Source organism: Cellulophaga tyrosinoxydans (assembly GCF_900176415.1).
Lineage (GTDB): Bacteria > Bacteroidota > Bacteroidia > Flavobacteriales > Flavobacteriaceae > Cellulophaga > Cellulophaga tyrosinoxydans.
This window is the reverse complement of sequence record NZ_FWXO01000001.1, coordinates 11,162-68,832: the sequence shown is the minus strand read 5'-3', so window position 1 is coordinate 68,832 and position 57,671 is coordinate 11,162. Positions and strand designations below refer to the sequence as shown.

The window sequence follows — 57,671 nt, the reverse complement described above, 5'->3', positions numbered from 1 at the left end:
CTTTGCGTTTTGGATTTCTGAAAAACTGTAGTACTATTATTAAGAATACCAGAGCTGTAATCTGTACGAGTAGTTTAAGCCAATTTATTTCAATAAAAAAATGTGCTGCAAGAACAGAGATTAATACAAGTAAAAAGGTAATAAGGATTATTTTTTGGCCTTCTTTATGAAACATGGTTAAAAATATTTAATGTTAGGTAAGCAAATGGTGCGGCAAAAATTAAACTATCTAATCTGTCGAGCATACCACCATGGCCAGGTAAAATTGCGCCACTATCTTTAACGCCAGCGGCTCTTTTAAACTTTGACTCTAATAAATCACCCAAACTTCCTGAAACTACAATAACTATTGCTAGAATCAACCATTGTGTAAGATTTATGTTGGTGTCGTATTTAGACATAAAATATGCAGCAATCAATGCAAAAATAAATCCACCAATAGTACCTTCCCAGGTCTTTTTTGGTGATACCTGTGGAAATAATTTGGTTTTACCTATAGATTTCCCTACTAGATAAGCAAAGGAGTCATTTACCCAAATTAAAATAAAGATTCCCATGATTAACAAATTTTCAAAGTTGTTCTTCTGATAAGGAATCATGGTTAAAAAGATACAACCTCCACCAATATAAAATAATCCAATTAAGAATTTTTGTACGGAAGTAAATTGTTTTTCCTTCATTGAAAATAAATAGAAAAGCAATGCTATGTTTATGGTTATCGTAATAAACATTAAAACATTAATAATTGATTGACTGTAGGTAAAACTATTAAGTAAGTATATAAATACCCACCAAAGCCCTAAGTATGCAGCAAAAATATAAAAACCTTGAAGTTTTGTTAGCTTTTTAAATTCGTAAAGACACGCCAGTCCAAAGGCCATAAATAGAAAATCAAAAGCATTTGAGCTAAGGAATATTGCAGATAGCAAAATTACAACGTAAACAATACCGGTAAGTAATCTCCTTAAAATCTCGCGCATACTATAAGTCTTCCAGGAGTATAAGATATAAATTTTTAGAACTACTGCCGTAGGTTAGAAAGTCGTTTTTATCTTCTACTGCCTGAAAATGCTTTATTGTAGTAATGTTGGTAGGAATGCTGTTTTGGTGTTTTTTCTTAATTTTTTTTAAGCCTTCCCCAATAGAATTTACTAATTGACTTGTTGTTGCAAAAACGATAAAATTTTCAGGTAAATCATGTAATTTACTGTCTCTAAGTTGATTAGAGCAAATAAGTATGGAGCCATTTTGTGCAACCAAATGTTCGCAAGTAGTAAAGAAAATAGCGCTTTTGTTGGGCTTGTCTGTAAAGGTAATTGCTTCTTTAGAAAACTTATCTTCTAGCCTTTTATCCATCGAAAAAAACGGAATATTCTGCCAGCTATTTTCTTCAACAATATTTTTTAAGGCTTCCCTTACATCAGAAAATCCATCGCAATAGATGAATTTACCCCCATTTTTTTTAAAGTAAATAGTGAATTTTTCATCAACAGGAATGTCTAAATCAGGCATATGTACACCTCTAGTTTCTGATGCTTCTCTAGAAACTTTCTTTTTACCTCCACCAAAGAATTTCTCAAATAGACCCATTCTTTTCTATGACTTCAAAACTATTTAATAGTATAAAAATAAGCAGAAGTTTTCATATAAAAACTACTGCTTATAAATTGTTTTATTCTTGATTTGATTCTATTTCGTTTTTGGTCTCTTCTGCTTTAGCAGCTTCCTCAGCTATATCTTTGTCAAAAGGTCTTTTTCCAAAAATTTTCTCTAAATCGTCTTTAAAAATAACTTCTTTTTCTAATAATCTTTGAGCAAGAGTAGTTAGCTTGTCCTTATTGTTTTCTAATAGCTCAATTGCTCGTTGATATTGTTCTTCTATTAGAATAGATATTTCTCTATCAATGGTTTGTGCTGTTTCTTCACTGTAAGGTTTTGAAAAACCGTAAGAATCTTGTCCTGAAGAATCGTAATAGGTTAAATTACCAATCTTATCATTTAAACCATATATGGTTACCATTGCTCTTGCTTGCTTGGTAACTTTTTCTAAATCGCTTAATGCTCCAGTAGAGATTTTATTGAAGATAACTTTTTCAGCAGCTCTACCACCTAAAGTTGCACACATTTCATCTTTCATTTGATCTGGTCGTACAATTAATCTTTCTTCAGGTAAATACCATGCTGCTCCAAGTGATTGACCTCTTGGAACAATGGTTACTTTTACTAGAGGAGCTGCGTGCTCAAGCATCCAACTTACTGTTGCATGACCAGCTTCATGATAAGCAATGGTTTCTTTTTCTCCTGGAGTAATAATTTTGTTTTTCTTTTCTAAACCACCCACAATACGATCAACCGCATCAAGGAAATCTTGTTTAGTAACTGCCTTCTTTTCTTTACGTGCAGCAATAAGTGCTGCTTCATTACAAACGTTAGCAATATCTGCACCGGAGAAACCAGGCGTTTGTTTTGCAAGAAAATCTAAATCTAAAGTTTCTGCCGTTTTTATTGGTCTTAGATGTACTTCAAAAATTTCTTTTCTTTCTCTAATATCTGGTAAATCAACATAAATCTGTCTGTCAAAACGTCCAGCTCTCATTAGTGCTTTATCTAAAACATCTGCTCTGTTTGTTGCAGCCAATACAATAACATTGGTATTGGTACCAAAACCATCCATCTCTGTTAAAAGCTGATTTAAAGTATTTTCACGTTCATCATTAGACCCAGTAAAATTATTTTTACCTCTGGCTCTACCAATAGCATCTATTTCATCAATAAAAATAATTGCAGGCGATTTATCTTTTGCTTGTTTAAACAAGTCACGTACTCTAGAAGCACCTACACCTACAAACATTTCAACGAAATCTGACCCTGATAATGAAAAGAAAGGAACTTTTGCTTCACCTGCAACTGCCTTAGCTAATAATGTTTTACCAGTACCTGGAGGTCCTACCAAAAGGGCACCTTTAGGAATTTTTCCTCCTAAAGAAGTATACTTGTCTGGGTTACGTAAAAACTCAACAATTTCTTCAACTTCTTCTTTAGCACCTTCTAATCCAGCAACATCTTTAAATGATGTTCTTGTATCAGTTTTTTCGTCGAATAATTTTGCTTTAGATTTTCCAATATTAAATATTTGGCCACCAGCGCCTCCGCCTCCGCCGCCAGACATTCTGCGCATAAGGTATATCCAAATACCAATGATTAGAATAAATGGAAGAATACTTAATAAAATTTCGCCAAAAACGTTGGACTCCGTAGTATAATCTATTACAGTATCTAAGCTGTATTCAACTTTGGCTTTTTTAATATCGTTTTCAAAGTTCTGTGGATCTCCATAATCTAAAACATATTGTGGAGTTTCTGCTCCAGCAATGCCAAATGGCTTTTCTGCAACTTCTTTATGGACATCTTTTGCTAAAGCTTCAGGTGTTAAAAACACTTTTGCTTGTCTTGTATTTGTTACAATTAAAATTTTAGCAACATCACCATTTCTTAAATACTCCTGTAATTCAGAAGTAGTTGTTTTTTTTGTGCTTGATAACGCGGAACTATTAAAAAACTGAAATCCAATTAATAAAACTGCTATGATACCGTAAATCCACCAAGAACTAAATCTTGGTTTTTTTGGACTTGTATTATTTTCTTTTGCCATTTTTCTTTTTCTTATTTAAAACTATTTTCAATCACCGTAACCTTTGCGTCTCCCCAAAGCCCCTCAATGTCATAAAATTCTCTAACATGTTTTTGAAAAACATGAACAACTACATTAACATAGTCCATTAAAATCCATTCAGAGTTTTCCGAACCTTCTACATGCCAAGGTTTGTCTTTAATGTTTTTGCTAACAGTTTTTTGGATAGAACCTACGATTGCATTTACATGCGTGTTTGAAGTACCGTTACAGATTATGAAATAGTCGCAAACCGTATTTTCAATTTCTCTTAGGTCAAGTAAATTTACATTGTTACCTTTTACTTCCTCTATTCCTTCTAGAATAAAACTGATGAGTTCATCTACGCTAGTTTGCTTTTTCTGCATTCAAAAATTTTAATTTCTGCAAAGTTATTATTTTTTTGTTTTCTTAGCTATTGTTTTCAGCAATAAGATTGAAGTTTTATACAATAGTTAACATATGCAAATAATCAAACTTGATGCCATAGACTCTACTAATTTGTACTTGAAAAATTTGATGTCAAGTTTACAAGCTAGGGATTATACTGTTGTTGTTGCAAATACGCAAACAAAAGGCAGAGGCCAGATGGGAACAATTTGGGATTCTGAATCTGGTAAAAACCTAACCTTTAGCGTTTTAAAATTGTTTAAGACGTTTGAAGTTAAGCATCAATTTTTATTAAATATAGCCACTTCATTAGCGGTCTATACTACGTTAAATGACATGCAAATACCTGACTTAAAAATAAAGTGGCCTAACGACATTTTGTCAGGGAATAATAAAATATGCGGTATTTTAATCGAAAACATTTTATCTGGAACAAAAATACAAGCTTCAGTAATCGGAATTGGATTAAATATTAACCAAATTGAATTTAATAATTTGGTAAATGTATCCTCTTTAAAATTGCTTACAGGTATTCATTACAATTTGGATGAAGTGCTGTTAAACTTCATGAAAAATCTGGAACAGTTGTTCGAAACCATTCTAACCGGAAAAGAACTAGAATTAAAACAATTATATTTAAAAGTATTATTTAAAAAAGATAAGGTTTCTACTTTTAAAAATGATGCTGACCAAATGTTTACCGGTATCATTAGAAATGTAAATGACAACGGTAAACTTTTAGTAGAAAAAGAGGATGAAATTTTTCAGGAATTTGATTTAAAAGAAATAAAGCTGTTGTATTAAACTTTATTCAAATTCTCTGAAAGTGTTCCCATAAAATTAGTGATAGGAGTTTTTATCATCATTGCCATCATGGCATTAAACTCTCCTTCAAAACTTAAAACTACTTCGCTTTCGTTTGCTCCTAACTCAATAATATTGGCAGTTAATGTAAAAGGTAATTTATCACTTGCTGCGCCTAAAACAACCTTGCTGTTTGGGGTCATTTCTTTACGTTGTAAAACAATCTCAGGCATACCTTTTAATGCAAAAAGAAAGCGTTCTTCACTAATCACCTCAAATTTGCTAATGTTGTCGGGCATTAAGTGCTCAAAGTTTTTAACGTCAATCAAAAAATTATAAACTTCTTGACTGCTTTTATTTATTGTTTTTTTTGGAGTTTCTATATGCATAATTCTATTGTTGCCATTTAGATGGATTTTTCTTCCATTCTAATAATGTTTTAAATTGTTCTTCTTTAATATAGTTGGTTTCAGATGCCTGCTCAATTAAATGTTCATAATCACTTAATGTATGTAGCTCAAGATTGTGTTGTTTAAAATTTTCATTGGCTACGTCAAAACCATAGGTGAAAATTGCTACCATACCTTTTATCTTGGCTCCGGCGTCTTGTAGTGCATTTACCGCATTTAGGCTACTTTTTCCAGTGCTGATTAAATCTTCAATCACAACTACAGTTTGGTTTGCTTCTAAAGCTCCCTCTATTTGGTTTTGTCTTCCATGAGATTTTGCTTCTGGTCGCACATAAATAAATGGTAGACCAAGATAATCTGCAACAAGCATACCAATACCTATGGCCCCAGTGGCAACCCCAGCTATAACATCTGGCTTGCCATAAAGCTTCTCTACTTGCTTAGCAATCTCTTCACGAACAAAATTTCGTATTGGAGGATAAGATAGTATTATTCTATTATCACAATAAATTGGAGATTTCCAACCTGAAGCCCATGAAAAAGGATTTTCAGGATTCAACTTAATTGCATTAATTTGCAACAAAAGCTCTGCCGTTTTTTTGGCGGTGTCTTTACTTAAAACCATATTGCAAATGTATAAAGTTTTTGTTAATGAGTCTCAGTTGATTTTAACAAATAAACTCTCTGATATCGCTAGTAATAAATATTTCTTACTAAACCAAAAATCTATCAGGGCTGCAATAGATTTACTGGCTAAAAATAAGGTTAGTATAGCTTATATATATCATCCTAATAATGAGGAGATTCTGAATAAATTCACAAAAAAAATTCCTTTGGTAGTTGCTGCTGGTGGTGTAGTAACTAATAGAGAAGGTAAGGTTTTGTTTATTTACAGAAATAATAAATGGGATTTGCCTAAAGGGAAAATAGACAAAGGAGAAACCTTAGAAGAATGTGCTTTACGAGAAGTAGCCGAAGAAACGGGTGTTCAAGGACTAAAAATTGAGAATATTTTAAAAACTACTTATCACGTTTTTAAGCGCAATGGTACTTATAAGTTAAAAGAAGTGCACTGGTTCGCAATGAAGACCTCGTATAAAGGTGAATTGGTAGGCCAATTAGACGAAGGCATAGAAAAAGTTCGCTGGAAAGGGCCAGTTAAAATTGCAAAAGCACTTGAAAATTCTTATGCTAATATTAAAATATTATTTGAAGATTAAGTACTAGTCAGGTATAGTTTCAAAATTACTTAATACTCGGTAAACTGGATATTGCATATGAGCTGCTTCATAATATTCCGAGTGGTGATAAATGTAAGATAACTGAGCGTACCAATCATTGGCAAAGCTCTCGTCGGAACTTTTCTTTAACTGAAATGCTTCATTTAAAAGTTTATTATTTTTAAGTAATTCTGATGCAATATCTTCGAATACATATGGAGAAAAACCTTCTTTCTGTTGTAATATACCATCGAAAAAATTCCAATTAAAAAATGAATCCGTAGCAGTGGGTTCAAGTGTTTCCATAATATATCTAATTCCTAATTGTTTTGTAGGTATAAATACATCTCCTTGATTAAATTGTACTTTTTTTGTACTAACAGAGACCTTGGTGTTGTAATGAGGATAATGACCTTCGTAACTGTTATTGTTAGTTTCGTATTCTTCTATGCGATACGATTCTACTTCTAATATGGTATCTTTCTTTATTCGCGTAAAGGAAATCTGGTTAATGGTGAGTAAATCTATAACATTGTAATTACTCTTTTTAACGATATAAGCATTCGGAATTTTAACTTCGACACTAGGTTTGTAATAATTTTGATATACTACTTCTTTAGTAAATGGTCTGGATTGATCATATTTAAGACGAGGAAAACCAGTTACTTCACTTATAAGTGTGTCTGCTTCAAAGCCCTTGAAATTTATGATGGTAGATTTAGTGGTGTCAATTTCCCATTGTAAAGGATAATTGACCAATTCTTGAGTTTCTATATTAGATTTTGCTCTTAACTCCTTAATTAATTTTCCATCTACTTCGGCAATAGCAATCATTTGCTTCATTATTTCGTAAGTGCCTTGAACTCTAGACTTGTAAGGTTTTAACATGTGGGTTTCCACCATCATGCCTACTGTGTTCCATAAGGCAGTATAACCAGAAGAGTAGCGAGGGTAATCCATAAATTGTGTAAAGCCCTTCTCAGGAACCGTATTGTAAACATTTACATATGGAGTTATATCCCATTTGTTTTCTTTTAAATTCTGCTCAAGTTTTGGCATTAAGTCATTCTGAAGATATGCTCCTAAATCTAGCCCCAATTTATTATGCTGGGTAAATAAGTGTGTAAGTGTGTATTGATAGTCCGCACCGTTGCTAACATGATTATCAATAAAAATATCTGGTTTTACCAAATGATAAATATCTGCGAATGTTTTAGCGTTTTTAGTGTCAGATTTTATAAAATCTCTATTTAGATCATAATTTTGTGCATTTCCTCTAAAACCATAAGATTTAGGGCCATTCTGGTTCGCTCGTGTAGTACTATTTCTATTTAGTGCTCCACCAACATTATAAACGGGTATGGTGGCAATAACAGTGTTTTCTGGAGATGGTATTTTTTTTAAAACTAGGTCCCTAAATAATAACATGGTAGCATCTATACCATCGCTCTCGCCAGGATGGATACCATTATTTATTAATATTACTGTTTTGGATTCTTGTATTTTTTTGAAATTAAAATCAGAATCTAAATTATAGGTAACTAAATGTAGCGGTAAGCCACTATCTGTTTCTCCAATAGTTTGAATATTAATTTCTGGAAATTCTTTAGCTAGCCTTATATAAAAATCTATAGTTTCTTGATAAGTGGCTGTTTCTTCTCCTTTTGATGTTTCAAACGGAGTATGATAATCAGATGTTTCTCTTTCTTTTTGAGATTCACAGGCAAACAAGAGAAGAACACACAATAAACTGAAGTAAAATTTCATCGACTTTTAAGTTTGCAATTAATAAACAGTATTAAGGAAAATATATGCCGAAATTAAAACAGCATTTTAGTTTTCTTAATTGAAAGTACTGATTTATAGATTAATTGTCAAAAATAGTCAATTTTTAGTGCTGTTGTTTCGCTGGATTTGTGATATTTTGAATTTCGTCTTTATTTAACGGTTTGGTGTTATACGTTATCTTATGATGGGTTCTGTTTTTAAACGTATTGGATTTGTCTCTATCCAGACTGTTTATAGATGAAGTAACAATGTTTATTGTTATTTTTTGTTTTATAGGAAGTTTAATAAATGCTTCTAAAAATTCCCATCCATCCATTATGGGCATATTTAAATCTAGAAAAATTATATCTGGCAACTCATTATCATTACCTAAGTTTTCAAAATGTTCCATAGCTAATTTTCCGTTAGAAAAATTAGTGATGTTTGTACAAGATACAACAGTGGCAAGCAGTTTTCTAATTCCAAACACTGTTATTGCATCATCATCAATTATAAAAATAGAGTTAATCATTTTCTTTAAAATAAATATTAAAAGTTGTGCCTTTGTCAACTTTACTTCTTAAAACAAACTTCCCTTTCATAGCCTCAATCTGATTTTTAGAAATGAATAATCCTATTCCACGTGAATCATTATGTTGATGGAATATTTTGTACATTCCAAAAATTTTAGTTTTATTTTTTTCAAGATCTATACCAATACCATTGTCTTTTATGGTAATGACCGTGTATTTTTTTAATTTTTTCGCACTTATTTCTACAACACATTCTTTTCTTGGGTCTTCAAATTTTATTGCATTTGAAATTACATTTAGAAGAATGTTATCTACATACGATGGAATACCATTTACATAAACCGAATCATCAATTAAATTTTTGATCCTAGATTTTTTATGTCTTAAGAGTGACTTAATGCTCTTTTTAATTTTAGTTATGGTGGTGTTAATATGAATTGGTTTGCTTACTTGATTCTGCACAGTATTGATTTCAACAACCTCGTTTAGATTATCTATAGTTTCAAGTAAATTATCCGATTCTGAAATAAGCATATTAAGAAGGTTTTCTCTTTCCTCATCACTTTTTTCTTTAATTAAAAACCCTAGAAGCATAGAGAAGTTAGCTGTATGCGATCTTAAATTATGGGAAACTATATGAGCAAAATTTATTAGTTTTTTATTTTGCAAAGAAGTTATATGTACTAATCGTCTAAGTTCTTTTTCTTTTTCTTTTAAATGCGTTATATCTAGGCTAAATCCAATAATTCCTGTAGGTTCTAAATAATCATTTAGTAACGGAATTTTTGAAGTTAAGAACATTGTTTTGGTACCGTCTTTTTTAATGTTTAAAGTTTCCTTTCTAATCATAGGAGTTAAAGACTGGACTATGTGTAGATCTTCTTTTCTTGAAATTTCAGCAGATTCTTTATGAAATAATTCAAAATCGTCCTTACCAATTATTTCATCATTTGACATGCCAAGGTAGTCGCATTCTGATTTGTTTACTAAAGTTTTTCTAGATTCTAAATCTTTTATAAACACATTTAAAGGCAAATTATCAATTAATGTTCTTAAAAGTACTTCGCTATCCTTGGTTTTCTGTTGTACTTTAACTTCTTCAGTTATGTCTTGAAATGATCCTATTAACCCTACTAATTTGCCATCATCAAAAATAGCTTTACCTGAAGCTTGAACCCATATATCATTACCTTTTGCGGTAGTTAATTGAAGCTTTTCGTGCCAAGTGTCGCCATCTTTCATGGCTTTTTCAACCCTTTGTCTTACTAAATTTCTGGAATACCCTTCTTTATAAAAGTTTAAGGCCATTTCAATACTTGGACAATAATCAAGTGGCACTTCATGAATTAACTTCGTCATTTTGCACCAAGTAAGTTTGTTGGTAATAACATTGTATTCCCAACTACCTATTTTAGCGATTTCGGATTTTGCATTTAATAGAAGTTCTAATTTTTCAACTTTCTGTTCTAATTCTATAGTTTTCGAAATATTTTCAATTTGAATAATGGCTCCTATAACATTTTCTTTTTCGTCATACCAAGGATGAATAATCCATTCTAGCCAATTAAGCTTGTTGTCTCTATCAAAATATTTATCTTTCCTGGCTATATTTTTAAAACCTAAAAATGCATATTCTAAATCTTGTTGCCATTCATTGCTCAACAGTGGAAATGCGTTTAAAATATTGGAGTCATCACTTAAATTTCTTGAAAATTCAAATGTATTAACCCAGCTATCCGAGATATGAATAATATTCATATTCAAATTCACATAAGCAGTTGCTTTTGGAAGTTGTTTTATAAGATAATCTGTACTATTTTTTATATGGCTTTTCAACGGGGGTAATAAATTTCCTACTAAAATATAAAGTATATTCCAAATAGAGGGAGTATTGTTGTGAATTCTTGAAAAATAGTGGTGATTAAGGGAATTACTGTTATTGTGGTATCGTAGGAACTTCAATAAAAAATAATAAATACAAGCTCTTAATAGGCTTTGAAATGCATTATTTTTCTAAAGTCTGTGAAAATCAAGATGTAATTATTTTACCCGTACAGAATCAGGGACCAAACCAGTGTAGTCTCCTCCATTTTTAATTACATCTCTTACAATAGACGAACTAATGTAAGATTTTCCAGACGATGTTAATAAAAACACAGTTTCAATTTCAGAAAGCTTACGGTTGGTATGAGCAATGGCTTTTTCAAATTCAAAATCTCCTGGATTACGTAATCCTCTTAAAATAAAATTAGCATTAATTTTTTTACAGAAGTCTACTGTCAGTCCTTCGTAGGTAAGTACTTTTATTTTAGGCTCGTTACTAAACGCTTGCTTTATAAACTGTTTTCTCTCTTCTAAAGTAAACATGTATTTCTTATCGGAATTTACACCTATCGCAATAATAAGTTCATCAAACAAAGTTATTCCTCTTTGTATAATATCATAATGTCCTAAAGTTAGTGGGTCAAAGGATCCTGGAAATATTGCGCGTCTCATAGAAAGAGTTTATAGCTATTTATAAATATACTTATTTTGAATTTAAAGCCTCATTTATTGCGTTATCAAACAGTTCAGATAAGGTTATTCCGGCTGCTTTTGCTTGTTGTGGTAATATGCTTTCTTCAGTTAAACCTGGAGTTGTATTCATTTCAAGCATATATGGTTCATCTCCAATAAAAATAAATTCGCTTCTTGAAAAGCCTTTCATTTTTAAAACATCATAAGCCAATTTAGCCATTTCACTTACATTTTTTTCTTGCACTTTTGAAATTCTTGCAGGAGTAATTTCCTGAGATTTTCCAGCATATTTGGCTTCGTAATCAAAAAAGTCATTTTCAGATACAATTTCAGTAATTGGCAATACTTTGGTTTCGCCTTGGTATTTAATTACCCCTACAGAAACTTCAGTACCATTTAGAAAACCTTCAATGATAATTTCATCATCTTCTTTATACGCATTTTCTATGGCGGCTTTTAATTCTTCTTTTTTGTAAACTTTTGATATTCCAAAACTACTTCCTGCCTTATTAGCCTTAACAAAACATGGTAACCCAACTTTTGATACAATTATGTTTTCATCAATAGCATCCCCTAAATTTAAATAATAAGATGCCGCCGATTTTATGCCATATGGTTTTAAAACACTTAATAAATCTCTTTTATTAAATGTTAATGCAGATTGGTAGGCGTCGCAAGAGGTTTGAGGTATTCCCAGAAGTTTAAAATAAGATTGCATTAGTCCGTCTTCGCCTGGTGAACCATGTATAGCATTAAATACACAATCAAATGTAATTTTTTGACCCTCTACTAATATTGAGAAATCATGTTTATTTACAGGTATTTCTTCATTGTTTTCAGTCACATGCACCCATTTATCTTTAAAAATATGAATGCTAAAAAGATTAAATTTTTCTTTATTGCAGTATTTGTAGACAACGCTGCCGCTTTTTAAAGAAATTTTGTACTCACTGGAGTAACCACCCATTATTATGGCAATATTTTTTTTCATTTTTATCTATTGCATTTAACTGTAAAAGTATGACTAGTCAAAGTAAAGAAAATTGAAAATGTTTTTCGGTACTTAAGAAGATTTATTTTAAAAATATGTGAATAAAGATAATTTGCATTTTACGCTTTAGCCAATGTTTTGTTCTTTGTCATTTCTTATATTTGCCAGAATAAGAACATTGATATGAGAAATTTTCTAAACTTTCTAAAAAGTAAAGTTTTCTTTATACAGTTAGGATTGGCATTGGTTGTTTTAGTTGTTTTGGTTTTTGGTATTCTACAATGGCTGAAAAGCTCAACAAATCATAATGAGTTTGTTGAAGTGCCAGACTTGGCCAAATTATCTATTACCCAAATGCGTGAGGTAATTGAAGATGCCGATTTGCGCTATGAAGTATTAGATTCTGCGAATTACAATCCAGATTATCCTAGATTCTCTGTTATTGAGCAGAATCCACCAGCGGGGAATAAGGTTAAACAAAACAGAAAAATTTATGTAACCGTAAATCCTTCTGGTTATAAAAAAGTATCTGTGCCTAATATAATACAAGTAACGCTTCGTAATGCTACAGCTAAACTTAGAGCTGTTGGGTTAGATGTGCAACGTGTAACCTATATAGATGAATTTGGCAAGGACATGGTTTATCGAATTAAGTATAAAGGCAAATACATTGAAGAAGGTTTTAAACTGCCTAAAACATCAAAAATAGAATTAATTTGTGGTAATGGTAATGAAAGCCAGAGCGATCAAATCAAGTCGGACTCAGAATAATATATGAGGAATTTAGAAGAAGATACTGAGTTAGAGAAAGATGAACTTTTCGAGCATTATAGTTTTGTAGCATCAAAGGGTCAAGAACCTTTGCGTGTAGATAAATTTTTAATGAATTTTATTGAAAATGCAGTTCGAAATAAAATTCAGCAAGCAGCTAGAGACGGTAATATTTGGGTAAATGATGTACAAGTAAAACAGAACTACCGCGTTAAAGCAGGGGATACGGTTCGTGTTTTATTTGAGCACCCACCACATGAATATTTATTAGTAGCCGAAGATATTCCACTAGAAATTGTTTATGAGGATGATGTATTATTGGTAGTGAATAAAGAACCGGGCATGGTAGTGCATCCAGGACATGGTAATTATTCAGGGACATTAATAAATGCATTAATGCACCATACACAAGATTTAGCAATTAATAGTAATGAACGCCCAGGCTTAGTTCATAGAATAGATAAAGATACCTCTGGTCTTTTAGTAATTGCAAAAACCGATGCAGCAATGACGCATTTATCAAAACAGTTTTTTGATAAAACAAGTGAACGTGAATATGTAGCTTTGGTTTGGGGAAATGTAGAGGAAGATGAAGGCACGGTTGAGGGGCATGTTGGAAGGCATCCTACTAACAGATTACAAATGACTGTTTTTCCTGATGGAGATCAAGGAAAAGAAGCCGTTACGCATTACAAAGTGCTAGAACGTTTGGGGTATGTTACGTTAATTTCTTGTAAGTTAGAAACAGGTAGAACACACCAAATTAGAGTGCACATGAAGCATATTGGTCATACGCTTTTTAATGATGAGCGTTATGGTGGAGAACGAATTTTAAAAGGAACAACATTTACCAAATACAAGCAATTTGTAGAAAATGCATTTAAAATTTTGCCAAGGCAGGCATTACATGCAAAAACATTAGGGTTTGTGCATCCAGTAACGGGAGAATTTATGCAATTTGATAGCGAAATTCCAGAGGATATGACCAATTGTATTGAAAAATGGAGAAACTATGCTAAGCATAGCTCTGAAGAATAGACCAGCCCAAATTAATTTAAAAAAAAGAGTAGATGAAAATAGTTATTTCCCCTGCAAAATCTCTTGATTTTGAAAGCAAATTACCAACATCAAAATACACACAGCCTAATTTTACGGAGCAAGCAGAAAAGTTAAATAGTGTTTTAGCAAAGAAAAAGCCCAAAGATTTATCAAAATTAATGGGTATTTCTGATAACCTTGCTCAATTAAATTGGGAGCGTAACCAAAAGTTTTCCCTTCCGTTTACTACAGAGAATTCGCGTCCTGCTATTTATGCTTTTAATGGCGATGTGTATCAAGGCTTAGACGCATATACCATTCCAGAAAACAAATTGGAGTATGTGCAAAATACAGTCCGCATTTTGTCCGGACTCTATGGCGTTTTAAAACCGTTGGACCTTATGCAGCCTTATCGTTTAGAAATGGGAACTCAATTAAAAGTTGGAAGAAAGAAAAACTTACATGAGTTTTGGAAGCAGGAAGTCACTAATTTTTTAAATTCAGAATTATTAGAAGATGAGCTTTTTATAAATCTAGCGAGTAATGAATATTTTGGAGCCATCGATGCAAAAAAAATTAAAGCGCAAATAATCACTCCAGTTTTTAAAGATTGGAAGAATGATAATTTAAAAGTAATTAGTTTTTTCGCAAAAAAAGCAAGAGGTTCTATGGTGCGCTATATAATTGATAATGAAATTAGCACGTTAGACGAACTTAAGAATTTCAATACCGAAGGATATCAATTTAGTCAAGAACATACCATAAAAGAAAATCAACCAGTTTTTATTAGGTAATTGCGGTTGTACTATTTTTTCTTTCTAACATTTATTTTGTCCTCTATAGTAGGTCTTTTTTTAATTTTTTTAGGCCTTCTCGCGCCGTAGGAGTTATTTGCAATTTTACCTCTTTTAGATTTTTTATCGCCTTTTCCCATAACTTTTGTATTTATCTAAAAATACAACAATTAGTAGAATAATAAAAGTTTATCATCTGTGCGTGCGTGACAGAGTTTTATAAGTAATTATTCCAATTTTGTTTCAAAAGTTAATTTACCTATTAGATTTCATTTTCCTTGCTTATTTTGCTGTCAAATTGCAATAAATTAGGTTAATTATAAGCATTGTAATAATTGTGATGCACAATCAAATAATGTAACTTTACGATGTTAGAATTAAGAAGAAAACATACAGCTAAAGTAATTTTAGTGTAGAAAATTTATAGTAAAACAATTTCAATGATTAGCAGTATCATTGATATACCTAAATAAACAATAATTTTTATGCAGCAGATAGAAAGATTAAAGGAGTTTAAAAAATCGGTTAACAATAAGTTTAATGCCTATAATAGCCTATTTTTAAATTTGCCTTACCGCAATATTGAAAATGTGGGAATGGTTATTCCTTTAATGTTAGACCAGTGTCAGAAGGGCTTAAAGTCTGGACAAAATCCAAAGGAAATATTAGAGGCGTTTTTTGAAAATTTTATGTCTATTAACTCAGAAAAAGAGCGAATAGATTTTATGTTTCGGATAATCCAGTATGTAGAACGCCAAGTGGTATTGTATGATAGTGTTGAAGATGCAGCCTTTCCAAAATTATACAAGCACAGTAATAATTTAGCAATAAAAGATTACTTTGAGTTAGTAGATAAAAATAAAAGCTGGGATAAAATTTCTGAGCATTTATCTAATTTTAGTGCTCGTATTGTACTAACAGCTCATCCAACTCAGTTTTATACACCTGCCGTACTAGATATTATTGCAGAATTACGTTCTTTAATTCTTGGTGACAAAATAGATGATATAGATGTAACCTTACAGCAATTAGGATTAACATCTTTAATAAATTCCAAAAAACCAACGCCGTTAGATGAAGCTAAAAATATAATTTACATCTTAAGAAATGTTTATTATGAAGCCGTTGGAGAACTGTATGCTTACTTAAAGAAGAATATAAACAATTCGGAATTTGAAAACTATAATATAATGAAACTAGGCTTCTGGCCTGGAGGAGACCGCGACGGAAATCCGTTTGTAACCGCAGATATTACTAGTGATGTTGCAGATGAATTACGTATAACATTAATGAAATGTTATTATAATGATCTTAAAAAGTTACAGCAAAAACTAACTTTTAGCGCATTGCAAGATGATATAAACGAGTTGAGAGCTAATTTGTACAATGCAATGTTTAATCCTAAAAAGCGAGTTGGGTATAATGATATTATAGGTCCTTTAAATAAGATAAGAACTATTTTAATAGAAAAATACCATTCCTTGTATCTATCGGATTTAGATTATTTTATGGATAAGGTGAGAATTTTTAAAACGCATTTTGCGACACTTGATATTCGTCAAGATCATGGCATGCATACAAAGGTGGTTGCGGATGTTTTGCGTAAAAATGGTTTAATCAAAGAAAGCCTAGATGAGCTCTCGGAGAGTGAATTGGTTGAAGTGCTTTTACATAAAAATTTACAGCTAAAACCAGAAGATTTTACCGAAGAAATTACAATAGACACTATTCGTAATATTTCACAATTAAAATCTATCCAAGAAACCAATGGAGAAGAAGGCTGTAACAGATATATTATAAGTAATTCTGAAGATATATTTTCTGTTCTTTTTGTGTATGGCTTATTTAGATGGTGTGGTTGGAATGCCAAGGAAATAACCTTTGATATTGTTCCTCTTTTTGAAACTATGAAGGGGATGGAAGAATCTGAAGGAATTATGCAAAAATTGTTTGATATGCCGGAGTACAAGGCGCATGTGAAACAACGTTCAGAAAAACAAACCATGATGCTAGGTTTCTCTGATGGAACAAAAGATGGCGGATATTTAAAAGCCAATTGGTCCATACTTAAAACTAAGGAGAGCTTATCTGGAGTTTGTGCTAAGAATAATGTTAAAGCCATTTTCTTTGATGGACGTGGTGGACCTCCTGCACGTGGTGGTGGAAAAACACATCGTTTTTATGCCGCACAGACGAAAGAAATTGCAAATAATGAAATACAGTTAACCATTCAAGGGCAAACCATAACAAGTACTTATGGTACAAAAGAGCAATTTATTTATAATTGCGAACAATTACTTACTGCTGGCTTGTCTAATAATTTCTATGGTGAAGAAAATGTAATATCTAAAGAACAAAGATTATTGATCGAAGAATTATCTGAGCTTAGTTTTGAAAAATATGATGCCCTTAAGCATCATGATAAATTTATGCCGTACTTAGAAAATATGAGTACGCTTAAATATTACACCAAAGCCAATATTGGTAGTAGACCAGGTAAAAGAGGTAATAAAGCTAAGTTAGAACTTTCAGATCTAAGAGCAATTTCATTTGTAGGTTCTTGGAGTCAGTTAAAACAAAATGTTCCTGGTTATTATGGTTTAGGTACCGCAATTAAAACCATGAAAGATAATGGTAGAATGGAAGAAGTAATTTCACTCTACAAAAATGTTGCTGTTTTTAGAGCCTTAATGTCGAATAGTATGATGGCGCTATCTAAATGCTATTTTGAGTTAACCGCTTATATGAAAGAGAATAAAGAGTATGGCGATTTTTGGGTAATTCTAAAAAACGAGTACGATTTATCTAAGGAAATGTTATTGGAAATATCGGGTATGAAAATTCTAATGGAACAAGAAGCAATATCGCGTGAATCCATTAAAATTAGAGAAAATATTGTACTTCCATTATTGGTAATTCAGCAATATGCTTTACAAAAGATTGGTGAAGAATCTTCCTTTAAAGAATTGTATGAGAAAATTGTAACCCGTTCTTTATATGGTAATATAAATGCTAGTCGTAATTCGGCTTAAAATCTCCTAGAGACATACTAATAGAACCTGCAAGCTATAAGATTTAGATTGCAGGTTTTTTTAACTTTAAGAATTTAAGAATAATGTTCCAACATAAACATCCATATGAACCTTTTTTATTTAAAGATGCTACAAAGTTAATTGTAGGGACATTACCACCGCCTAGGTTTACTATTGGTGATTTAAAAGATGACGATGTTAACTTTTGCTATGGGAGTAGAGACGGACAGTTATGGCCAATTTTGGATCGAATTTTTAATTTGAATTTGGTCTATAAAAATACAGATTATGCCATCATGCAACGAAAGCATTTTTTAGAAAAATATAAAATAGGAATTTGCGATATTGTAGCAAGTGCCGAACGCGAAAAGATAGACGCCTCCGATTTGGGAATGCAAAACATTGAATTGCGTGATTTATTTTTTTATTTGAAGCAATTACCTAAAGTAGACACTTTATTATTTACTGGTGGTAATAGCAAAAACGGACCTGAATACTTTTTTAGAAAATATTTAAAGGAAAAAAATAAAAAATTAGAATTATTATCTAATGAAGTACCACGTATCCATTCATTTACTTTAGAGGATAGAGTGGTCAAAACAGTATCGTTAACAGCGCCATCAGGTGCTGCAAATAGAGCAGTAGGCAGTTTGGAAGAGTACAAAATTTTAAAAGATAAAAACCCGAATTTCAATACTATTGATTTTCGGGTTTTACAGTATAAAAAGTTCTTTTAGCTTTTTAAGTTAATGAATGTGTCGTGTTACAGAAATGGAGTTGGATAAATCAAAACACCCATTTAAATCTGCCGCATTCATACCTACCGCTAGATTTTGCAAACCTTCTTCATAACGTAAATACCAAATAAGGCACACGCCAGCACCTGCACCGTCAAAATTTACACCTTCTACATCAGCTAATGTTGGTGGTAATCCTAAAATTTTGCCGTCTGCATCTGTTATAACCCATGTACTTAATGATCCACTAGTATTTGTATTATCTAAAGTGATCCCAGTTACATAATCTGCTGTGCCATCTTCTACCGCAAAATCAAATGGTCCGCCAGCTATTATTCCAGCTTCTGTTTTATGTCTTGTTACGGTTAATGGATTGGATAAATCGTAATTTCCAACAATATTATTGGCGTTCATATCTACTTCTGCACCTGTGATAGTTCCATCATAACGCATATACCAGATAAGGCAAACACCAGCACCTGCACCGTCAAAATTTATACCTTCTACTGCGGCTAAAGTAGGTGGTAATCCAAGTATTTTACCATCTACATCGGTCACTACCCAAGTACTGTTTTCTCCAGAAACATTCGTATTATCAATGGTAATGCCTGAAACCATATCTGGCGTACCATCTACGCAGAAGGTAAAAGGACCTCCAGCAATTTCACCTGCATTTGCTCCTTGAATTCTGTTTACGGTTATAGCATTAGACAGACTAAAGCATCCTTCTAAATTATTTGCATTCATGCCTACTTCTGCGCCTACTAAACCATCCTCATAGCGTAAATTCCAAATTAAGCAAACACCCGCTCCTGCACCGTCAAAATTAACACCTTCTACATCCGCAAGCGTTGGAGGTAATCCTAAAATGTTTCCTTGTTCATCAGTAATTACCCAAGTGTTATTGGTTCCACTTGCATCAGTATCATCAACAATAATTCCGCTTACCATATCCGGATTGCCATCTACTATAAATTCAAAAGGACCACCAGAAAGTACTCCTGCGTTTGTTTGGTTACGTGTTACTTGCAACGAATTTGATAAATCAAATGTACCTTGAAGATTGTTCGCATTCATGCCTACTTCAGCACCTACCAATCCATCTTCATAGCGTAAATACCAAATAAGGCAAACCCCAGCACCGGCATCATCAAAATTTACACCTTCTAAAGCTTCAAGGGAAGGTGGTAGGCCTAAAATGTTTCCTTGGTCATCTGTAATTACCCAAGTACTGTTTGTGCCCATTGTGGAGGTGTTGTCTACGGTAATTCCGCTTACCATATCTGCAACTCCATCTACACAAAAAGTAAAAGGGCCACCAGAAATAGCGCCTGCGGAAGGAATAATCACAGGGGTTTCGTTTTCGTTTTCGCTGCAACTTAACACCAATAGTGTAAGTAACATGCTTGTAAATAAGGATAATTTTTTCATTTTATAGAATTTTTAAGGTTTCTACAAATGAATAAGATCTTCCTTGTGAGTAGATCACAGTTGTATAAAGAAACTGTGATACTTTTGGGATATATGTTGATATTTAGTAGAATTTAATCTACTTCACTTCTATTTTACAGGCGTTGACATTAGTTTGTAAAAAGTTCTAATACCATAATCAATTTGGCCAATTTTTAAATTTTCATTGGGACTATGTTGATTGTTGTCTGGATTAACCATAGGAACAATAAAAGCAGGGATTTTAAGCTCGTTTATAAAGGGTGCCACAGGTACAGTGCCTCCCATTATTCTTATATTAACTACATCTTGGTTAAATTCATCTTTAAGACTCTGAGCTATATATTTACCGTAAGCATTGTTCCAATCTGTTCTGAAAGCATTGGTAACACCGCTTTCTTCTATTTTTATAATTTTATCATGTGATAGTCTTTCTTCTTTGGTTGGATCACTGGAGGTTATAAAAAACCCTTGTTTTTCAATGTGTTTTTTAATTAAACTTTTTAATCTATTTCCGTCAGATTCTGGAACAAGACGTAGATCTAATTCTGCAATGGCTTTTTCGGGTACTATAGTACGGGCATCATTGCCAATCCAACCTGAAGAAAGTCCTCTAATATTTAGTGAAGGATATTGTAACGATTCTTGATAAAAAGCTCCAACTTTTTCCGCCGTTTTAATTTGTAAATTTTCATTCAATTCTGCTTGTACATCAGGAACAGTCTTTAAGAAAGCTTTAGTTGCTTCATCAAGCGTTATTCCATCATAATAACCATCAATTATAACTTTGCCGTCCTTGTCTTTCATTGAGGCTAAAAGTTGCGCAAGCTGAAAACCTGGATTAGGTGCATAATTTCCGTAATGACCACTATGTTGTGGTTTTATGGGGCCATAGGTAGTTAATGATAAGGTGGTAATTCCTCTACAACCATATACCACAGTTGGTTTACCTGAATTATGTATTGGGCCATCATTAATAATTAAAAAATTAGCATCGAGTAATTCTCTATATTGTTTAACAGCATTCGGTAGGGCTTTACTTCCTTTTTCTTCTTCGCTATCTAGAATAACTTTAATGTTAAAAGGGAGCTCAACGTTATTCTTTTTTAATAAGTCTATAGCATTTAAAAACATTACAATAGGTCCTTTATCATCGGAAGTAGATCTTCCAAAAAGGCGCCAATCATAATTTAAATTTGTATTTAAATCTTCAAAAGATTCACTCTTAAAATCATCGCCATTTGGCGATTTTAGTGCAACCTCATAAGGATTGCTTTGATTCCATTTTGATCCCTCAACTGGCTGACCATCAAAATGCATATAAAAGAGAATTGTAGGTTTTGCATCTACAATTGGTAAGGTTGCAAAAAAAATAGATTCACCTTCTGTAGGTAAAACAGATGAATTAAATCCACGTTCATTAAACTTTTTAGTTAACCAAGTAAGGTTTCTGTTAATATCTGCATGATCAGAAGCGTTATTAGGTATCGAAACAAAATCACGAATTTCATCAATGCTATGTAATACCTGCGATTTTAATTGCGCAGGAGTTTGTGAAAATGAGCTATATGATATAAGAACAATTAAGAAAAATAAGCTTTTCTGCATCCGAATTAAAAGTATTTATGAATTTTAAAAGTATTGAATTTAGTTGTAAAATCAATACTTTTTAGTGCTTCTTATTGTTAAATGTTGTTTGGATAACTAGTCGTAACAATAAAATAAATGGAAAGCCATGCAATACCACATCAAACCAATCTTGAGCTCCCATTCCTGTTGCACCTCCGGCGATCCATTTTAGTTTGCCCCATATATGCGGTTCAGGAAAAAATGGCGCTAATCCTAAAGTCAGGCAAAGAAGTAGTACAATTTTCCAGTTATCAATAAATTCTTTCATAAATATATTTATTAATGATTTAATAAAATTAAATATCCGATGTATTGAATTGATTAATAACAAAGTAATTAATTTTTCTATATTTACTAAAAAAACTAATGCTTTTGTATGCTAAATACTATTAAATTTTTCTCACTATATATTATTACATCATTTAGTATAGGGTTAGTTTTATTGTTAGCTTCTTGTACTTCTAATAATAATGATGACGATAAATCTCAAGAACAAGTTTCTGTAGGTCAAGACTTGTCTATATACCTTACTGATAAAGGAGTGATGATGCAAGGATTTTATTGGGATGTAGAACCTCGCTTTGATTGGTGGAATAATCTTTCAACAAAAACATCAAACTGGGCTCAAATAGGTGTTGATAAATTATGGTTGCCACCAGTTTCTAAAGGGCAGTCAGGAGGTTACTCCATGGGCTATGATCCATCAGATTATTTTGATTTAGGCGAATATAATCAACATGGTACGGTTGAAACAAGATTTGGATCAAGACAAGAATTATTGAGTTTAATTGAAGTAGCACATTCTAATAATATTAAGGTTATTGCAGACATTGTTATGGGCCATAACAGTGGTGGTGGATTACAATTTAACTCTTACAGGAATAAGGATACATATACATTATTCAATCCTGGAAACGGTAATGCCTCTGGAAAATTTAATAGAAGTTTTGAAGATTTTCATCCAAATAGTATCCATTTAAAAGATGAGGAGGCGTCATTTTTCGAGGAACAAGATTTATGCCATCAACAAGAAAATGTTCAAAATTGGTTTTGGAAGAACGATGATTCCGTAGCCAAATATTATAAAAATACAATTGGATTTGATGGTTGGAGATTTGATTATGTCAAAAGTTTTAGCCCTCTATTTGTAAAGGCATGGGTGGACGAAGTAGGAGGATGGGCTGTTGGTGAGTTTTATGATGGAGATGTGACCCTTGTTCGCCAATGGATTTTGAATTCGGGAATTAGTGCTTTTGATTTTCCTAATTTATTTCAAATGCGGAATGCTTTTCAGCAAAGAAATTTAAGAATTTTGAATAATGGAGATGCGCTATGGAAAACAAATCCGGAAAAGGCAGTGACATTCGTTGCTAATCATGATACTGATAGAGAGCCAGTTATTTCTGCCAACGATAAACTTATTGCTTATGCTTTTATATTAACTCATCCAGGTTATCCATGTATTTTTTATTCAGATTATGAGAATGATAATTATAAATCAAAACTTAATGATTTAATATTAATTAATAGAACAATTGCAAATGGAGATTTGGAAGTTCTGTTCGCCGATAATGATGAATATATTGCGCAAAGAAAAGGCACAGCAGATAATCCTGGACTGATTATTTATATTAATCGTAACAGTTCTGAACTTACAAGAACAGTAAGTACTGGCTGGATGAATAAAGATTTACATGATTATACCAATAGCATTAAAACAGGAATAAATACAAATGAAAGTGGAGATGCAAAATTGAAAGCACCTTCAAATGGTTATTCTATTTGGTCTTTAAAATAATTTTAAAAATAACAATGACTTAATGCTATTTTTTTATCTAATGCCTTTTACAAAGCTAGAAATGGTTTCAACGCCATTTTCTGTTAGGTGTTTAATAAAAGCAGAACCAATTATTGCACCTTTAGTAAAGTCCGTTGCTTGCTTAAAAGTTTCAGAATTATTTATTCCGAAACCAACTATTTGAGGGTTATTAAGTTGCATTGCGGAAATTCGCTCAAAATATTTAGTTTGTTCGGTTCCAAAACCAGATTTTGAGCCTGTTACGCTTGCTGTGCTAACCATATAAATAAAAGCATCGGAAGCTTCGTCTATTTGTTTTATGCGTGCATCACTTGTTTGCGGCGTGATTAAGAAAATATTTTTTAGATTATTTTTCTTAAAAACAGCCTCGTATTTTTCTTGGTACACATCTAAAGGTAAATCTGGCATTATTAGTCCGTCTATTCCAATTTCATTACATTTTTCACAAAATGCCTCTACGCCATATTGCAACATTGGATTAAAATAACCCATTAAAATTAATGGGATAGAAACTGTTTTGCGGATATCTTTTAATTGATCAAAAAGAACTTTTGTAGTCATTCCATTCTTTAAAGCTGCTGTAGAGCTATTTTGAATGGTGGGGCCGTCGGCCAAAGGATCACTAAAAGGTAGGCCAATTTCAATCATGTCAATTCCGCTTGACTCTAAATCCTGAATAATTTTTACAGTATCATTTATAGAAGGATAACCGGCAGTAAAATATATAGATAGGAGTTTTTTGTTCTCCTGCATTTTCTTATTTATTCTGTTCATCTTGAAAAGTATAAGGTACTGATTAAACATTATAAAGTAACATAAAGAGCGACTTAACATTTTAATCAGGACTAATTTATAGTTTAAAATATTTTATATAATTATCTAAATCTTTATCTCCTCTACCAGATAAACTTATAACGACAATATCATCTGGTTTAAAAGTTTTGTGTTTAAAAATAGCCAAGGCATGACTGGTTTCTATCGCAGGAATAATGCCTTCTAATTGCGTTAATTCTAAACCAGAAGTCATAGCTTCATCATCTGTAGCAGAGTAAAATTCTCCACGCCCTGTTTTATATAAATGTGAGTGTAACGGTCCTACGCCTGGGTAATCTAATCCAGCAGAAATAGAATAAGGTTCTGTAATTTGCCCATCGGGTGTTTGCATAAGCAAAGTTTTACAACCATGTATAATTCCCTCTTTACCTAAGGCTGAGGTTGCGGCACTCTCGCCAGAATGGATTCCTTTTCCAGCTGCTTCTACAGCAATAATACCTACTTCTGATTCATGTAGAAAATGATAATAGGTACCCGCTGCATTACTACCACCACCTATACAGGCAACTATATAATCTGGATTTTCACGACCTTCTTTTTCTTTCAATTGCCACTTAATTTCTTCGGAAATAATAGACTGAAAACGTGTCACCATATCTGGATAAGGATGAGGTCCAATAGCTGATCCTATAATATAATGTGTATCTACAGGATTGTTTATCCAATCGCGAATAGCCTCGTTTGTAGCATCTTTTAATGTTTTACTCCCTGATAAGGCTGGTCTCACTTCTGCACCTAGCATTTTCATTCGAGCAACATTCGGAGCTTGACGAGCAATATCTATTTCCCCCATGTATACTACACATTGCATTCCCATTAAAGCGCAAACTGTAGCTGTTGCTACACCATGTTGCCCTGCTCCAGTTTCTGCAATGATTCGTGTTTTATTCAATCTTTTGGCCATTAATATCTGACCAATGGTGTTGTTTACTTTATGCGCACCAGTATGGTTTAAATCTTCACGTTTTAAATATACTTTAGTATTGTATTTCTCAGACAATCGCTTAGCAAAATACAAAGGAGAAGGTCTGCCAACGTAATCTTTTAAAAGCTGATCAAACTCTTTCTTAAAGTCAGGTTCGGCCATTATTTTAAGATAGTTTTGGCGTAATTCTTCTACATTTGGATAGAGCATTTCTGGAATATAAGCACCGCCAAATTCCCCATAATATCCTTTTTCAGTTGCATTGTAATTCATGTGAATTAGTATTTAGTATTGAGTACAAAGTATTGAGAACAAAGTGTTGATTAAAACTATTTGAACACCTATTATTCTTCTTCAAATTTCTTTTAAACTATTTTTAAGCTCTTTTAATTTTACTACATCTTTTAATCCAGGTTCTGTTTCAAATTTGCTATTTACATCTATAGCATGGCAATATTTGGAAGCTGGTAATTTTAAAAATGATTTTAATTGATTCACTTCTTCTAGCCCAATACCGCCACTTAAAAAGTAGGGTTTTTTAGAAGGATAATTTTTTAAAACATCCCAATCAAAAGTGTACCCATTTCCTCCTGGAAGTTTTCCTTTGGTGTCAAATAAATAAAAGTCCACAACCGTTTCATAAGGTTCAAGAATTTTAAAATCAAATTCGTTCTTTATTGAGAAAACTTTTATTAATTGAATATTTTTTAATGTTGCCTTTAACTCTTTACAAAACTCTGGAGATTCGCTACCGTGTAATTGTACTGCTAGAAGATTGTATGTGTTAACTTTCTCCTTAATTTCTGCAACTGTTGCATCAACAAAAACGCCGACCTTTATTATTTGATGAGGAATAGCTTCTAGGGAACCTGTGTAATTTCTTTTCGAATTTTCCCAAAAAATAAACCCTAAATAGTCTGGCTGCAATGAAGCAACATTCGCAGTGTTCAATTTCATGCCGCAAATTTTAAGCTTTAAGGCATGATGCTCCAAAGTCGTGGGAACTTTATCTATTATGGTGTATTTATCAACCGTCATTTGACTATTTAGCTTCTAATTCATGGATAAATTTTTTGGCGTATTCACCAGGATTATCAGTTTTCATAAAATTTTCTCCTATTAAAAAACCTTGGAATCCATAATGTTTTAAATCTTGTATGGCATCGATAGTACTTATTCCACTTTCTGAAACTTTTACAAAATCATCAGGAATTATTTTTGATAATGATTTGCTGGTGTTTAAGCTTACTTCAAAAGTTTTTAAGTTTCTGTTATTTACGCCAAGCATATCTAAACTAGGCATGATAGATTTTTGTAACTCTTCTTCGTTATGTACTTCAAGTAAAACATCTAAATTCAAGCTTTTTGCAAATTCAGATAAATTTTTAATTTCGGTTTTTGTTAATATGGCAGCAATTAATAAAATAACATCTGCACCATATGCTTTAGCTTCTAGTAGCTGATATTCATCTATTATAAATTCCTTTCTAAGTAAAGGAAATTTAGTTGCAGCTCTGGCAATTAATAAATCATCTAACGAACCACCAAAGTATTTAGCATCGGTTAAAACTGACATTCCGCATGCACCTGCATTTTCATAACCTGTCGCAACGTCTTGAACGTTTAGATTTTGGTTGATTACGGATTTTGAGGGTGATCGACGTTTGTGTTCGGCAATGATCCCCGAATTGCTATTTCGTAATGCTGCTGCTAAAGAATTCTTTGGTCTGTTAAATAACGCTGATTGCTCTAATTGTGCAACAGGAATTAAAGATTTTCTTAGCTTTACTTCTAAACCTTTGTCGAAAACTATTTTGTCTAAAATATTCATACCTAACTTTATAGTGCACTAAGTGCTTGTAACTTTTTTAATGCAGCTAATCCTTTACCACTTAAAAGCGATTCTTTTGCTTTTTCAAATCCTTCAATAGGAGTTAAATTTTCCACCGTTGCTATTGCAATACCTGCATTGGCACATACCACATTGTTTTGTGCTTCTGTACCACGCCCTTGTAAAATATTTAAGAATATTTGGGCAGATTCTTCAATACTGTCACCTCCAGCAATTTGTTCCATAGTAACCGCTTGCACACCAAAATCTGATGGATTGATCATGCCTTCTGATTTGTTAGAAATGGTTTTTGTGCTACCTGTTAGTGAAATTTCGTCATACCCATCTAAAGCGTGTAAAACTGTAAAATTTTTATCTGTGTTTTGATATAGATAACCATACATACGGGCTAATTCCAGATTAAAAACTCCTACCATTTGATTTTTAGGAAACGCAGGATTCACCATTGGCCCAAGCATATTAAAAAATGTTTTAACAGCTAACTCTTTGCGTATTGGAGCCACGTTTTTCATAGCAGGGTGGAATAGGGGAGCATGTAGAACACAAATGCCAGCTTCATCTAGTGTTTTTTCTAAAAACCCAGCATCACTACTAAATTTGATCCCTAAAAATTCCATTACATTACTACTTCCACATTTAGATGAAACACCGTAATTACCGTGTTTTGTCACTTTTATTCCTGCTCCAGCTGTTACAAATGATGCCAAGGTAGAAATATTGAAGGTGTCTTTGCCATCACCACCCGTACCGCATAAATCAATTGGGTTATAGGCCGATAAATCTACAGCTAAGCACAAATCTAATAATGCATCACGAAAACCTTCTAACTCGTCAATAGTTACGCTGCGCATCATGTATACTGTTAAAAAAGCTGCAATCTGGCTAGCATTATAATCACCTTTTGCAATATTGACTAGAATTCGTTTTGCATCCTCTTTAGGTAATACATCATGATTTATTAGTCTGTTTAATGTGTCTTTCATAATTCCTATTTCTTATTCTTTCAAATTGAAAGGGAGCTAGTACTTGTTTTAATTTCTTTTTTAAGGATTTAATGATATGAAAATTAGTTATTTAACCAGTTTTCCAATATTTTTTTTCCTTGTGGCGTTAACACAGATTCTGGATGAAATTGTACAGCAGAAACATCATAAGTTTTGTGTCTCAAAGACATTATTTGTCCGTTTTCATCAAAAGAAGTTGCGACTAAAGTATCTGGTAAATTAGTGTCTACAACCCAAGAGTGGTAACGGCCAACTTCAATTTCTCTTGGTAAGTCTTTAAATAGTACATCATCCTTAATTATATTGATTTTTGTTGCAATACCATGGTATACTTTGTCTAAGTTAACTAATGAACCTCCAAAAACTTCGGCAATAGCTTGTTGGCCTAAACAAACACCGAAAATTTTCTTTGTTGGCGCATAAGTTCTTATAATTTCTTTTAATAAACCAGCTTCATCGGGTATGCCAGGACCAGGAGAAAGTACTATGTTAGCAAAAGAATCAACCTCCTCAAGCGTTAGTTGATCGTTTCTTTTTACTATCACTTCGCAATTTAGATCTTCTAAATAGTGAACTAAATTATACGTGAAGCTGTCGTAATTATCTATAACTAATATCTTTTTCATGTTATATGTTCTCTGCAATTTCTAGAGCTTTTGTTAAAGCCCCTAGTTTGTTATATGTTTCTTGTAATTCATCTTCAGGACTTGATGCGGCAACAATACCGGCACCTGCTTGATAATGCAGTTTGTGGTTTTTACTTAAGAAAGTTCTTATCATAATGGCATGATTAAAGTTGCCTTTAAAATCCATAAAACCAATGGCGCCTCCGTAATACCCTCTACTGGTTTTTTCATATTTTTCAATAAGCTTCATGGCCATATGTTTTGGTGCTCCACTTAAAGTACCAGCAGGAAAAGTATCTGCAACCACTTTCATGGTTGGAATGTTTTTTTTCTTTCGTCCCACCACTTTAGATACTAAATGAATTACATGAGAAAAGAATTGCACTTCACGATAATTGGTAACCTCTACCATATTCCCATTTCTGCTTAAATCATTACGGGCAAGGTCTACCAGCATTACATGCTCACTATTTTCTTTACCATCTTCTGTTAATTCTTTAGCGAGAATAGCATCTTGTTCATCATTCCCCGTTCTTTTAAAAGTGCCAGCAATTGGGTGAATCTCAGCAGAACCATCTTTGACTATTAGTTGGGCTTCTGGCGAGCTGCCAAATATTTTAAAATTTCCATAATCAAAATAGAATAAATAAGGTGATGGGTTTATAGACCGTAAGGCACGATATACATTAAATTCATCGCCTTTAAAACCTTGTGAAAATCTACGAGACAATACCAATTGAAAAACATCTCCTCTTTGGCAATGTTTCTTTGCAAGTCTCACATGTTCTTTAAACTCTTCATCTTCTAAGTTTGATGCCACTTCTCCGTTCAAATTAAAACTATACGAAGCAAAGTTTTTTACATTAAGTATTTGTTCTATTTCAGGAATATTGTTTTCAGATTTGTAACAGTTAGAAAAAATATATGCCTCATTTTTAAAATGATTTATAGCAATTATATTTTTATAAACCGCGTAGTATATATCGGGGATTGCTACTGAATTTTCTTTTTTGGTTAATGCTACATCTTCATAGTACCGAACTGCATCATAGGCCATATAACCAAATAAACCGTTATCGATAAATTTGAAATTACTCGCATCAGCTTCAAATCTTTTACTGAAGTTTTCTATGATTGAAACAACGTCTGTGGTTTTATCAATAGCAAGTTCTTCTGATGTTCCATCAGGGAATTGCTGCGTTATAATTTCGTTTTCAACTTTGATTGATGCAATGGGGTTGCAACAGATATAAGAAAAGCTATTATCATTTGTGTGGTAATCACTGCCCTCAAGTAAAATACTATTTGGAAACCGATCGCGAATTTTTAAATAAACACTCACTGGTGTAATAGTGTCGGCAAGTATTTTTTTGAAATGTGTTTTAAGTTGGTATTTCATCTTTATTTCTATAAAATAAGTAAGGCTTGTCGTGATGACAAGCCTTATATAATTTAATACAATGGTGCTTTGCTCACGCGATTTCTCGTAAGTTATTCCACCACCAAGTATTTACAGTTAAATTTTTCATTGACTTCAAAGATAGAAATCATTTTTAAGATTACAAACATGAAATTGTAAAAAAATAAACCCCACAAGCCAAAATAACAGGCTCGTGAGGTTTTGTGATTATTTTCTTTTTCTTAGCTTAAAATTGTAAATCTACCACTAAATCAAATTCGTCATAGATCGTTTTGTCTCCTAAATTGTCAAAGAAACTTCCAGAACCATATTTTACGTCATATTTAGTTCTATCTACCTTTAAAGTAGCAGTGGCTTTACTTCCGTATACAGAAACATCAAAAGTTACAGGAGCTGTTTTACCTTTTATGGTAAGATCGCCAGTCACGGAGTAAGAATTTTTACCAGTTGCTTTTACTTTTGTAAAAACTAATTTTGATGTAGTATGTGTTGCAGTACTAAAAAAATCATCTGAATTTAAATGCCCATCTAATTTTTCTTTTCCTTCACCTGCTTTTAAATCGGTAGTATTGATGGTTGTCATGTCTACAACAAATTCACCACCAGTTAATTTATCTCCTTCGAATACTAAAGATCCTTCCTTAAGAGCAATAGTTCCTGTATGTGAGCCAGTTACTTTGTAGGCTTTCCACGTTACTGTGCTTTCGCTAACTTTTACGGCTTTTTTTTCACCATCAATAGGTGTTGTTGCTGAAGCTGCTGCTCCAAATACTAAAGCGAATACTATACTTAATGTGCCTTTTTTCATAATGGTAATTTTTAAAAGTGTTAATTGTTTATATGTATTGAATTAATTTTTCTTTAGATTTTCTAACCTTTTTGTAATGCTGAGTTTGGTCTTCTTCTGCTCTATATCCAATAGAGATTAACACAGAAGTGTTTAAGTTTTTATCTGTAAGACCAAGAATATTGTTAAACTCGTTGGCATCAAAACCTTCCATTGGACAAGTATCTATTTTTAATTCAGCGGCTGCTGAAAGAATATTACCTAACGCAATATAAGTTTGTTTTGCAGTCCAAATTGCTTTTTGATCATCACTTAAAGGAGTTAATTTAGATTTCATGAAATCTGCATAACCCTTCAAACCTTCAGTAGGTATTCCTCTAGTTGCACCAATGTTAGCTAAATAGTCATCTATTAACTCATCTCCAAAAGTGGTAAAGTTAACAATAGCTATTAAATGCGACGCTTCTGTAATTTGAGACTGTCCCCACGCAAAGGGTTTTAATTTTTCTCTTATTTCAGGATTTTCAATCACGATAATTTTAAAAGGCTGCAAACCATATGAAGTAGGGGTTAACGATGCCGCTTCTAAAATGGTATCAAGATCTTTATTAGACACTTTTTTTGTTGCATCAAATTTTTTGGTGGCATAGCGCCAGTTTAAACTGTTAATATATGTACTCATGTGAATTATTAAAATTTATCCAAAAGATTATTCATTTGGATTAAGTCTTGTTCAGTTAAATTTTTAAGTATTTCTTCTTCTGCAGTTTTCATAGCATTATCCATTTCTAAAAGAGCTTTTTGGCCAAGTGCTGTTATATTTATATCAACCTTTCTTCTATTTTTCTCACACGTAACCCTGTCTACAAAACCTTTAGTGATAAGTTTATCTACTAACCTAGTAGTGTTGCTCATTTTGGTTACCATTCTTTCGTTTAGTGTACTAAGATTCGCTGGTTTTCCATTTTGTCCACGTAAAATTCTTAAAACATTAAATTGTTGTAACGACACATCAAAGGGTTTTAATTGAGCCGTGGTTATTTCATTCATTTTATTGCACACTAAGCTTAAATGAATTAAAGTCCTTGGCTTTAAGGGAATTTCTTTTTCTGTTTTTATGATTTTTTCAACATTCATGTCAATACAACAATTGTATATACAAATGTATAGTTATTTTTTATTTTAACCTGAAATCTAAGTTGTAAATATTTGTTAATATTTACGATTAAGTCAGAACGCCTCATCTATGGAATGTTTTTAAAAGTATTAATGTGAAAGCTACTGCGTAAAAACTCTTAATGAAGCACAAGGAAATATTGAAATAAAGCATTATTTTTGACAACTAAATATTAAAAAAATGGCAGATTTATATCAAGACGAGTGGGTATCGCAACTAGGGAATGACGATAATGCAGTTATACTGGATGTACGAACTCCAGAGGAGGTAGAAAATGGGTACATACCTAATGCTAAGAACATAGACATTCATTTAGGACAAGGTTTTTTAGATGAATTAGAGAAATTAGATAAAACTAAAAACTACTACGTGTATTGCCGTTCTGGCGCACGTAGTGCTCAGGCCTGTGCAGTTATGAATAATGCAGGTTTTGAAAATGCGTATAATTTATTAGGTGGATTTATGAATTGGGAAGGCGAAATCGCAGAATAATTTCTAATACATAATTACTTATTTAGTATAGGGACTTTGTTATCGAATTTTCGATAATAAAGTCTTTTTTATTTTTAATATGTATCTTAAGCATTTTAATTATGATTTAGAATGCGCGAAGATTTTCTTCATTTTATCTGGAAATATAAAAAACTAGAACTAGCAGATTTAAAAACCACCACTAATGAATCTATTGAAATCATTAGCTTAGGATCACATAACAAATTAGCTGGTCCTGATTTTTTTAATGCACGATTAAAAATTAAAGATCAGCTTTGGGCTGGAAATGTGGAAATACATGTAAACTCTTCTGATTGGTATGTTCATGGTCATGAGATGGATGCTAATTATGATAATGTAATTTTACATGTAGTTTGGGATGATGATGTTTCTGTGTATAGAAGAGATAATTCGTTGATTCCAACATTAGAGCTAAAAAATTACATTTCTCATGAGCTAGTTGAATCCTATAAGAGTTTACTCAATAATAAAGCAATTACATTTATTAATTGCGAAAGTGAATTAGCCAAAATTGACGAATTCATTTTTGAAAATTGGTTAGAGCGTTTGTATTTTGAGCGACTGGAGTCGAAATCTGCACTAGTAGTAACGTTATTAGAAAAGTATAATAATGATTGGGAACAAGTGCTTTTTTCCCTGCTATTAAGAAATTTTGGTTCTAAAATAAATGCGGACTCCTTTTTAAGTATTGCGCATCAACTTAAATTTTCAACTGTTAGAAAAGTAAGCGCAAATGTGAATGAATTAGAGAGTTTGCTATTTGGACTCGCTGGATTATTGGAAGATGATAAGCTAGATGCTTATTATCTTTCTCTTAAAAAAGAATATGACTATTTAAGTCATAAATATGGGATAAATAATACTGGAGTGTTATGTCCAAGTTTTTTTAAACTGCGCCCTCCAAATTTTCCAACAATTCGTTTATCGCAATTCGCCAATGTATATGCAAGACATAATAATTTATTTAGCAAACTCATAGAGGCTAAATCAGTAGAAGATATTTATAGTCTTTTTAATGTTTCGGCTAGTTCGTATTGGAATACCCATTTTAATTTTGAAAAAACCTCGAAAAAAAGTGAAAAGAAACTTTCAAAAAAGTTTACAGATTTAGTGATTATTAACACTATTCTTCCATTAAAATTTAATTATGCTAAATATTTAGGCAAGCAGATAGATGATGAGATTGTTTACATTGCAACACAAATAGGGGCAGAGCAAAATAGTATTGTAGAAAAATATAAAAACTTAAATATTAAAATTCTTAATGCCGCGGAGAGTCAATCTATATTGCAATTGTATAATGAATACTGTTCAAAAAATAAATGCTTGGAATGCGCTATTGGTAATAGTTTATTAAAAGGAAATAACTAATTTTAAACCATGAATTTTTTTTATTCAATTTTATACTTTTTTCAAAAACACGGTTTTGAAGTTTGTAGAAGAATTGCAGAACGTTTAGGAATTAGAGCAAGAGTGGTGAGAACCTCTTTTATATATCTGGCTTTTGTTACTTTGGGTTTTGGATTTGCATTGTACTTGTTTGTGGCATTTTGGCTAAGAATTAAAGATTTGTTATACACTAAAAGAACCTCTGTTTTTGATTTATAAACTATGTTAAGATTATTTAGGTCAAAATTTTATCTTGCTATATTTTTAATGGTTTTTATTCTAGTCATTGGAGTGCTAGGATATAGGTATTTATCTAATTATGATTGGGTAGATGCTTTTTATATGACCATAATTACGGTTACTACCGTTGGTTTTTCAGAAGTACGCCCACTAGATGCAGGATCAAAAATATTTACAGTATTTTTAATAATAGCAAGTGTTTTTATTTTTGCTTACGCGATTTCAGTTATTACAGAATATGTTTTAGGAAGAAATTCTTTACAATTATTAAAAAAGAAAAAAGTGAAAAATCAAATTAATAGTCTCTCAAATCATGTAATTGTTTGCGGTTTTGGTAGAAATGGAATTCAGGCTTCAGAACGTTTAAAAGCATTTAAAAAGCCTTTTGTCATTATCGAAAAGGAAAAAGAGATTATAGAAAGATATCAAAACGATTTGCTTTTTGTTGAAGGAGATGCTAATGATGACGAGGTTTTAAGCGAAGCAGGAATCAGTAAAGCAAAGTTCCTCATAACTGCTTTGCCTGATGATGCAGCCAATTTATTTGTAGTGTTATCTGCAAGACAAATGAATAAAAATTTATTTATAATTAGTCGTGCTTCATTAGCTACATCACAAAAAAAGTTATTACTCGCTGGAGCCAATAAAGTAATTATGCCAGATAAAATTGGAGGCGACCATATGGCATCTTTAGTTGTAATGCCAGATTTAATTACTTTCATGGATAAACTTTCCGTTGAGGGAGAACATACCACCAATCTGGAAGAAGTTGCAATAGAAGATTTTGCAGATCAAGTAGATTGTAATTCTATAAGAGATTTAGATTTAAGAAATAGAACAGGTTGTACTATTATAGGCTATATTGAGCCAGATGGAAATTATATTATAAACCCTGAGGCCGATTTAATTTTACAACCAAAAAGTAAGGTTATTGTGCTAGGCAGACCAGAGCAAATAAGAAAATTAAACCAGATGTTTCATATCGTTTAATCATATTTAAAAGATTATCCTTGATTGCCTAGATTTTTTTTAGGATATTGCTACCGACTAGACTAATTATAAAAACAAATAACTATTTATTATGAAGCATAGACTTCTTGCAATTTTTGCAATTTTAATTCCAATAATTTCCTCGGCTCAAGAAAAGGGTTTAGATGAAAGAATTGATGAAGGTTTTAAGCCAATTTCGGATTTCTTTTCTAATGTTATCTTTTTTAATGTCTGGCATGATCCAGACATTCCATTTGTTTTAGTTTTATTGGTTGCCAGTGCTTTGTTCTTTACTTTATATTTTGGATTTCCAAATATTAAATATTTTGGTAAAGCAATAAATACAGTTCGTGGAAAGTATGAAGATATTGAAAAGCATGGAGCTAAAGAGCTTTATGGAGAAGATGGGATAGCTCAAGGTAAAGATTTAACCAATGTAGATATTGAGGAGCATCTTGAAGAACTAGTAAATTCTGACTTAGCTATTGATGGCGATATAGTAGATACCATTAGAGATGAAAGTTCAGATGGTGAAGTAAGTCATTTTCAGGCCTTGGCAACTGCAGTTTCAGGTACTGTAGGTAATGGTAATATTGCTGGTGTGGCACTTGCTATTGCACTTGGTGGTCCAGGAGCAACTTTTTGGATGATTATATGTGGACTATTAGGTATGTCTACTAAATTTGTGGAATGTACATTAGGAGTGCAATTTAGAGATGTTGGCAAAGACGGAACTATTTATGGTGGCCCAATGTATTATTTAAGCAAAGGTCTTAAGCAAAAAGGTTTTAAAACATTGGGTAAGATATTAGCGGTTATATTTTCAATATTCTGTATTGGAGGTTCTTTCGGTGGCGGTAATGCTGCACAATCTAACCAGGCTACCGTAGTTATTAAACAATTATTTAATTTTGAAAGCACTGCCGCAGGTGCAATTATAGGTTTAGTACTAGCAACTTTAGTAGGGATCATTATAATCGGTGGTATTAAAAGGATCGCTCAGGTTACTGAAAAAGTGGTTCCATTTATGGCATTGTTGTACATTTTAGCTTGTTTGTATATAATGGCAATTAATTTTTCACTCTTAGATGATGCTATTTCACTTATAGTAACTGAGGCATTTAATCCCAAGGCTTTTGGAGTTGGAGGTGTAATTGGTGTTTTACTTGTAGGCTTTAAAAGAGCTGCGTTCTCCAATGAAGCTGGTGCAGGTTCTGCGTCTATTGCTCATTCAGCGGTACGAACAAAATATTCTGCGAGTGAAGGTTTGGTAGCGCTATTGGAGCCTTTTATTGATACAGTAATAATTTGTACAATGACTGCTTTGGTAATTATTATCTTTAATTTTGGAGGTTACTTTGAATATGGTGGAGACGGTTCTGGAGTTGTTTTTATTGATGGGCTTCCATATGAAGGATCTGGAATTACTTCTAAAGCTTTTCATGAATATATTCCTTATTCAAATATTTTCTTGACGGTTGCAGTAGTTCTTTTTGCAGTGTCTACAATGATATCATGGTCGTATTACGGTTTACAGTCTTGGAAGTTCCTTTTTGGTAGAGGAAAAACAGCAGATCTAGTTTATAAATTTTTGTTTTTGACTTTCGTAGTAATTGGTGCTGCAGCAAGTATGAAATCTATTTGGGATTTCTCAGATGCAATGATTTTTGCAATGGTTTTCCCTAACATGGTTGGATTGTTCTTCCTATTCCCTGTAGTGAAAAAACAGTTATACAGGTATTTAGATGCAATTAAACTAAAGTATAATGCTATAGAAGATTAATAATATTAATCATGAATAAATTTAAATCCCACTTTAAGTTCAATAAACAGGAACGAAGTGGGATTTTCTTTTTATTGGCCATTATTGTTTTACTACAATTGGTTTATGCTTTTTCAACATCTATTTTTCAAGAATCTACTTCTGTAGCCAATAAAATTGAGCTTGATGGTGTGGCTCAAGAACAAATAAATATCCTAAAAGAAAGGACTCTGGAAAATGATTCACTCAAAATATATCCTTTCAATCCTAATTATATAACAGATTACAGAGGGTATAAACTTGGGATGTCAACTCAAGAAATTGATCGTCTTCATTTATATAGGTCTTCAAATAAATTTGTGAATTCAGCAGAGGAGTTTCAGAATGTTACTTTAATATCCGATTCATTGTTGCAAAAAATTGCGCCATATTTCAAGTTTCCAGAATGGGTGAAATCAACAAACTCTCAAAAATCATTTGAAGCTAATGTTATTAAGTTTAATAAGAAACCAAACGTTACAAATACTGTTAAAGATCTAAATACAGCTTCAGCCCAAGATTTAAAAGTAATTTATGGGATTGGAGAAAAATTAGCTACACGTATTATAAAATTTCGCGATAGATTAGGTGGTTTTTTGATAGAGGATCAGCTGTACGATGTTTATGGTTTAAAACCTGAAGTGGCTCAAAAAGTACTTATGAAGTTTAAGGTTCAAACAAAACCGGAAATTGTAAAAATCAACGTTAATACGGCAAATGCTTCTGAAATATCAAAATTGGTGTATTTAAATTATCAAGTCTCTTCTAATATTGTAGCTTATAGAAAACAGGTTGGTGAGATAAAATCTATTGATGAATTGAAAAAAATTGAAGGTTTTCCTTCCGATAAAATTAATAGAATAACATTATATTTGACATTAAAAGAAAAGCTATGAAAAGTATGTACTTCACAGAAGAACATCAATTGTTTAGAGAAAGTCTAAAAGATTTTTTAAAGAAAGAAGTTGTTCCACATATAGAAAAATGGGAGAGCTCGGGAACTATAGATCGTTTTATTTGGGAAAAATTTGGTGAGATGGGTTATTTTGGTCTTGCAACTCCTGAAGAAGACGGCGGATTAGGTTTGGATTTGTTTTATACTGTAATTTTTCTAGAAGAGCTTCAGAAAATAAATTCAGGAGGTTTTGCTGCTGCAATGTGGGCTCATGCGTATTTAGCAATGACTCATTTAAACAAAGAAGCAAGTGCAGATTTAAAGAAAAAATACTTAACCCCTAGTGTATTAGGTGAAAAAATTGGTTGTCTGTGTATTACAGAGCCATTTGGTGGTAGTGATGTGGCGGGCATGAGAACAACAGCTGTTAAAAAAGGTGATAGCTATATTCTTAATGGCTCCAAAACATTTATCACTAATGGTGTCTATTGCGATTATATGATAGTTGCTGCCAAGACCAATCCAGAACTTAAAAATAAAGGGATTAGTATTTTTTTAGTAGATAAGAATTCTAAAGGAGTAACTGCTACAAAATTAAATAAATTGGGTTGGCGCGCATCGGATACGGGTGAAATTGCATTTGATAATGTGGAAATTCCTGCATCAAATTTAATGGGGGAGGAGAATAGTGGATTTTCTTATATAATGGAACATTTTGCATTGGAGCGTTTGATTATGGGTATTAATGCCCATGCTAGAACAGAATATGCTTTAGAATATACCTTGCAATATATGACAGAGCGACATGCATTTGGTAAATCACTAGATAAATATCAAGCCTTAAGACATCGTTTAGTAGACTGTTATGCAGATTTAGAGCTGTGTAGAGAGTATAATTACATGGTGGCCTCAAAATTAGATAAGGGAATATATGTGGTGAAGGAAGCTACTATTTCTAAATTGAAGTCGACCAAAATGGCCGATGAAGTGATTTATGAATGTCTTCAGTTTTTAGGAGGATATGGTTATATGGAAGATTATCCTTTGGCAAGATTGCTGCGAGATAGTAGATTGGGGCCAATAGGTGGGGGTACTTCAGAGATATTAAGAGAAATCTTAGCTAAAATTATTATTGATAAAAAGGAATATGCCCCAAAGGAAATTCCAGTTAATAGTTAGGTGTTGTATTGATTAGTAAATACCCTGAATTAAAAAAGTTAAATATTTTTTACTCAATAGGTTGTTTAAATATAATTAGTTATTATATTTGCACCCTTAATCATTAAAGAGAGGAGGTTGTAGCCCATGTTAATTATACCAATAAAAGAAGGAGAAAACATCGATAGAGCATTAAAGCGTTTCAAGCGTAAGTTTGATAGAACAGGAACAATGCGTCAATTAAGAAAGCGTCAGCAATTCACAAAGCCTTCTGTAGAGCGCAGAGCGCAGATTCAAAAGGCACATTATATTCAAGGCTTGAGAGATCAAGAGGAAATATAATATTTGTGTTATAGATATAAAAAAGCCCTACTAAGTAGGGCTTTTTTTATGCTTTATATTTAGTGTTTAGCTCATTATACTTTAGTAACTTTATGCTATGAGCATAGCTTCGTTTATTACATACTTATCTTTAGAGAAAAAATATTCAGTAAATACCACTCAAGCCTATGAAAAAGATTTGCTGGAGTTTTCTGAATTCTACAAGGTTTCTTTTGATCGTGATGATGTTGATAATGTGGATTATAGCATTATTAGAAATTGGATAATTTCATTAGTGAATGCTAAAATTTCTAATCGTACTATTAATAGAAAAATAGCTTCTCTAAAAGCATACTACAAGTTTTTACTTAAAATAGAAGTGATAACAATAAATCCATTAGCTAAACATAAGGCCTTAAAAACGGAAAAGAAAGTTGAAATTCCATTTTCAGAAAATGAAATGGATCAAGTTTTGTCTAAAATCCCGTTTACTGATGATTTTGAAGGAATTCGTGATAAGTTAATCATAGAGCTATTATATACTACTGGTATTCGAAGAGCTGAGCTTGTAGGGCTTAAGCTTGTTAATTTAGATTTGCATCAGTCCAATATGCGTGTATTGGGTAAAAGGAATAAAGAAAGAATTGTTCCTTTGTTGGATCGGGTTATTGAATTATTTAAAGTTTATTTAGAGCTAAGAGAAAGTGTTTTGGGTGACTCAAAAGAGGAACTTGTGTTTTTAACGAAAAGTGGGAGTATAATTTACGAAACTCTTGTTTATAGGATTATAAATCATTATTTTAGTATAGTGTCCTCAAAGGTAAAGAAGAGTCCTCATATACTAAGGCATACTTTTGCAACGCATTTGTTAAATAAAGGAGCGGATCTAAACTCGGTAAAAGAATTGCTTGGACATTCCAGTTTGGCGTCAACCCAAGTATATACGCATAATAGTATTGCAGAGTTGAAGAAGGTTCATTTGACGGCACACCCTAGAAATATAAAAAAGCAGTAAGTTTTTTATATGATTGTATAACTTTTAATTTTTATTCTATGAAAGTAAATGCCCAAACAGTAAATTTTAATGCAGACGGAAATTTAATAAGTTTTGTTCAAAATCGATTAAATAAGTTAGATCAGTATTATAATAAGGTAATTAGCTCCGATGTTTTTCTAAAAGTGGAAAAAACTAGTGCGAAAGAGAATAAAATTGTAGAAATAAAAGTCTATGTGCCTAAGAATGAATTTATTGTAAAAAAACAATGTAAGTCTTTTGAAGAGGCGATTGATACCGCTTGCGATGCTTTGAAAAGACAGTTGGTAAAGAGAAAAGAAAAATTAAAGGCAAATGCATAAAAATTTATCAAAAAATATTTTGTTTAAATAAAAATATATCTACATTTGCAGTCCGTTAGAAATAGCGGACTTTTTTTAAGCCAAAAAAAGTATAAAAGCCGATGTAGCTCAGCTGGCTAGAGCAGCTGATTTGTAATCAGCAGGTCGTGGGTTCGAGTCCCTCTATCGGCTCTTAAGTTCTTTAAAATATGGTTTGGGGAGATACTCAAGCGGCCAACGAGGGCAGACTGTAAATCTGCTGACTACGTCTTCGCAGGTTCGAATCCTGCTCTCCCCACTGAAAGATTCTTGTAGCTTTTTTGAGTTATATAGAATTTTGAAAAAACAATAATTTTTTTTGTTGTTTTTATTTTTTGAAATATTGAAATGAATACATTTGTGTGATTTTTTATAAAATCTACAAATAATTGCGGGAGTAGCTCAGTTGGTAGAGCGTCAGCCTTCCAAGCTGAATGTCGCCGGTTCGAACCCGGTCTCCCGCTCTAATTTAAACCTTGAGTATAAGGTTGTTTTTTTGGGTTTAATCGTTAGTAATTGACTTTGAACTCAGACAGGCCGGTGTAGCTCAGGGGTAGAGCGTTTCCTTGGTAAGGAAGAGGTCATGAGTTCAAATCTCATCATTGGCTCAATTAAGGCATAAATTGTACACTAATATAAACTAAGATTAAAATTCAATAAACATGGCTAAGGCAACATTTGATCGTTCTAAACCGCATTTAAACATCGGTACTATCGGACACGTAGATCACGGTAAAACTACATTGACTGCCGCTATAACAACAGTTTTGGCAAACGCGGGATTATCTGAAATGAGAAGTTTCGATTCAATTGATAATGCACCGGAAGAAAAAGAAAGAGGTATCACAATTAATACATCACACGTAGAGTATTCTACAGCTAACCGTCACTACGCACACGTTGACTGTCCAGGTCACGCGGATTACGTAAAGAACATGGTAACTGGTGCTGCTCAGATGGATGGTGCTATTCTTGTTGTTGCTGCTACTGATGGTCCAATGCCACAAACTCGTGAGCACATACTTTTAGGTCGTCAGGTTGGTATTCCTAGAATGGTTGTATTCATGAATAAAGTGGATATGGTTGATGATGAGGAGTTGTTAGAGCTTGTTGAGATGGAAGTTAGAGAATTGCTTTCTTTCTATGAGTATGATGGTGATAATGGTCCTGTAATTGCAGGTTCAGCATTAGGTGCTTTAAATGGTGAGCAAAAATGGGTTGATACGGTTATGTCTTTAATGGAAGCTGTTGATTCTTGGATCGAATTACCACAAAGAGATGTTGATAAGCCTTTCTTAATGCCTGTTGAAGATGTATTCACGATTACTGGTCGTGGTACTGTTGCAACTGGTCGTATAGAAACTGGTGTTGCTAATACTGGAGATCCTGTTGAGATCATTGGTATGGGTGCTGAGAAATTAACATCTACTGTAACAGGTGTTGAAATGTTCCGTAAAATATTAGATAGAGGTGAAGCTGGTGATAACGTAGGTCTTTTATTAAGAGGTATTGAAAAATCTCAAATAAAAAGAGGTATGGTAATCTGTAAGCCAGGTTCAGTTAAGCCACATGCTAAATTTAAGGCTGAGGTTTATGTTCTTAAAAAAGAAGAAGGTGGTCGTCACACACCATTCCATAACAACTACCGTCCACAGTTCTACGTAAGAACAACAGACGTTACGGGTACAATTAATTTACCTGCAGGTGTTGAAATGGTAATGCCAGGTGATAACCTTACTATTACTGTTGATTTATTATCTCCAATTGCATTGAATGTTGGTTTACGTTTCGCTATCCGTGAAGGTGGTAGAACTGTAGGTGCAGGTCAGGTAACTGAGATTTTAGATTAATCACTATAAGATTATATTAAAGTATTTTCATTGAGGGTGTCCGCTTATTGCGGATACCTTTCGATGTAAATATAAACGGGTGTAGCTCAGTTGGTAGAGCACTGGTCTCCAAAACCAGGTGTCGGGAGTTCGAGTCTCTCCTCCCGTGCAAAACAAGAAAGAAGTGAAGTAGAAACTTTGGTTTCTAAAATCTTTTTCAAATTATAAAGTTAAATCTTTCGCAGCATGTTAACATATATCAAGGAATCCATAGAAGAACTTAGAACTAATATTACATTACCGACAAAAGCGGAAGCTTCTAATCTAATGGTAATTGTAGCTGTATTTTCTATTTTGTTCGCATTGGCGACCTGGGGTGTGGATAGCCTTTTTAGTAGTTTGATTAAAATCTATTTTGAGAAATTAATAAATTAAAAAGCGCTCCCTATGTCAGAAATATTGGAAAAAAAATGGTACGTAGTTAGGGCTGTAAGTGGTCAAGAAAATAAAATCAAAGGCTATATTGAGGCTGAAGTTGCGAGGTTAGGATTTTCAGATTATTTAGAAGATGTATTAGTGCCTACAGAAAAGGTTGTGCAAATACGTAATGGTAAGAAAATAAATAAAGAAAGAGTTTATTTTCCTGGTTACATTATGGTTAAGGCAAACCTTGGAGGTGAAATGGCGCATGTTATACGTTCAATAACAAATGTTATTGGCTTTTTAGGTGAAACAAAAGGAGGAGATCCTGTGCCACTTAGAAAATCTGAGGTAAATAGAATGTTAGGTAAAGTTGATGAGTTAACTGTGACTACAGATAATGTAGCTATACCATTTGTAATGGGAGAAACAGTTAAAGTTATTGATGGGCCTTTTAATGGTTTTAACGGAACCGTTGAAAAAATTAATGAAGAAAAACGCAAACTTGAGGTAATGGTTAAAATTTTCGGAAGAAAAACACCATTAGAGTTAAGTTATATGCAAGTTGAAAAAGTATAATAAATAAGAACTGTTACATAAAATATTGTGTTGCTTCCAATAAACACAATAGAATTTAATTTTAAACAATGGCAAAAGAAATAAGTAAAGTAGTTAAACTACAAGTTAGGGGAGGTGCAGCGAATCCATCGCCACCGGTTGGACCCGCTTTAGGTGCTGCCGGTGTTAACATCATGGAGTTCTGTAAGCAATTTAATGCACGTACACAGGACAAACAAGGTAAAGTATTACCTGTTGCTATCACCGTATACAAGGATAAGTCGTTTGACTTCGTTGTAAAGACACCGCCGGCGGCAGTTCAGCTTATGGAAGCGGCTAAGATTAAAAAGGGATCTGGCGAGCCTAACCGTGTAAAAAACGGTAACGTTTCTTGGGATCAAATTAAAACTATTGCTGAAGACAAAATGGTAGATTTAAATGCATTTACAATAGAGTCTGCAATGAGCATGGTGGCTGGAACAGCAAGATCTATGGGTTTAAAAGTTTCAGGAACAAGACCTTTTTAATTCTTAAAAAGCATTTATAATGGCAAAATTAACAAAAAATCAAAAAGAAGCGCTTTCTAAGATAGATAAGAATAAAATCTATTCTTTAAAAGAAGGGTCAGCTTTAGTAAAAGAGATAACAAAAGCAAAATTTGACGCGTCTGTTGAAATAGCTGTTCGTTTAGGGGTTGATCCTAGAAAAGCTAATCAAATGGTACGTGGTGTAGTTACCTTGCCTCATGGTACAGGTAAAGACGTAAAAGTTCTTGCTTTAGTAACACCAGATAAAGAAGCTGAGGCTAAAGAAGCCGGAGCTGATTTTGTAGGGTTAGATGAGTATTTGGATAAAATAAAAAACGGTTGGACAGATGTTGATGTTATTATCACAATGCCAAGTGTTATGGGTAAATTAGGACCTTTAGGTAGAGTTTTAGGGCCAAGAGGTTTAATGCCGAATCCAAAAACTGGAACAGTAACTATGGATGTTGCAAAAGCTGTAGCTGAAGTAAAGGCAGGTAAAATTGACTTCAAAGTTGATAAAACTGGTATTGTTCACGCAGCAATTGGAAAAGTTTCATTTTCAGCAGATAAAATCCAAGAAAATGCAAAAGAACTTATTGATACTTTACACAAGTTAAAGCCAACTGCGGCAAAAGGTGTATATATTAAAAGTATTTTCATGTCTAGTACTATGAGTCCTAGTGTGCAATTAGATACTAAATCAGTTTAATTCGTATTAAGATGACAAGAGAAGAAAAATTAAACGTAATAGAAGATTTAACTGCGCAATTAGGTAATGCTTCAACAGTTTACTTAGCAGATATTTCTGGTTTAGACGCAGCAACAACTTCTGATTTAAGAAGAGCTTGCTTTAAGGCTAATATAAAATTAGCCGTAGTTAAAAATACATTGCTTGCAAAAGCAATGAATGCATCTGAAAAAGACTTCGGGGATCTTCCAGGAGTTCTTAAAGGTAGTACTTCTTTAATGTTTGCAGAAACAGCTAATGGACCTGCAAAATTGATTAAGACTTTCAGAGCTAAAACTAAAGATAAACCATTATTAAAAGGTGCTTTTGTTGAAGAAGCAGTTTATATTGGTGATAATCAATTAGAGGCTCTAGTTAATATCAAATCTAAAGAAGAAGTTATTGGTGATATTATCATGTTACTTCAGTCTCCGGCTAAGAATGTTATTTCTGGTCTTAAGTCTGGTGGTGGTAAACTTGCTGGTATACTTAAAACTTTATCAGAGAAATAAAACGTACGCACTAAAAACAATTATATTTTAAAATTTTATTAAACGATAGAAAAATGGCAGATTTAAAAGATTTCGCAGAACAATTAGTTAACTTAACTGTAAAAGAGGTTAATGAATTAGCTAATATATTAAAAGATGAGTATGGTATTGAGCCTGCTGCTGCTGCTGTTGCAGTTGCTGCTGGTGGAGCTGCTGCTGGTGGCGAAGCTGCTGAAGAGAAAACAGAATTTGATGTTATCTTGAAAGCTGCTGGAGCATCTAAGCTTGCAGTTGTAAAATTAGTTAAAGAATTAACTGGTTTAGGTTTAAAAGAAGCTAAAGATATCGTTGATAGCGCACCAAAAGCTATTAAAGAAGGTATCTCTAAAGATGAAGCTGAAGGAATTCAAAAATCATTGGAAGAAGCAGGAGCAGAAGTTGAGCTTAAATAATATAAGCAACCATATTATTTTTGGTTTAGGTCTTTTCACTTTTGGTGGCTAGACCTAAACCTATTTATGTATGTAGCCATAAACTACATGCAATATTAAAGTAAGTATTCATAATCAAAATTTTGTCCATTGATGTTTACAAATCAGACTGAAAGAATAAATTTCGCATCCGCTAAGAATATCCCGAATTATCCGGATTTCTTGGACATTCAGGTTAAGTCATTTCAAGATTTTTTTCAACTTGAAACTAAATCTGACGAAAGGGGAGATGAAGGACTTTATAATACTTTTCAAGAAAACTTTCCTATTACAGACACAAGAAATCAGTTTGTATTAGAGTTTTTAGATTATTTTATAGATCCACCACGTTATTCAATACAAGAATGTATTGAGCGAGGTCTTACCCATAGCGTTCCGCTAAAAGCAAGGTTAAAATTATATTGTACTGATCCGGAACATGAGGATTTCGAAACTATTGTACAGGATGTTTATTTAGGAACTATTCCTTACATGACACCTAGTGGTACCTTTGTTATAAATGGTGCCGAACGTGTAGTTGTTTCACAGTTACATAGATCTCCAGGTGTATTCTTTGGACAATCATTCCATGCAAATGGAACTAAGTTATATTCTGCAAGAGTAATTCCTTTTAAAGGATCTTGGATAGAATTTGCAACAGATATCAATGGCGTTATGTACGCTTATATTGATAGAAAGAAAAAATTACCTGTTACTACACTTTTTAGAGCTATTGGTTTTGAAAGTGATAAGGATATTTTAGAAATCTTCGATCTTTCTGAAGAGGTTAAGGTTTCGGTAGCAGGACTGAAAAAAGTACTAGGACGTAAATTAGCTGCTAGAGTTTTGAATACATGGCACGAAGATTTCGTTGATGAAGATACTGGTGAGGTGGTTTCTATTGAAAGAAATGAGATTATCTTAGATCGTGATACTATTCTAGAAAAAGAGCACATTGAGCAAATAGTTGATGCTGATGTGAAAACAGTTCTTTTGCATAAAGAAAGTGCTGCTCAATCAGATTATGGTATTATTCACAATACATTACAAAAAGATCCTACAAACTCTGAAAAAGAGGCTGTAGAACACATATACCGTCAATTACGTAATGCTGAACCGCCAGATGAGGAAACAGCAAGAGGTATTATTGATAAATTATTCTTTTCTGATCAACGTTATAACTTAGGTGAAGTTGGTCGTTATAGAATGAACAAAAAATTAGGTTTAGATATTGGAATGGACAAGCAAGTCTTGACTAAAGAAGATATCATAACTATTATCAAATATTTAATTGAGCTTATTAACTCTAAGGCTGAAATTGATGATATTGATCACTTATCTAACCGCCGTGTTAGAACTGTGGGTGAGCAATTATCTCAGCAGTTTGGTGTAGGTTTAGCTCGTATGGCTAGAACTATTCGTGAGCGTATGAATGTACGTGATAACGAAGTGTTTACACCAATTGATTTGATTAATGCTAAGACATTATCTTCAGTAATTAATTCATTCTTTGGAACAAACCAATTATCTCAATTTATGGATCAAACGAATCCATTAGCCGAGATTACACACAAGAGAAGATTATCAGCTCTTGGACCAGGTGGTTTATCTAGAGAAAGAGCTGGTTTCGAAGTACGTGACGTTCACTATACACACTATGGTAGACTTTGCCCAATTGAAACTCCTGAAGGTCCAAACATTGGTCTTATTTCTTCACTTTCAGTATTCTCTAAAGTGAATTCTATGGGATTCCTTGAGACACCATACAGAAAAGTAGAAAATGGTAAAGTTGATATTGAAAACTTTAGCTACTTAAGTGCAGAAGAAGAGGAAGGAATGAAAATTGCGCAAGCAAACATTCCAATGGATGAAAAAGGAAATATTACTGCTGAGAAAGTTATTGCTAGAGAAGAGGGGGATTTCCCAGTTGTAGATCCTGCTGAAATTCATTATACTGACGTTGCGCCAAATCAAATTGCATCTATTTCTGCATCGTTAATTCCATTCTTGGAACATGATGATGCGAACCGTGCCTTGATGGGGTCAAACATGATGCGTCAGGCTGTTCCATTATTAAGACCAGAAGCACCAATTGTTGGTACTGGTTTGGAACGCCAAGTAGCTTCGGATTCTAGAGTATTGATTAATGCTGAAGGAGATGGAGTTATCCAATACGTAGATTCTCAAATCATTACTATCAAGTATGATAGAACTGATGAGGAGCGTATGGTAAGTTTTGAAGAAGATTCAAAAACTTACGAATTAGTTAAATTTAGAAAAACTAACCAAGGAACAAGCATTAATTTAAAACCTATCGTAAGAAAAGGTGATAAAGTTAAAAAAGGCCAAGTTCTTTGTGAAGGATATGCTACAGAAAATGGAGAATTAGCTTTAGGTAGAAACCTAAAAGTTGCCTTCATGCCTTGGAAAGGATATAACTTTGAGGATGCTATTGTAATTTCTGAAAAAGTTGTTCGTGAAGATATTTTTACTTCTATCCATGTAGATGAATATTCTTTGGAAGTTAGAGATACAAAATTAGGTGCTGAGGAATTAACAAACGATATACCAAACGTTTCAGAAGAGGCTACAAAAGACCTTGATGAAAATGGTATGATACGTATTGGTGCTGAAGTAAAGCCTGGTGATATTTTAATTGGTAAGATTACGCCAAAAGGAGAATCTGATCCAACTCCTGAAGAAAAATTATTACGTGCTATATTCGGTGATAAAGCTGGAGACGTAAAAGATGCATCTTTAAAAGCTTCGCCTTCATTAAGAGGTGTGGTTATCGATAAAAAATTATTCTCACGTTCTATTAAGGATAAGAGAAAACGTTCAGAAGATAAAGAAGCTATTTCTAAATTAGAGTTAGAATACGAAGTTAAATTCCAACAATTAAAAGATATCTTAGTTGAGAAGTTATTCAACTTGGTAAATGGTAAAACTTCTCAAGGAGTATTAAATGATCTTGGTGAAGAAGTACTTCCTAAAGGAAAGAAATATACCATGAAAATGCTTAATGCTGTTGATGATTTTGCTCACCTTGTAGGTGGTAGTTGGACAACAGATAAGGATACAAATACTTTAGTTGCAGATTTGTTACACAATTATAAAATTAAGCTTAATGATCTTCAAGGTAACTTAAGAAGAGATAAGTTTACTATTTCTGTGGGTGATGAATTACCAGCTGGTATTATGAAATTGGCTAAAGTTTATGTTGCTAAAAAACGTAAGCTTAAAGTAGGGGATAAAATGGCAGGACGTCACGGAAACAAGGGTATTGTTTCTAGAATTGTTCGTCATGAAGATATGCCTTTCTTAGCAGATGGAACACCAGTTGATATTGTATTAAATCCATTAGGTGTACCATCTCGTATGAACATTGGTCAAATTTATGAAACTGTTCTTGGTTGGGCAGGTCTTAAATTAGGCAAGAAATATGCAACACCAATTTTTGATGGTGCTACTCTTGATCAAATTAACGGCTTTACAGACGAAGCTGGAATACCAAGATTTGGACATACCTATCTTTACGATGGTGGAACAGGACAACGTTTTGATCAACCTGCAACAGTTGGTGTCATTTACATGTTGAAATTAGGACACATGGTAGATGATAAAATGCACGCTCGTTCTATCGGACCATACTCATTAATAACGCAACAACCTCTAGGTGGTAAAGCACAATTTGGTGGTCAGCGTTTTGGAGAGATGGAAGTTTGGGCACTTGAAGCTTACGGTGCTTCTGCTACTTTACGTGAAATATTAACAGTTAAATCTGATGATGTTGTAGGTAGAGCTAAAACGTACGAAGCAATCGTTAAAGGAGAAACAATGCCAGAACCTGGTTTACCAGAATCTTTCAATGTATTAATGCATGAACTTAAAGGATTAGGTTTAGATATTAGACTTGAAGAGTAGTAGTAATAGGTTTTTAAAGAGACACTATTTAGTAACACAAATTTAATTTATCATCACCATATTGTTATGGCTAGACAAAGAGATAATAACACAATAAAAAGGTTCGATAAAATTTCAATTGGATTGGCTTCACCAGAATCTATTTTGGCGGAATCAAGGGGAGAAGTTTTAAAGCCAGAAACTATTAACTATAGAACGCACAAACCAGAGCGTGACGGTCTTTTTTGTGAGCGTATTTTTGGTCCTGTAAAGGATTATGAATGTGCTTGTGGTAAGTACAAAAGAATTCGTTATCGTGGAATCGTTTGTGACCGTTGTGGTGTAGAGGTTACAGAAAAGAAAGTACGTAGAGATAGAGTTGGTCACATTAATTTGGTAGTACCTGTTGCTCATATCTGGTATTTCCGTTCGTTACCTAACAAAATTGGATACTTATTAGGATTACCTTCTAAGAAATTAGACATGATTATCTATTATGAGCGTTATGTTGTAATTCAACCAGGTATTGCAAAAGGTCCAGAAGGTGAAGAAATCAATAAAATGGATTTCTTAACTGAAGAAGAATACCTAAATATATTGGAATCAGTTCCAGTAGAAAATCAATATTTAGAAGATACAGACCCAAATAAGTTTATTGCTAAAATGGGTGCAGAGTGTTTAATTGATATTTTAGCTCGTATAGATTTAGATGAGCTTTCATATGAATTAAGACATAAAGCGAATACTGAAACTTCTAAGCAACGTAAAACAGAAGCTTTAAAAAGACTTCAAGTTGTTGAATCTTTAAGAGAGTCTCAAGAAAATCGAGAAAACAGACCTGAGTGGATGATTATGAAAGTAATCCCAGTTATTCCACCAGAATTACGTCCTCTAGTTCCTTTAGATGGTGGTCGTTTTGCAACATCAGATTTAAATGATCTTTACAGAAGAGTAATTATCCGTAACAACCGTCTTAAAAGATTAGTTGAGATAAAAGCTCCTGAGGTTATTCTTAGAAACGAGAAGCGTATGCTTCAAGAATCTGTAGATTCTTTATTTGATAACACAAGAAAAGCTTCTGCTGTTAAAACAGAATCAAACAGACCATTAAAGTCTCTTTCAGATTCTTTAAAAGGTAAACAAGGTCGTTTCCGTCAGAACTTACTTGGTAAGCGTGTGGATTATTCAGCACGTTCTGTAATTGTTGTTGGACCAGAATTAAAATTATTTGAATGTGGTCTTCCTAAAGATATGGCTGCTGAGCTTTACAAACCTTTTGTAATCCGTAAACTGATTGAAAGAGGTATTGTAAAAACAGTAAAGTCTGCTAAGAAGATTATAGATAAGAAAGAGCCTGTAGTTTGGGATATTCTTGAAAATGTTTTAAAAGGTCACCCTGTTTTGTTAAACCGGGCTCCTACGTTACACCGTTTGGGAATCCAAGCATTCCAACCTAAGTTAATTGAAGGTAAAGCTATTCGTTTACATCCATTAGTTTGTACTGCATTTAATGCGGATTTCGATGGAGATCAAATGGCGGTGCATTTACCATTAGGACCAGAAGCTATCTTAGAATGTCAATTGTTAATGTTGGCATCTCACAATATATTAAACCCTGCAAATGGTTCACCAATTACGGTACCATCTCAGGATATGGTCTTGGGTCTTTACTATATGACCAAAGAGCGTAAATCTACACCAGAAGTGCCTGTAAAAGGTGAGGGGTTAACTTTCTATTCTTCAGAAGAAGTTGTAATTGCTTTTAATGAAGGTATGGTTGATCTTAACGCTGGCGTAAAAGTTAGAGCAAAAGATTTCAATGAAGCAGGTGAGTTGGTTTATAAAATTATTCCAACAACTGTAGGTAGAGTTTTATTCAATAGAATGGTTCCTGAAAAAGCAGGATACATAAACGTTGTATTGAATAAAAAATCTTTAAGAGATATCATTGGTGGAATTCTTGAGGTTACAGATGTACCTACTACTGCAGATTTCTTAGATAAGATTAAAACCATGGGTTATGAGTTCGCTTTCAAAGGTGGTCTTTCATTTAGCTTAGGGGATATTATTATTCCACCAGAAAAGCATGAAATGATTGCTGATGCTAACGGACAAGTTGATGGAATTATGACCAACTATAACATGGGTCTAATTACAAATAACGAACGTTATAACCAAGTTATTGATGTTTGGACTTCTACAAATGCAATGCTAACTGAGTTGGCAATGAAACGTATTCGTGAAGACCAACAAGGATTTAACTCGGTGTATATGATGCTTGATTCTGGTGCGAGGGGTTCTAAGGAACAAATCCGTCAGTTAACAGGTATGCGTGGATTAATGGCTAAGCCTAAAAAATCTACAGCAGGTGGGGGAGAGATTATTGAAAACCCAATTCTTTCTAACTTTAAGGAAGGTCTTTCAATTCTTGAATACTTCATTTCAACACACGGTGCTCGTAAGGGTCTTGCAGATACGGCTTTAAAAACGGCGGATGCAGGTTACTTAACACGTCGTTTAGTAGATGTTTCTCAAGATGTTATTATTAATACTGAAGATTGTGGTACTTTAAGAGGTATTGAAGTTGAAGCATTAAAGAAAAATGAAGAAATTGTTGAGTCTTTAGGAGAAAGAATATTAGGTAGAGTTTCTTTACATGATGTTTATAATCCTTTAACTGAGGAGTTGATCTTAAGAGCTGGACAAGAAATATTAGAAGCTGATGTTAAAGTTGTAGAAGCGTCTCCAATTGAAAAAATTGAAGTACGTTCAGCATTAACTTGTGAGGCATCAAAAGGAATTTGTGGTAAATGCTACGGAAGAAACCTTTCAACCAATAAAATGGTACAAAGAGGTGAGGCTGTTGGTGTTGTTGCTGCACAATCAATTGGTGAGCCTGGAACTCAGTTAACATTGCGTACTTTCCACGTGGGTGGTATCGCAGGAAACATTTCTGAAGATAATAAGCTTGCTGCAAAATTTGGCGGTATTGCGGAAATTGAAGATTTAAGAACTGTTACTTCTACTGATAACGATGGTAATGCATCTGAGATTGTTATTTCTAGAACATCAGAAATTAAAGTTGTCGATGCAAAAACAGGTATTGTTTTAAGTACAAACAACATTCCTTACGGATCTCAATTATTCGTTAAGAATGGTGCTAAAGTTGCAAAAGACGAAGTAATTTGTCAGTGGGATCCATATAACGGAGTTATAGTTTCTGAATTCCCGGGTAAGATTGCTTATGAAAATATTGATCAAGGTGTTACTTACCAAGTAGAGATTGATGAACAAACTGGTTTCCAAGAGAAAGTAATTTCAGAATCTAGAAATAAGAAATTAATACCAACTTTACTTATTATGAATAGTAAAGATGAAGTATTACGTTCATATAACTTACCAGTAGGTTCGCACATTATGGTAGATAATGGCGAGAAGATAAAAGAAGGTAAAATCCTTGTTAAGATTCCACGTAAATCTGCTAAATCTGGGGATATTACAGGTGGTCTTCCAAGAGTTACCGAGTTATTTGAGGCTCGTAACCCTTCAAACCCAGCTGTTGTTTCAGAAATTGATGGTGTTGTTTCTTTCGGTAAAATCAAAAGAGGTAACAGAGAAATTATTATTGAGTCTAAATTAGGTGAGGTTAAAAAGTATTTAGTAAAACTTTCTAATCAAATATTAGTACAGGAAAACGATTATGTACGTGCTGGTATGCCACTTTCTGATGGATCAATTACTCCAGAGGATATCTTAGCAATTAAAGGTCCTTCAGCGGTACAACAATACTTAGTGAACGAAGTTCAAGAAGTATACCGTTTACAAGGAGTGAAAATTAATGATAAGCATTTTGAGGTAGTAGTACGTCAAATGATGCGTAAAGTTAGAATTCAAGATCCAGGAGATACTATCTTCTTAGAAAATCAATTAGCTCATAAAGATGATTTTATCACGGAAAATGATGAAATTTTCGGAAAGAAAGTTGTTGTTGAAGTAGGAGATTCTGATAACTTAAAAGCGGGCCAAATTATATCAGCTCGTCAGTTAAGAGATGAAAACTCTGTACTTAGAAGAAATGATAAAGCTTTAGTTGAAGCTAGAGATGCGATTGCTGCAACAGCAACGCCAATACTACAAGGTATTACTCGTGCTTCATTACAGACTAAATCATTTATTTCTGCAGCATCTTTCCAAGAGACAACTAAAGTATTAAACGAGGCGGCAGTAGCTGGTAAGGTTGATGATTTAGAAGGCTTGAAAGAAAATGTAATTGTAGGACATAAAATTCCTGCAGGTACAGGTATGAGAGATTACGATAGTATTATTGTTGGTTCTAAAGAAGAGTATGATGAAATCATGGCTCGTAAAGAGGAATTTAAATTCTAAAAAATAGTTTTTAATGAGTGATCAAAACCAAAAACAAATTAATATAGAATTGGATGAAAAAACTGCTGAAGGAATTTATTCTAATTTGGCAATTATAAATCATTCTGTATCAGAATTTGTAGTTGATTTTATTAGTATGATGCCGGGAGCTCCGAAAGCGAAGGTGAAGAGTAGAATAGTTCTTACTCCTCAGCACGCTAAAAAGTTTTTAAAAGCATTAAATGATAATGTCAGCAGGTTTGAAAAAGCACATGGAACTATCAAGGATTACGAACAAACTCCAATCCCAATAAATTTTGGGCCTACAGGAGAAGCATAAACAAAAAATCCCGTGATGAAAATCACGGGATTTTTTTTATACTTTAAAAATTTAGGTAATTACTCGAATTCAGAAGTGAATTTCAGTATAACACTTGGGTATTTTTGTTGGGTCATTTGTAAAGAGAATTGTGAGTCGGCAAGAAAAACTAACTGACCTGTTTTGTCTTTAGCCAAAAATTTCTGTTTAACCCTCTTGAATTCTTTAAATTCATCATTTTTAGGGTCTTTGGGTGCTACCCAGCAGGCTTTATATACTGGAAAGTTTTCATAGGTGCATTTTGCTCCATATTCATGTTCAAGACGATACTGAATAACCTCGTATTGTAAAGCGCCTACGGTTCCAATTACTTTTCTTCCATTCATTTCTAAAGTAAACAACTGAGCAACCCCTTCATCCATTAATTGATCAATTCCTTTGAATAATTGTTTCGATTTTAATGGGTCTGCGTTGTTAATATATCTAAAATGTTCTGGAGAAAAACTTGGAATTCCTTTGTAATGAAGTATTTCACCTTCAGTTAGTGTATCTCCAATTTTAAAGTTGCCAGTGTCATGAAGGCCCACAATATCTCCTGGATAAGAGATGTCTACAATTTCTTTCTTCTCAGCAAAAAATGCATTCGGACTTGAGAATTTCATAGACTTGTTGTGACGTACATGCAAGTATGGTGTATTGCGTTCAAAAGTTCCAGAAACTATTTTTATAAATGCTAAACGATCACGATGTTTTGGATCCATGTTCGCATGTATTTTAAAAACAAAACCAGTGAATTCTTTTTCATTAGCATTTACAAGTCTTTCTTCAGCTTTTTTAGGTCTTGGTGTTGGAGCTATATCAATAAAGCAATCTAATAACTCGCGCACACCAAAATTGTTTAGTGCTGAACCAAAAAATACCGGTTGTAACTTTCCTTCTAAATATTCGTTTCTATCAAATTCTGGATACACTCCATGAACTAGCTCAAGATTGTCTCGTAAATCTTTTGCAGCTTTTGTGCCGATGATTTTTTCTAATTCAGGACCTTCAATATTGTCAAACGCGATTACATCTTCAATATTCTTTTTGCTATCCCCACTAAATAGATTTATATTTTTTTCATATATATTATAGATTCCTTTAAAATCGTATCCCATTCCTATGGGAAAACTTAAGGGAGTAACAGAAAGACCTAATTTTTGTTCTACTTCATCTAATAAATCAAAGGCATCTTTACCTTCTCTATCCATCTTATTAATAAAGACAATCATTGGAATGTTCCGCATTCGACAAACTTCAACAAGTTTTTCGGTTTGTTCCTCAACACCTTTGGCAACATCAATAACCACAATTACACTGTCTACTGCTGTAAGTGTTCTAAAGGTGTCCTCAGCAAAATCTTTATGACCAGGTGTATCTAGTATGTTTATTTTTTTGTCTTTGTATATGAAAGCTAAAACGGATGTGGCTACAGATATTCCACGTTGACGTTCAATTTCCATGAAGTCACTTGTTGCGCCTTTCTTAATTTTATTATTTTTTACGGCTCCTGCTTCTTGAATAGCGCCACCAAATAAAAGTAATTTTTCAGTTAAAGTTGTTTTTCCGGCATCTGGGTGCGAAATAATACCAAAAGTTCTCCTTCTTTGAATTTCCTTTTCAAAACTCATATTATAATTTTTGCAAAAATAGGATAAAATAAATTGTACTTCTTTTATAAAATTTAAAAAATGTTTATCGCCATTTTCACCAATTAAATTTTTACAATTTGCTGATTATGAGGAAAGAATTTATTTCTTTTCTCGCTATTTATCTTAGTATTTGGCGCGATGGTATTTTTGTGCTAATCTTTTTGCTCCGATAATCCGTATCTATATTCGGTTCAAGTAAAATTTGATTGTGCTGTTCATCGAATTTATATGATTTTGGCAGATTAATAATCTATTCCATTAACATTTAATTTAGTGAATATAATTTTAAGCTATATCTTGCACTATATTTTAAAAGTTTTGAAGACCCCATCTTCTTACTAAATATTTTATCCTACAGCCATGGTGATTAGTTAATAAAAATGCTAACGCGTATGGATATTTTTACTTTTAATGAATACAAGTCGAGTTCCAAAATTAAAGTTTCATTTGGTCTTTTGATTTTATTTTTCCTGTTCACTTCATTTTCGAATAAAGCTGATACGGTAGATTTTTCATTTTCTTTTTACTATACTGATACAGATGGTGATAAAGTTCCAAATTCTAAAGATATAGATGATGATGGAGATGGAATAATTGATACCAATGAAGGGTATCATGCAACTGCTCCCAGAGATACTGATAAAGACGGAATTCCTGATTATTTAGATATTGATTCTGATAATGATGGAATTTTAGATAATGTAGAAGCGCAAACCTCTACGGGTTATATTGCACCAAGCGGTAAAGATGTTGATGGTAATGGTTTAGACGATGCTTATGAAGTATCACCAGGGAGTTGTGGAGGATTAATGCCTATCGATACCGATAATGATGGTAAACCAGATTATTTAGATATTGATTCTGATAATGATGGAATATTGGATAACGTTGAGAGTCAAGGAGACAGTAATTATATTCACCCATGTACATTTGATAATAATGGAAACGGACTTGATGACGCCTATGAAAATGGTTCTACTATTGGAATAACTCCTGTTGATACCGACGGAGATACTAAACCTGATTTTAGAGATCTGGATTCTGATAATGATGGTATTTTAGATAATGTTGAGGCACAAACTACAAGCGAATTTAAAGCGCCTTGTGGTATGGATAGTGATGGTAATGGTCTTGATGATCATTATGAGACAACTCCTGGTTCTGGTGAAGGAATAACACCAGTTGATACAGATGGTGATCAAACTCCTGATTTTAGAGATTTAGATTCTGACAATGATAGTTGTTCTGATACTATGGAGGCAGGCTTTATTGATGCTTTTTTAGTTGAAAATAGAGATGGTAGATTAGGAAGCTTAGTTCCACCTACTGTTAACTCAATGGGAAAAGTTGTTTCAGGCGAAAACGGTCAAGGTTATACTGCACCTTTGGATTCAAATTCTAATGGAATACTTGATTTTCGTGAAGCTTCCAACAAAAACGCTTGTGACAATACTATTGAAATAGTTGATGATACAGCTACAACAGAAGAGAACA

The 57,671-nt window shown here is 33.0% G+C and carries 55 protein-coding genes, 5 tRNA genes and 1 pseudogene (1 of these 61 cut by a window edge); 34 read left to right on the top strand and 27 right to left on the bottom strand.

Features of this window, described 5'->3' with window-relative positions:
• The 5 genes from B8963_RS00335 to rsfS all read right to left on the bottom strand — a co-directional run.
• Positions 1–175, bottom strand: the start of a protein-coding gene (locus B8963_RS00335) for a phosphatidylserine decarboxylase family protein (RefSeq protein WP_084059320.1). The gene continues 497 nt to the left of window position 1, outside the view; 175 of the gene's 672 nt are visible here — the first part of the coding sequence; the start codon lies at positions 173–175; its stop codon lies off the left edge, out of view.
• Complete coding sequence (locus B8963_RS00330; RefSeq protein ID WP_084059319.1) at positions 165–980, bottom strand: phosphatidate cytidylyltransferase; 816 nt, start codon at positions 978–980, stop codon at positions 165–167. Before B8963_RS00330 ends, B8963_RS00335 begins: the two co-directional genes overlap by 11 nt.
• Position 981: 1 nt before the next feature.
• Entirely contained in the window at positions 982–1,590 is a 609-nt protein-coding gene (locus B8963_RS00325; RefSeq protein WP_084059318.1) for an LUD domain-containing protein, read from the bottom strand.
• An 82-nt stretch (positions 1,591–1,672) separates the two neighbouring features.
• The gene (gene ftsH, locus B8963_RS00320; protein WP_084059317.1) at positions 1,673–3,652 is read right to left on the bottom strand and encodes an ATP-dependent zinc metalloprotease FtsH; all 1,980 of its coding nucleotides are present in this window, start codon (positions 3,650–3,652) and stop codon (positions 1,673–1,675) included.
• Between the two features lie 11 nt (positions 3,653–3,663).
• A complete protein-coding gene (gene rsfS, locus B8963_RS00315; RefSeq protein WP_084059316.1) occupies positions 3,664–4,038 on the bottom strand; it encodes a ribosome silencing factor in 375 nt (124 codons plus the stop codon).
• A 94-nt stretch (positions 4,039–4,132) separates the two neighbouring features.
• Here rsfS and B8963_RS00310 point away from each other — a divergent pair, with 94 nt between their 5' ends.
• A complete protein-coding gene (locus tag B8963_RS00310) occupies positions 4,133–4,864 on the top strand; it encodes a biotin--[acetyl-CoA-carboxylase] ligase (RefSeq protein ID WP_084059315.1) in 732 nt (243 codons plus the stop codon).
• Here B8963_RS00310 and B8963_RS00305 read toward each other — a convergent pair.
• Together B8963_RS00305 and pyrE are read right to left on the bottom strand one after the other, a co-directional pair.
• A complete protein-coding gene (locus tag B8963_RS00305; RefSeq protein WP_084059314.1) occupies positions 4,861–5,253 on the bottom strand; it encodes an orotate phosphoribosyltransferase in 393 nt (130 codons plus the stop codon). The two genes, B8963_RS00310 and B8963_RS00305, sit on opposite strands and share 4 nt — an antisense overlap.
• 4 nt (positions 5,254–5,257) lie before the next feature.
• On the bottom strand, positions 5,258–5,899 hold the full coding sequence (gene pyrE, locus B8963_RS00300) for an orotate phosphoribosyltransferase (protein ID WP_084059313.1): 642 nt from the start codon (positions 5,897–5,899) through the stop codon (positions 5,258–5,260).
• Between the two features lie 7 nt (positions 5,900–5,906).
• Between pyrE and B8963_RS00295 the strand changes: the two genes are divergently transcribed.
• Positions 5,907–6,494 (top strand): NUDIX hydrolase, encoded by a 588-nt coding sequence (locus B8963_RS00295; protein ID WP_084060677.1) that lies wholly within the window; start codon positions 5,907–5,909, stop codon positions 6,492–6,494.
• A gap of 3 nt (positions 6,495–6,497) precedes the next feature.
• Here the strand turns inward: B8963_RS00295 and B8963_RS00290 are convergent, their stop codons facing one another.
• The 5 genes from B8963_RS00290 to B8963_RS00270 form a co-directional block, all read right to left on the bottom strand.
• A complete protein-coding gene (locus B8963_RS00290) occupies positions 6,498–8,261 on the bottom strand; it encodes a M14 family metallopeptidase (RefSeq protein WP_084059312.1) in 1,764 nt (587 codons plus the stop codon).
• Positions 8,262–8,385: 124 nt separating this feature from the next.
• The gene (locus B8963_RS00285) at positions 8,386–8,793 is read right to left on the bottom strand and encodes a response regulator (protein ID WP_084060676.1); all 408 of its coding nucleotides are present in this window, start codon (positions 8,791–8,793) and stop codon (positions 8,386–8,388) included.
• Positions 8,786–10,630 carry a PAS domain-containing sensor histidine kinase gene (locus B8963_RS00280; RefSeq protein ID WP_234989590.1) on the bottom strand — a complete coding sequence of 615 codons (1,845 nt, stop codon included), beginning with the start codon at positions 10,628–10,630 and terminating at the stop codon, positions 8,786–8,788. Before B8963_RS00280 ends, B8963_RS00285 begins: the two co-directional genes overlap by 8 nt.
• A gap of 204 nt (positions 10,631–10,834) precedes the next feature.
• On the bottom strand, positions 10,835–11,290 hold the full coding sequence (gene coaD, locus B8963_RS00275; RefSeq protein WP_084059311.1) for a pantetheine-phosphate adenylyltransferase: 456 nt from the start codon (positions 11,288–11,290) through the stop codon (positions 10,835–10,837).
• A 31-nt stretch (positions 11,291–11,321) separates the two neighbouring features.
• On the bottom strand, positions 11,322–12,302 hold the full coding sequence (locus B8963_RS00270; protein ID WP_084059310.1) for a D-alanine--D-alanine ligase: 981 nt from the start codon (positions 12,300–12,302) through the stop codon (positions 11,322–11,324).
• Positions 12,303–12,485: 183 nt separating this feature from the next.
• Between B8963_RS00270 and B8963_RS00265 the strand changes: the two genes are divergently transcribed.
• Genes B8963_RS00265 through yaaA form a run of 3 tightly spaced genes read left to right on the top strand, consistent with a single transcriptional unit; the run spans position 12,486 to position 14,905 of the window.
• Positions 12,486–13,073, top strand: coding sequence for a PASTA domain-containing protein (locus B8963_RS00265; RefSeq protein ID WP_084059309.1), 588 nt, complete (start codon positions 12,486–12,488; stop codon positions 13,071–13,073).
• 3 nt (positions 13,074–13,076) lie between these two features.
• A complete protein-coding gene (locus tag B8963_RS00260) occupies positions 13,077–14,111 on the top strand; it encodes an RluA family pseudouridine synthase (RefSeq protein ID WP_084059308.1) in 1,035 nt (344 codons plus the stop codon).
• Between the two features lie 32 nt (positions 14,112–14,143).
• Positions 14,144–14,905 (top strand): peroxide stress protein YaaA, encoded by a 762-nt coding sequence (gene yaaA, locus B8963_RS00255; protein WP_084059307.1) that lies wholly within the window; start codon positions 14,144–14,146, stop codon positions 14,903–14,905.
• Positions 14,906–14,916: 11 nt separating this feature from the next.
• On the opposite strand, the gene B8963_RS00250 is transcribed toward yaaA, so the two are convergent.
• Positions 14,917–15,045, bottom strand: a complete 129-nt coding sequence (locus B8963_RS00250; RefSeq protein WP_084059306.1) for a 30S ribosomal protein THX — start codon at positions 15,043–15,045, stop codon at positions 14,917–14,919.
• A gap of 345 nt (positions 15,046–15,390) precedes the next feature.
• Here B8963_RS00250 and B8963_RS00245 point away from each other — a divergent pair, with 345 nt between their 5' ends.
• Together B8963_RS00245 and B8963_RS00240 are read left to right on the top strand one after the other, a co-directional pair.
• Positions 15,391–17,937, top strand: a complete 2,547-nt coding sequence (locus B8963_RS00245; RefSeq protein ID WP_084059305.1) for a phosphoenolpyruvate carboxylase — start codon at positions 15,391–15,393, stop codon at positions 17,935–17,937.
• 83 nt (positions 17,938–18,020) lie between these two features.
• Positions 18,021–18,674, top strand: coding sequence for a uracil-DNA glycosylase family protein (locus tag B8963_RS00240; RefSeq protein WP_084059304.1), 654 nt, complete (start codon positions 18,021–18,023; stop codon positions 18,672–18,674).
• Between the two features lie 9 nt (positions 18,675–18,683).
• On the opposite strand, the gene B8963_RS00235 is transcribed toward B8963_RS00240, so the two are convergent.
• From B8963_RS00235 to B8963_RS00225, 3 genes are all read right to left on the bottom strand, one after another.
• Positions 18,684–20,105: a ribosome maturation factor RimM gene (locus B8963_RS00235; RefSeq protein WP_084059303.1), complete on the bottom strand. Its 1,422-nt coding sequence runs from the start codon at positions 20,103–20,105 to the stop codon at positions 18,684–18,686.
• Between the two features lie 129 nt (positions 20,106–20,234).
• Positions 20,235–21,731 (bottom strand): M20/M25/M40 family metallo-hydrolase, encoded by a 1,497-nt coding sequence (locus B8963_RS00230; RefSeq protein WP_084059302.1) that lies wholly within the window; start codon positions 21,729–21,731, stop codon positions 20,235–20,237.
• 61 nt (positions 21,732–21,792) lie between these two features.
• Positions 21,793–22,020, bottom strand: a complete 228-nt coding sequence (locus tag B8963_RS00225) for a hypothetical protein (RefSeq protein ID WP_084059301.1) — start codon at positions 22,018–22,020, stop codon at positions 21,793–21,795.
• Positions 22,021–22,128: 108 nt separating this feature from the next.
• Here B8963_RS00225 and B8963_RS00220 point away from each other — a divergent pair, with 108 nt between their 5' ends.
• Positions 22,129–23,550 (top strand): alpha-amylase, encoded by a 1,422-nt coding sequence (locus B8963_RS00220; RefSeq protein WP_084059300.1) that lies wholly within the window; start codon positions 22,129–22,131, stop codon positions 23,548–23,550.
• Positions 23,551–23,583: 33 nt separating this feature from the next.
• Here the strand turns inward: B8963_RS00220 and trpA are convergent, their stop codons facing one another.
• The 10 genes from trpA to B8963_RS00170 form a co-directional block, all read right to left on the bottom strand.
• A complete protein-coding gene (trpA, locus tag B8963_RS00215) occupies positions 23,584–24,345 on the bottom strand; it encodes a tryptophan synthase subunit alpha (RefSeq protein WP_084059299.1) in 762 nt (253 codons plus the stop codon).
• Positions 24,346–24,421: 76 nt separating this feature from the next.
• Complete coding sequence (gene trpB, locus B8963_RS00210) at positions 24,422–25,603, bottom strand: tryptophan synthase subunit beta (protein ID WP_084059298.1); 1,182 nt, start codon at positions 25,601–25,603, stop codon at positions 24,422–24,424.
• An 81-nt stretch (positions 25,604–25,684) separates the two neighbouring features.
• Positions 25,685–26,368, bottom strand: coding sequence for a phosphoribosylanthranilate isomerase (locus B8963_RS00205; protein WP_084059297.1), 684 nt, complete (start codon positions 26,366–26,368; stop codon positions 25,685–25,687).
• 4 nt (positions 26,369–26,372) lie between these two features.
• Entirely contained in the window at positions 26,373–27,161 is a 789-nt protein-coding gene (gene trpC / locus B8963_RS00200; protein WP_084059296.1) for an indole-3-glycerol phosphate synthase TrpC, read from the bottom strand.
• Between the two features lie 8 nt (positions 27,162–27,169).
• Positions 27,170–28,165, bottom strand: coding sequence for an anthranilate phosphoribosyltransferase (gene trpD / locus B8963_RS00195; protein ID WP_084059295.1), 996 nt, complete (start codon positions 28,163–28,165; stop codon positions 27,170–27,172).
• An 83-nt stretch (positions 28,166–28,248) separates the two neighbouring features.
• On the bottom strand, positions 28,249–28,812 hold the full coding sequence (locus tag B8963_RS00190; RefSeq protein WP_084059294.1) for an anthranilate synthase component II: 564 nt from the start codon (positions 28,810–28,812) through the stop codon (positions 28,249–28,251).
• Position 28,813: 1 nt separating this feature from the next.
• On the bottom strand, positions 28,814–30,211 hold the full coding sequence (locus tag B8963_RS00185; protein WP_084059293.1) for an anthranilate synthase component I family protein: 1,398 nt from the start codon (positions 30,209–30,211) through the stop codon (positions 28,814–28,816).
• A 247-nt stretch (positions 30,212–30,458) separates the two neighbouring features.
• Entirely contained in the window at positions 30,459–31,040 is a 582-nt protein-coding gene (locus tag B8963_RS00180; RefSeq protein ID WP_084059292.1) for a YceI family protein, read from the bottom strand.
• A 28-nt stretch (positions 31,041–31,068) separates the two neighbouring features.
• On the bottom strand, positions 31,069–31,701 hold the full coding sequence (locus tag B8963_RS00175) for an NAD(P)H-dependent oxidoreductase (RefSeq protein ID WP_084059291.1): 633 nt from the start codon (positions 31,699–31,701) through the stop codon (positions 31,069–31,071).
• 8 nt (positions 31,702–31,709) lie between these two features.
• The gene (locus B8963_RS00170; protein WP_084059290.1) at positions 31,710–32,156 is read right to left on the bottom strand and encodes a MarR family winged helix-turn-helix transcriptional regulator; all 447 of its coding nucleotides are present in this window, start codon (positions 32,154–32,156) and stop codon (positions 31,710–31,712) included.
• A gap of 220 nt (positions 32,157–32,376) precedes the next feature.
• On the opposite strand from B8963_RS00170, the gene B8963_RS00165 reads away from it, so the two are divergent.
• The 25 genes from B8963_RS00165 to B8963_RS00045 all read left to right on the top strand — a co-directional run bounded on the left by B8963_RS00165 (position 32,377) and on the right by B8963_RS00045 (position 54,507).
• Positions 32,377–32,688, top strand: coding sequence for a rhodanese-like domain-containing protein (locus B8963_RS00165; protein ID WP_084059289.1), 312 nt, complete (start codon positions 32,377–32,379; stop codon positions 32,686–32,688).
• 111 nt (positions 32,689–32,799) lie between these two features.
• Positions 32,800–34,080: a DUF2851 family protein gene (locus B8963_RS00160; protein ID WP_084059288.1), complete on the top strand. Its 1,281-nt coding sequence runs from the start codon at positions 32,800–32,802 to the stop codon at positions 34,078–34,080.
• 9 nt (positions 34,081–34,089) lie between these two features.
• The gene (locus tag B8963_RS00155) at positions 34,090–34,317 is read left to right on the top strand and encodes a PspC domain-containing protein (protein WP_084059287.1); all 228 of its coding nucleotides are present in this window, start codon (positions 34,090–34,092) and stop codon (positions 34,315–34,317) included.
• Positions 34,318–34,320: 3 nt separating this feature from the next.
• Positions 34,321–35,328, top strand: a complete 1,008-nt coding sequence (locus B8963_RS00150; RefSeq protein ID WP_084059286.1) for a potassium channel family protein — start codon at positions 34,321–34,323, stop codon at positions 35,326–35,328.
• A 91-nt stretch (positions 35,329–35,419) separates the two neighbouring features.
• Positions 35,420–37,111, top strand: coding sequence for an alanine/glycine:cation symporter family protein (locus B8963_RS00145; RefSeq protein ID WP_084059285.1), 1,692 nt, complete (start codon positions 35,420–35,422; stop codon positions 37,109–37,111).
• An 11-nt stretch (positions 37,112–37,122) separates the two neighbouring features.
• Entirely contained in the window at positions 37,123–38,025 is a 903-nt protein-coding gene (locus tag B8963_RS00140) for a ComEA family DNA-binding protein (RefSeq protein WP_084059284.1), read from the top strand.
• Entirely contained in the window at positions 38,022–39,203 is a 1,182-nt protein-coding gene (locus B8963_RS00135; protein ID WP_084059283.1) for an acyl-CoA dehydrogenase family protein, read from the top strand. Before B8963_RS00140 ends, B8963_RS00135 begins: the two co-directional genes overlap by 4 nt.
• A gap of 126 nt (positions 39,204–39,329) precedes the next feature.
• Positions 39,330–39,524 carry a 30S ribosomal protein S21 gene (gene rpsU, locus B8963_RS00130; RefSeq protein ID WP_084059282.1) on the top strand — a complete coding sequence of 65 codons (195 nt, stop codon included), beginning with the start codon at positions 39,330–39,332 and terminating at the stop codon, positions 39,522–39,524.
• 97 nt (positions 39,525–39,621) lie between these two features.
• A complete protein-coding gene (locus tag B8963_RS00125; RefSeq protein WP_084059281.1) occupies positions 39,622–40,518 on the top strand; it encodes a tyrosine-type recombinase/integrase in 897 nt (298 codons plus the stop codon).
• A gap of 38 nt (positions 40,519–40,556) precedes the next feature.
• Positions 40,557–40,859: a ribosome hibernation-promoting factor, HPF/YfiA family gene (gene hpf / locus B8963_RS00120; protein WP_084059280.1), complete on the top strand. Its 303-nt coding sequence runs from the start codon at positions 40,557–40,559 to the stop codon at positions 40,857–40,859.
• A 97-nt stretch (positions 40,860–40,956) separates the two neighbouring features.
• Positions 40,957–41,030 (top strand) — tRNA-Thr (locus tag B8963_RS00115).
• Positions 41,031–41,054: 24 nt separating this feature from the next.
• Positions 41,055–41,136: transfer RNA gene (locus tag B8963_RS00110), tRNA-Tyr, on the top strand.
• A 132-nt stretch (positions 41,137–41,268) separates the two neighbouring features.
• A tRNA-Gly gene (locus tag B8963_RS00105) sits at positions 41,269–41,341 on the top strand.
• 72 nt (positions 41,342–41,413) lie between these two features.
• Positions 41,414–41,485 (top strand) — tRNA-Thr (locus B8963_RS00100).
• Between the two features lie 54 nt (positions 41,486–41,539).
• Complete coding sequence (tuf, locus tag B8963_RS00095) at positions 41,540–42,727, top strand: elongation factor Tu (RefSeq protein WP_084059279.1); 1,188 nt, start codon at positions 41,540–41,542, stop codon at positions 42,725–42,727.
• Positions 42,728–42,802: 75 nt separating this feature from the next.
• Positions 42,803–42,875: transfer RNA gene (locus tag B8963_RS00090), tRNA-Trp, on the top strand.
• Positions 42,876–42,952: 77 nt separating this feature from the next.
• A complete protein-coding gene (gene secE / locus B8963_RS00085; protein ID WP_084059278.1) occupies positions 42,953–43,141 on the top strand; it encodes a preprotein translocase subunit SecE in 189 nt (62 codons plus the stop codon).
• A gap of 12 nt (positions 43,142–43,153) precedes the next feature.
• Positions 43,154–43,705, top strand: a complete 552-nt coding sequence (gene nusG / locus B8963_RS00080) for a transcription termination/antitermination protein NusG (RefSeq protein ID WP_084059277.1) — start codon at positions 43,154–43,156, stop codon at positions 43,703–43,705.
• 68 nt (positions 43,706–43,773) lie between these two features.
• On the top strand, positions 43,774–44,211 hold the full coding sequence (gene rplK / locus B8963_RS00075; RefSeq protein ID WP_084059276.1) for a 50S ribosomal protein L11: 438 nt from the start codon (positions 43,774–43,776) through the stop codon (positions 44,209–44,211).
• Positions 44,212–44,230: 19 nt separating this feature from the next.
• On the top strand, positions 44,231–44,920 hold the full coding sequence (gene rplA / locus B8963_RS00070; RefSeq protein WP_084059275.1) for a 50S ribosomal protein L1: 690 nt from the start codon (positions 44,231–44,233) through the stop codon (positions 44,918–44,920).
• Between the two features lie 11 nt (positions 44,921–44,931).
• A complete protein-coding gene (rplJ, locus tag B8963_RS00065; protein ID WP_084059274.1) occupies positions 44,932–45,450 on the top strand; it encodes a 50S ribosomal protein L10 in 519 nt (172 codons plus the stop codon).
• Between the two features lie 53 nt (positions 45,451–45,503).
• The gene (gene rplL, locus B8963_RS00060) at positions 45,504–45,881 is read left to right on the top strand and encodes a 50S ribosomal protein L7/L12 (protein WP_084059273.1); all 378 of its coding nucleotides are present in this window, start codon (positions 45,504–45,506) and stop codon (positions 45,879–45,881) included.
• A gap of 132 nt (positions 45,882–46,013) precedes the next feature.
• The gene (gene rpoB / locus B8963_RS00055) at positions 46,014–49,823 is read left to right on the top strand and encodes a DNA-directed RNA polymerase subunit beta (protein ID WP_084059272.1); all 3,810 of its coding nucleotides are present in this window, start codon (positions 46,014–46,016) and stop codon (positions 49,821–49,823) included.
• Between the two features lie 66 nt (positions 49,824–49,889).
• A complete protein-coding gene (gene rpoC, locus B8963_RS00050; protein WP_084059271.1) occupies positions 49,890–54,188 on the top strand; it encodes a DNA-directed RNA polymerase subunit beta' in 4,299 nt (1,432 codons plus the stop codon).
• A gap of 13 nt (positions 54,189–54,201) precedes the next feature.
• Complete coding sequence (locus B8963_RS00045; protein WP_084059270.1) at positions 54,202–54,507, top strand: DUF3467 domain-containing protein; 306 nt, start codon at positions 54,202–54,204, stop codon at positions 54,505–54,507.
• 59 nt (positions 54,508–54,566) lie between these two features.
• Here B8963_RS00045 and B8963_RS00040 read toward each other — a convergent pair whose 3' ends face one another.
• Positions 54,567–56,156 carry a peptide chain release factor 3 gene (locus B8963_RS00040; protein WP_084059269.1) on the bottom strand — a complete coding sequence of 530 codons (1,590 nt, stop codon included), beginning with the start codon at positions 56,154–56,156 and terminating at the stop codon, positions 54,567–54,569.
• 413 nt (positions 56,157–56,569) lie between these two features.
• Here B8963_RS00040 and B8963_RS15895 point away from each other — a divergent pair.
• Positions 56,570–57,671 (top strand): annotated as a pseudogene (locus B8963_RS15895) (hypothetical protein); the annotation flags it as partial.

Bases quoted from the DNA above. Each gene is read 5' to 3' on its own strand.
- B8963_RS00180 (WP_084059292.1), bottom strand. From the start codon at position 31,040: ATGAAAAAAGGCACATTAAGTATAGTATTCGCTTTAGTATTTGGAGCA.
- tuf (WP_084059279.1), top strand. From the start codon at position 41,540: ATGGCTAAGGCAACATTTGATCGTTCTAAACCGCATTTAAACATCGGT.
- B8963_RS00040 (WP_084059269.1), bottom strand. From the start codon at position 56,156: ATGAGTTTTGAAAAGGAAATTCAAAGAAGGAGAACTTTTGGTATTATT.
- trpB (WP_084059298.1), bottom strand. From the start codon at position 25,603: ATGAATTACAATGCAACTGAAAAAGGATATTATGGGGAATTTGGCGGT.
- B8963_RS00290 (WP_084059312.1), bottom strand. From the start codon at position 8,261: ATGAAATTTTACTTCAGTTTATTGTGTGTTCTTCTCTTGTTTGCCTGT.
- rpoC (WP_084059271.1), top strand. From the start codon at position 49,890: ATGGCTAGACAAAGAGATAATAACACAATAAAAAGGTTCGATAAAATT.
- B8963_RS00170 (WP_084059290.1), bottom strand. From the start codon at position 32,156: ATGAATGTTGAAAAAATCATAAAAACAGAAAAAGAAATTCCCTTAAAG.
- B8963_RS00225 (WP_084059301.1), bottom strand. From the start codon at position 22,020: ATGAAAGAATTTATTGATAACTGGAAAATTGTACTACTTCTTTGCCTG.
- pyrE (WP_084059313.1), bottom strand. From the start codon at position 5,899: ATGGTTTTAAGTAAAGACACCGCCAAAAAAACGGCAGAGCTTTTGTTG.
- B8963_RS00250 (WP_084059306.1), bottom strand. From the start codon at position 15,045: ATGGGAAAAGGCGATAAAAAATCTAAAAGAGGTAAAATTGCAAATAAC.
- B8963_RS00190 (WP_084059294.1), bottom strand. From the start codon at position 28,812: ATGAAAAAGATATTAGTTATAGATAATTACGACAGCTTCACGTATAAT.
- B8963_RS00140 (WP_084059284.1), top strand. From the start codon at position 37,123: ATGAATAAATTTAAATCCCACTTTAAGTTCAATAAACAGGAACGAAGT.
- nusG (WP_084059277.1), top strand. From the start codon at position 43,154: ATGTCAGAAATATTGGAAAAAAAATGGTACGTAGTTAGGGCTGTAAGT.
- B8963_RS00235 (WP_084059303.1), bottom strand. From the start codon at position 20,105: ATGAAAAAATTATCCTTATTTACAAGCATGTTACTTACACTATTGGTG.
- B8963_RS00230 (WP_084059302.1), bottom strand. From the start codon at position 21,731: ATGCAGAAAAGCTTATTTTTCTTAATTGTTCTTATATCATATAGCTCA.
- hpf (WP_084059280.1), top strand. From the start codon at position 40,557: ATGAAAGTAAATGCCCAAACAGTAAATTTTAATGCAGACGGAAATTTA.
- ftsH (WP_084059317.1), bottom strand. From the start codon at position 3,652: ATGGCAAAAGAAAATAATACAAGTCCAAAAAAACCAAGATTTAGTTCT.
- rplL (WP_084059273.1), top strand. From the start codon at position 45,504: ATGGCAGATTTAAAAGATTTCGCAGAACAATTAGTTAACTTAACTGTA.
- B8963_RS00155 (WP_084059287.1), top strand. From the start codon at position 34,090: ATGAATTTTTTTTATTCAATTTTATACTTTTTTCAAAAACACGGTTTT.
- rplA (WP_084059275.1), top strand. From the start codon at position 44,231: ATGGCAAAATTAACAAAAAATCAAAAAGAAGCGCTTTCTAAGATAGAT.
- rsfS (WP_084059316.1), bottom strand. From the start codon at position 4,038: ATGCAGAAAAAGCAAACTAGCGTAGATGAACTCATCAGTTTTATTCTA.
- rpsU (WP_084059282.1), top strand. From the start codon at position 39,330: ATGTTAATTATACCAATAAAAGAAGGAGAAAACATCGATAGAGCATTA.
- B8963_RS00150 (WP_084059286.1), top strand. From the start codon at position 34,321: ATGTTAAGATTATTTAGGTCAAAATTTTATCTTGCTATATTTTTAATG.
- B8963_RS00125 (WP_084059281.1), top strand. From the start codon at position 39,622: ATGAGCATAGCTTCGTTTATTACATACTTATCTTTAGAGAAAAAATAT.
- B8963_RS00135 (WP_084059283.1), top strand. From the start codon at position 38,022: ATGAAAAGTATGTACTTCACAGAAGAACATCAATTGTTTAGAGAAAGT.
- trpD (WP_084059295.1), bottom strand. From the start codon at position 28,165: ATGAAAGACACATTAAACAGACTAATAAATCATGATGTATTACCTAAA.
- yaaA (WP_084059307.1), top strand. From the start codon at position 14,144: ATGAAAATAGTTATTTCCCCTGCAAAATCTCTTGATTTTGAAAGCAAA.
- B8963_RS00205 (WP_084059297.1), bottom strand. From the start codon at position 26,368: ATGACGGTTGATAAATACACCATAATAGATAAAGTTCCCACGACTTTG.
- rpoB (WP_084059272.1), top strand. From the start codon at position 46,014: ATGTTTACAAATCAGACTGAAAGAATAAATTTCGCATCCGCTAAGAAT.
- B8963_RS00240 (WP_084059304.1), top strand. From the start codon at position 18,021: ATGTTCCAACATAAACATCCATATGAACCTTTTTTATTTAAAGATGCT.
- B8963_RS00305 (WP_084059314.1), bottom strand. From the start codon at position 5,253: ATGCATATAGAAACTCCAAAAAAAACAATAAATAAAAGCAGTCAAGAA.
- B8963_RS00285 (WP_084060676.1), bottom strand. From the start codon at position 8,793: ATGATTAACTCTATTTTTATAATTGATGATGATGCAATAACAGTGTTT.
- B8963_RS00260 (WP_084059308.1), top strand. From the start codon at position 13,077: ATGAGGAATTTAGAAGAAGATACTGAGTTAGAGAAAGATGAACTTTTC.
- trpC (WP_084059296.1), bottom strand. From the start codon at position 27,161: ATGAATATTTTAGACAAAATAGTTTTCGACAAAGGTTTAGAAGTAAAG.
- B8963_RS00270 (WP_084059310.1), bottom strand. From the start codon at position 12,302: ATGAAAAAAAATATTGCCATAATAATGGGTGGTTACTCCAGTGAGTAC.
- coaD (WP_084059311.1), bottom strand. From the start codon at position 11,290: ATGAGACGCGCAATATTTCCAGGATCCTTTGACCCACTAACTTTAGGA.
- B8963_RS00330 (WP_084059319.1), bottom strand. From the start codon at position 980: ATGCGCGAGATTTTAAGGAGATTACTTACCGGTATTGTTTACGTTGTA.
- secE (WP_084059278.1), top strand. From the start codon at position 42,953: ATGTTAACATATATCAAGGAATCCATAGAAGAACTTAGAACTAATATT.
- B8963_RS00045 (WP_084059270.1), top strand. From the start codon at position 54,202: ATGAGTGATCAAAACCAAAAACAAATTAATATAGAATTGGATGAAAAA.
- B8963_RS00165 (WP_084059289.1), top strand. From the start codon at position 32,377: ATGGCAGATTTATATCAAGACGAGTGGGTATCGCAACTAGGGAATGAC.
- B8963_RS00145 (WP_084059285.1), top strand. From the start codon at position 35,420: ATGAAGCATAGACTTCTTGCAATTTTTGCAATTTTAATTCCAATAATT.
- rplK (WP_084059276.1), top strand. From the start codon at position 43,774: ATGGCAAAAGAAATAAGTAAAGTAGTTAAACTACAAGTTAGGGGAGGT.
- rplJ (WP_084059274.1), top strand. From the start codon at position 44,932: ATGACAAGAGAAGAAAAATTAAACGTAATAGAAGATTTAACTGCGCAA.
- trpA (WP_084059299.1), bottom strand. From the start codon at position 24,345: ATGAACAGAATAAATAAGAAAATGCAGGAGAACAAAAAACTCCTATCT.
- B8963_RS00185 (WP_084059293.1), bottom strand. From the start codon at position 30,211: ATGAAATACCAACTTAAAACACATTTCAAAAAAATACTTGCCGACACT.
- B8963_RS00310 (WP_084059315.1), top strand. From the start codon at position 4,133: ATGCAAATAATCAAACTTGATGCCATAGACTCTACTAATTTGTACTTG.
- B8963_RS00295 (WP_084060677.1), top strand. From the start codon at position 5,907: ATGTATAAAGTTTTTGTTAATGAGTCTCAGTTGATTTTAACAAATAAA.
- B8963_RS00265 (WP_084059309.1), top strand. From the start codon at position 12,486: ATGAGAAATTTTCTAAACTTTCTAAAAAGTAAAGTTTTCTTTATACAG.
- B8963_RS00245 (WP_084059305.1), top strand. From the start codon at position 15,391: ATGCAGCAGATAGAAAGATTAAAGGAGTTTAAAAAATCGGTTAACAAT.
- B8963_RS00220 (WP_084059300.1), top strand. From the start codon at position 22,129: ATGCTAAATACTATTAAATTTTTCTCACTATATATTATTACATCATTT.
- B8963_RS00325 (WP_084059318.1), bottom strand. From the start codon at position 1,590: ATGGGTCTATTTGAGAAATTCTTTGGTGGAGGTAAAAAGAAAGTTTCT.
- B8963_RS00160 (WP_084059288.1), top strand. From the start codon at position 32,800: ATGCGCGAAGATTTTCTTCATTTTATCTGGAAATATAAAAAACTAGAA.
- B8963_RS00175 (WP_084059291.1), bottom strand. From the start codon at position 31,701: ATGAGTACATATATTAACAGTTTAAACTGGCGCTATGCCACCAAAAAA.